This window comes from Alteromonas infernus (genome assembly GCF_902705815.1).
The window spans coordinates 1-57,671 of record NZ_CACSIG010000083.1 but is presented as its reverse complement, the minus strand read 5'-3'; the positions used below and the strand labels follow the sequence as shown (position 1 = coordinate 57,671).

Sequence of the window (57,671 nt, the reverse complement as noted above, 5' to 3'; positions counted from 1 at the left end):
AGCTTTCCGGGCTCCTGTGCTTGAGTTTCTTCAACAGCCGGCGCTTCTGTTTGCGTAGCTACTGTGCTTGTCTCTGGCTCTTGAGGCTCAAGTTCGCCTGGTTGCTTCGCTTGTGTTTCAGCTTCATCAACTTGCTGAGACTCTTTCTTACGACGCTGACCAGCTGCACGTACGTGACGAGGAGAACGGCGCGAACGACCACGTCCTTCGCGTTTTTGCCCGTTTTCTTCGCTGTTCGCCTCTGTAGCGTCAGCGCTATCTGTTTGGCTGCCTTCAACCTTGTCGGCTTCTGGTGCAGATTTTTCTTCAGACGCTTTGTCTACTGGCTTTTTAGCTGGTTTTTTCGTTTCTTGTTTCTGAGCAGCCGTATTGCCTGACTGTGCTTCTACCTCATCGGCTTTCACCGCTTTTTGAGGCTTTGCGTCAGCTTTCGGCTTACTTTGCGCTTTTGCATCCTGTTGAGGTGCTTTTACAGCTTCGTTGCCGTTCTGGGCAGGTACCGCTTGCGCTTCTGTTTGCTCTACAATGCTTGGCGTATTGTCATCTTTCTTTACACGAACGCTACGACGCTTGTCACGGCGCTTTCTGCGTTCAGCAACTTCACGCTTCTTCTGCGCTTGGTTTTCTTGCTGTTCGCCTTCTTGCTTCTCGTGTTTAGGCTTTTGCTGCTCGTCGCGAGGCTGCTGCGCTTTACGTGGCTTGCGACCTTTGTTGTTGCGCTTGTCGTCTTGATCTTGACGCTGGTCTTGGCGCTGATCACCGCGTGCTTTGCGATTATCCTGCTGCTCGTCACGACCTTGGTCTTTATTCTGGTCTCTGTTTTGAGACGAGTTATTACGACGCTGGTTTTTATTGCGCGGCTTACGACGACGGTCGTCGTTATTGCGGCTGCGATTGTTTCTATTCTTATTTGTGTCAGTAGATTGCTGTTTCTTGTCTTTGTTGCTCTCTTCTTCACCTTCAGAGCCAAACAAGTCGCTGATCCACTTTCCAATACGCGCAAATAATGAAGGCACGTCTTCAGCTTTCTTCGCTGGCTCTTCTTTAGGTGCAACAACCGGTGCAGCCGTTGGTGCAACTAGGCCCTTAAGCGCAGGTTCTTCGCGTTTAACTGGCGTCGTAGTCGTCGTTTCAGTTTCTGCTTCTACCGCAGGCATTAACTCAACGTCGTAGCTGGCTTCAGATACCACATCGTCAGGGCGACGACGCAATACTTGGTAGTGCGGTGTGTCTAGGTTCGCGTTTGGAATGAGCAGCAAATCTACACCGTGACGTTTTTCTAGTAGCTGAATAGACTTACGTTTTTCGTTCAGTAAGTAGGTTGCTACGGGTACAGGCAATTGCGCTTCAATTTGCCCTGTATTTTCTTTAATACTTTCTTCTTCTAGTATGCGAAGAATAGACAGCGCCAAAGACTCAGTCCCGCGAATAGTACCGTGGCCTGAACAGCGAGGGCACACGTGATGCGCAGACTCACCGAGAGAAGGGCGCAGGCGCTGGCGTGACATTTCTAATAGACCAAAGCGTGAAATACGCCCTAACTGTACACGCGCTCTGTCGCTTCTTACCGCATCTTTCATGCGGTTTTCAACTTCACGCTGATGACGAACGGGGGTCATGTCAATGAAGTCGATAACAACAAGACCACCTAGATCGCGAAGGCGTAATTGACGGGCAATTTCATCAGCCGCTTCTAGGTTAGTGTTAAGGGCTGTTTCTTCGATATCGCCACCCTTAGTGGCACGGGCAGAGTTGATATCAATGGAAGTCAACGCTTCCGTTGGGTCAATAACAATTGAACCACCAGACGGCAGGCGAACTTCACGTTGGAAGGCTGACTCGATTTGGCTTTCAATTTGATAGTGACTAAATAATGGAACTTCACCGCGATAAAGCTTTACACGGCTTGCGAAATCAGGACGGACTAGCTGAATATGCTGTAGTGCCTGCTCGTAGATGCTGGTCTTGTCGATAAGAATCTCGCCAATATCACGACGTAGATAGTCGCGGATAGCGCGAACAATAACGTTGCTTTCTTGGTGAATTAAAAACGGTGCTTCACGACCTTCAGCAACCTCTGAAATTGCTTCCCAGTGCTTAAGAAGAACTTTTAAATCCCACTCTAATTCTTCGTAAGATTTACCTACACCAGCGGTACGAACAATAAGGCCCATGCCATCTGGAAGGTCAAGTTTGCTTAGTGACTCTTTAAGCTCAGTGCGCTCATCACCCTCAATTCGGCGAGAAATACCGCCAGCACGAGGGTTGTTTGGCATAAGCACTAAGTAACTTCCCGCAAGCGATAAAAATGTGGTTAGTGCCGCGCCTTTTTGGCCGCGCTCTTCTTTATCAATTTGGATGATAACTTCTTGGCCTTCTTTAATCACATCTTTGATGTTAGGGCGGCCTTCGAATTTGTAACCTTTAGGGAAGTAAGTGCGGGCTATTTCTTTAAGGGGTAGGAATCCATGACGCTCTGCGCCGTAGTCAACAAACGCTGCTTCTAAGCTGGGTTCAACACGGGTAATTTTACCCTTGTAGATATTTGCTTTCTTTTGTTCGTGTCCTGGACTCTCTATATCTAAATCGTACAACCGTTGCCCATCGACTAGGGCAACGCGCAACTCTTCTTGTTGAGTTGCATTGATTAACATTCTTTTCATTGTATCTAACTCTGTTTTCGTACAGCCGTTAAGACACAAAATTAAAGTGACATGTGCAAACCCTCACCGCGCAACCTCACGGCTGGACGGGGACCTTGTTGTTACGTCGCATTATCCTTGGTGGTTGACCATGTTAGCGCCGTTTTTAGCGCCCTAATTACTGGATGTTACTTGCGTTTGTTATGTAAACGAACCTGTAAGTAAATCTCTATGGTCACACTGCTTTAAGGATGTCGGGAGCGACTAGCCCTTATTACTGTATTCTTTAATACGAGCAAACATTGTTGCTCGCGTGTCATTTAATTCTGTTAGTTAACGGCAAACTTATTTTATGTTCGCAAGCAATGGCGGTTGCTTTTCTACGGCAGTGTAGTCGTTGCCTCTCTAGCTAGGTTGGTATGAAAATCACTTTTTCATTGCGGATGCTACCAACGCTGCGCCATGCTTTATCGTTTACAAGTTTGAACAGCATCGTCATTTTTCGCTGATTGCTGTTTCGGTCTTGTTTGTTGTTTTTCTAACGCTGCGTTTCACTTTTTTTGGATAGGGGCACAAATAGCCGCTTACTACCAAAATCTAAGCTGTGAATTTTACCGTGCAAAAAACGTTGGTAATTATCGCACCAAAACCCCAATTTTAGCAAGGAAAGCAAGTGAATAAATTGTGTATATCTCTGCATTTCCAAACTGGTCTGCGTTCAAAACGCTAGGTTTGCCTAAAATTGCAGCGAAATATGCTTTTTTCAATATTTTGTGCGTTTCAGTTAGCAGGGGGAATTAGCAATGGGGTATACTTGGCCCATGAAAGAAGAAGCCCCAATAAAAGTACGTTTTGTAACGGTTGACGCCGATTTGGCTGGTCAACGTATCGATAATTTTTTGCGCACCCAGCTAAAGGGCGTGCCGAAAAGCATGATCTATCGCATTTTGCGCAAAGGCGAAGTGCGAGTGAATAAAGGCCGCGTTAAGCCTGAATACAAGTTACAGGCTGATGACATTGTTAGAATTCCGCCTGTTCGTGTGTCGGAAGGGGCGCCCGCGCCTTCGCCTAAACTCGACAAAATTGCTGCGTTAGAGTCTCATATTCTATTTGAAGACGATCGTATCCTGGTGATGAATAAACCATCAGGTATGGCCGTGCACGGCGGCAGCGGTTTAAGTTTCGGTTTAATAGAAGGTTTACGTGCGTTACGCCCTGACGCCAAGTTTATGGAACTGGTCCATAGATTAGACAGAGATACCTCGGGCTGCATATTAATTGCAAAAAAGCGTTCTGCACTTCGTCATATGCACGAGCAACTGCGCACGGGGAAAATGGACAAACGCTACAACGCCCTTGTTTCGGGTGAATGGCCTAAGAATCGTTTTAAGGTGAAAGCGCCGCTTCGCAAGAATGTGCTTCAATCTGGCGAGCGAATGGTTAGCGTGAGCGACGATGGTAAGCCCTCAGAAACGCGCTACCGCATTTTAGAAGAGTATGCGGGGGCGACATTGGTAGAAGCTTCGCCAATAACAGGCAGAACACACCAAATTCGTGTTCATTGCTTACATGCTGGCCATCCGATTGCTTGCGACCCTAAATACGGTGATGCGGATTTTGATGCTTCAATGAGACAAAAGGGGCTAAATAGATTGTTCCTTCATGCACGCAGCATCTCGTTGTTACATCCTGCAACAGAAGAACGGGTGACATTTTCTGCACCTTTAGACCCGATACTTTCAAATACGCTTAAAGCACTGTAATCAATTTATGCATTCACAAAAAACGCTAGCCGAGGACGTCACCTCAGCGGATATAAGCAGTAAATTGCCTCGTTATAAATTAGTCATTTTTGACTGGGATGGCACCTTGATGGACTCGGCAGATAAAATTGTTAGCTGCATGCAAATTGCCGCTAAGCAGTGTGATATGCCCATACCATCTTATGAACAAGTGGGTCATATAATTGGAATTAGTTTAAAGCCTGCTATTAAACAGTTATTCAATATTCAAGATGATGAATTGGCAGAGCGTCTAGTTAAGGCCTATAAAGCGGCGTTTGTTACTGTAGATACAACGCCTTGTCCATTATTCAACGGCGTTAATACCATGTTGGCCAATTTAAAAGCGGCGGGGTGTATTCTAGCGGTTGCAACTGGCAAAGCACGTCGAGGTTTAGACCGCGCTTGGACGCAAACAGGTACAGGCGTGTATTTTAGCGCGTCGAGAACCGCTGATGAAGCTGAATCAAAACCATCGCCAGATATGTTGTTGCAGCTTCTTGACGAGCTCGGTGTAGAAGTAAAAGATGCCGTAATGGTTGGGGATACGACCTATGACATGCAAATGGCTAAAGCCATCGGCATGGATAGAATAGGGGTATCTTATGGGGTCCATGCCCAAGTACATTTAGAGGCACTTAACCCCGTTGCATTGGTTCACTCAGTTAGCGAGTTAGAAGCGACGCTGTTTTAAAATAAAACGGCGCATTGCTTATTGCGCTGCCATGGCCAGCAAGTCAACGTTAAAGTGCACATCTAATAGTTCGTTAAGTAGCATAATGGGTAAACCAATAAGGCTATTAGGATCTCGACTTGTAATTTTATCGAATAGCAAGACTCCTAAACCCTCGCTTTTAAAACTGCCTGCACAATCTAAGGGCTGTTCTTTTTGCACGTAAGCGGTAAGGGCAGCTTCGCTATTTTGGCGAAAGTACACCCGGGTTTCATCTACTTGAGTAACGGTTTTATTGGTCGCGGGCTGATGAAGGCAAAGCGCCGTATAAAACGTGACTTCTTTTCCTTGGCATGCTTTAAGCTGCTTAACCGCATTGTCACTATTCCCTGGTTTTCCTAGTAACTGTGGTCCATCGTCCGATTGAACCAATGCGACTTGATCGCTACCGATAATAAGGGTGTCGCGGGGCACATTGACGAGCTCACTGGCAACCTTAAGTGCTTTTTGCTCGGCAAGTCGAACGCTTAATGCGGTAGGCGCTTCGTTATTGAAAGGGGTTTCGTCGATATCGGGGGCGTGGGTATCGACGTGAATACCGATGTTTGCAAGCAGCATTTTCCGGTATTGCGATGAGGAGGCCAAAATAAGGTGAGCCACAAATACTCCTTATTTAAAAATCAATATGTTGCAAAGCATCATTATATCGCGCAATGTAACATTATCACCTTGTGAGGCACATAATCTTATAATGTGTGTTAAATCACAATTTTGCTTTGACAGAAAGGGGGCGACGCTATATCATGCGCGCCCTATGCAGAAAGTGAAACTCCCTCATTCGGTTGAACCGACTAAAAGCGCCATGAAACGTTCCGATTATCGGGGTGTGATTGTGTCTAAAGATATGGAACGATTGAGCGAGGCGGTTGTCCGATGCAATGACTACGTGGACGCAGAAGTACAGTTCGAAAAAGACGCGCAGGGTCTTACTGTTTTTCACGGCCATCTAGCCACGCAGGTAACACTTATCTGTCAAAGGTGTAATGGTGAACTCGATTATCCCGTGGAAGCGGAATTCTGTTTTACTCCAGTGCAGGGAGAAGAACAGGAAAGCGACGACATCATTCCCGAGGCTTATGAACCGGTAGAGGTCAACGACCACGGAGAAGTTAATCTGCTTCAAATTTTTGAAGACGAGCTACTGTTATCTTTGCCAATTGTGCCCCTTCATGCAGAGTCGGAGTGTACAGTGAAGCAAGACGATATGTCGTTTGGAAAGATTGAACCGGAACAAGAGCGACAAAACCCTTTCGCGGTTTTGAAAGAACTTAAGCGAGACCAGGAGTAAGTTATGGCAGTACAACAAAATCGTAAAACGCGTTCTAAGCGCGGTATGCGTCGCTCACACGATGCATTGACAGGCGCGACTTTGTCTGTCGATTCAACGTCAGGCGAAACTCACCGTCGTCACCACGTGACCGCTGACGGTTATTACAAAGGCAAGAAAGTAATCGGCGCGTAATACGGCGACTACATTTTGTCTACACTAACCATCGCGTTAGATATCATGGGGGGCGATCATGGTCCCCCTGTTATCCTTTCTGCAGCCGTCAAGGCTATCCAACTTCATCCCGATGTGTACTTCACATTGTGCGGTGACGAAAACACTATCAAGTCAGGCCTTCAACCTCTCACTGATGCAGAGCGCAGTCGCGTTACAATTAAGCATTGTTCACAAGTGGTTGAAATGGGCGAAGTCCCCACCTCGGCACTGCGAAATAAAAAAGACTCTTCAATGCGTCGCGTTATTGAACTTGTCAAAAGCGGTGAGGCAGATGCGTGCGTAAGTGCAGGGAACACCGGTGCGCTATTAACGCTATCGTTTTACCTGTTAAAAACCTTATCCGGTATTGATAGGCCAGCACTCATAAACATGATGCCAACTACCAGCCATCACAATGTATTTTTGTTAGATTTAGGCGCAAACGTGAATTGTACGCCTGAAATACTTTTTCAATATGGCGTAATGGGGTCAGTTTTAGCTCAAGAAGTGGCAGGAATCCCTTCTCCTCGTGTAGCGTTATTGAATGTAGGTGAAGAGGATATTAAGGGTAATGCACAAGTAAAGTCTGCCAACCAATTGTTCAAAGACGCCCCAGGTATTAACTACATTGGCTATGTAGAAGGTGACGACATTTTCACCGACTATGCGGATGTTGTCGTGACAGACGGCTTTACGGGAAACGTTGCACTTAAATCGAGTGAAGGACTGGCTAAGTTAGTGATAAATGAAGTAAAACGCCAGTCTCAAAAGAATTTCTATACCCGCTTATTAGCAAAAATTGCCTTCCCATTACTGAAATCTATCTATAACAGCGTGAACCCCGACCAGTATAACGGTGCGAGTCTGATAGGATTGCGCGGCATTGTTATCAAGAGTCACGGAAATGCACAAAAAGACGCCTTTTATTACGCCATCGTGCAAGCAATGAAAGAAGCAAAGATGCATTTGCCTGAAAAGATAAAGACGAAGATAGAAACGGTATTGTTGGAGCAGCTTTGAGCAAATATTCACGCTTTATAGGAACAGGTAGCTATTATCCCAGCGACGTGCGTACAAACGCAGATTTAGAGCTAATGGTGGACACCAGTGACGAATGGATCACTGACCGTACCGGGATAAAAGAGCGACGTATTATTGGAGCAGATGAAACCGCTGCTACCATGGGGGCAGAAGCCAGTAAAAAAGCCATTGAAATGGCGGGTATCGACCCCAAATCTATCGACATGATTGTGTGCGCAACCACTAGCGGTCGCTACGCGCTACCCAGCACAGCATGTGAAATTCAACGCATTCTCGATTTAGATGGTATTCCAGCATTCGATGTAGCGGCGGCCTGTGCAGGCTATTGCTACGCGTTGAGCGTTGCCGATCAATATATTAAATCGGGGATGGCAAAACGCATTCTAGTGGTGGGTACTGATTGCCTTAGCCGTCTTATAGACCCGGCAGACAGAACCATGGTTATTCTATTTGGCGATGCCGCTGGCGCGACCATTATAGAGGCTAGTGACGAACCAGGCATTTTGTCAACGCATATCCACGCTGCAGGGTCTTATGGCGATTTATTGGCTGTAGGTAATCCAACCCGAGGTGATGAACAATCCGTTCACGAAAATTGGGGCGTAATGCGTGGTAACGAAGTATTTAAGGTGGCGGTAACCAAACTTTCTGAAGTGGTTGAGCAAACGCTTGCGGCAAACGGTATGGAAAAATCTGATCTTGACTGGTTAGTGCCACACCAAGCAAACTTTAGAATTATCAAGGCTACGGCGAAAAAGCTAAATATGTCCCTTGACCAGGTGGTGCTTACATTAGAGCAATACGGTAATACATCTGCAGCCACAGTGCCAACCGCGCTAGACACGGCTATTAGAGACGGACGTATTCAACGTGGACAGCATTTATTACTAGAAGCATTCGGAGGAGGATTTGCTTGGGCATCAGCGCTTGTTCGCTATTAAGCCCTGCTTTTCTCACTGTAATTTTTTAACGTATTCTCGTTTCTAGTAAAGAAAAATAATAAGGAATCGACATGACAAAGACAGCCTGTGTATTTCCAGGGCAAGGTTCTCAAAGCGTAGGCATGCTTAAAGAACTCGCTGAGACTTCTCCTATTATCGAAGCGACGTTCAAAGAAGCCTCTGACGTACTCGGTTATGACCTTTGGGACTTAGTGCAAAACGATACAGATGGAAAACTAAACGAAACGCATATCACGCAGCCTGCGCTACTTGCAGCAAGTGTTGCCATTTGGCGCGTTATTCGTGAACAAGGTATAGACGTAGATTACCTGGCAGGACACAGCCTTGGTGAGTATTCGGCGCTTGTATGCGGTGGCGCAATGGACTTTGCTGATGCCATTAAACTTGTTGAAGCCCGTGGTAAATACATGCAAGAAGCCGTGCCAGCAGGCGCGGGGGCGATGTACGCCATCATTGGGTTAGACGATGCGACTATAGCAGATATCTGTCAGCAAACTGCCATTGCCACAGGCGACGTAGTCGCGCCGGTTAACTTTAACTCTCCGGGTCAAGTGGTTATTGCTGGTGAGAAACATGCGGCAGAACAAGCGGCGAGCGCCTGTAAAGACGCGGGAGCAAAGCGTGCGCTTCCTCTTGCGGTAAGCGTTCCTTCTCACTGCGAACTTATGCGTCCCGCAGCAGATAAATTAGAAGATGCACTATCTTCTTTGAACGTTAATGAACCTGCAATCAACATAGTAAACAATGTTGATGTCACCATTGAAACGCAGGGTGGCGCTATCAAAAATGCATTGGTGCGTCAGCTTTACTGCCCGGTACAATGGACCCGCACCGTTGAGTACTTAGCGGCAGCAGGCGTAGAGCGTGTTATTGAAGTAGGGCCTGGCAAAGTGCTAACAGGTTTGAATAAACGTATTAGTAAGGGCTTAGAAGCGCTTGCAGTGAATACACCAGACGGTGTTGAAGCATTAAAACAATAAGGAATCGCAATGAGTCAATTAGACGGTAAAATTGCGCTGGTTACCGGTGCAAGCCGAGGTATAGGTAAAGCGATAGCAACCCAGCTTGCTCAGCAAGGAGCAACAGTTATCGGTACGGCGACCAGTGAAAACGGTGCGCAAGCCATTAGCGACTATCTTTCTGAGTTCGGCGGACAGGGTTTCGCATTAAACGTGACTGATAAAGACAGCGTTGATGCAACACTTAAAGCCATTAACGAAGCGCATGGTGGTATCGACATCTTGGTCAATAATGCCGGTATCACACGTGATAATCTGCTAATGCGTATGAAAGATGACGAGTGGCAAGATATTATTGATACCAACTTAACATCGATATTTACGCTGTCAAAAGCCGTACTTCGCGGTATGATGAAGAAGCGCTTTGGTCGCATTGTTAATATTGGCTCTGTGGTAGGCAGCGCGGGTAATGCGGGTCAAGCTAACTATGCCGCCGCTAAAGCAGGGGTCATTGGTTTTTCTAAGTCAATGGCGCGAGAAGTGGCTTCTCGTGGCATTACTATCAACGTTGTTGCGCCAGGTTTTATTGATACCGATATGACAAAAGCGCTGAGCGATGACCAAAAAGAAGCCATTTTTAAAGATATTCCGGCCAACCGTTTGGGTGAGCCTGATGAAATTGCAGCCACTGTTGCTTTCTTAGTAAGCGATGGCGCAGCCTATATTACAGGCGAAACTATCCATGTAAATGGTGGTATGTATATGGGGTAAATTCGCAAAAATTGCGAATTTTCCCTAGTTTGGGGTGGTATTTACCCGAACTTGGATGTAAAAATAGTATTTTACGAATTTCGAATGTCGCTGGTTTGACCAGAAAATTTCTTTAAACTGGTGCTTGCAAGGATCAACCTTGCAAAATAAACTAGCGGCACTTTTATTATCTAGTGACGTTTAAGGGAAACCTAGAATTATGAGTAACATTGAAGAACGCGTTAAGAAAATCATCGTTGAACAACTTGGCGTGAAAGAAGAAGAAGTAAAAGCAGAAGCTTCATTCGTTGACGACTTAGGCGCTGATTCACTTGACACAGTTGAACTAGTAATGGCTTTGGAAGAAGAATTCGATACTGAAATTCCAGACGAAGAAGCAGAAAAAATTACTACTGTTCAATCAGCCATTGATTACATCAACGCTAACAAAGACGCTTAAGTCTTAAATAGCGACAAAACGGCTCTTCTACAGAGCCGTTTTTGTATCTCCTACCTTTAGTTCCAAAGCGAGGGCTTTTTGTGACAAAACGTCGCGTAGTGGTTACTGGTCTTGGAATGCTTTCACCATTAGGTCTTAATAGCGAAGACACATGGCGCAAATTGCTCGCGGGCGAGAGCGGCATCGGTGAAATCACCCATTTTGATTGCAGTAACTATTCAACCCGTTTCGCAGGTCAAATTAACGACTTTGATCCGCAGGAATACATAGAAAAGAAAGAAACCAAAAAAATGGATCGCTTTATCCAGTTGGGTATCGCTGCCGGCAAACAAGCCTTGGTCGATTCTGGTTTTACTGTTTCACCAGACAATGCGCACCGTGTAGGCGTGGCTATTGGTTCAGGAATTGGTGGTTTAGAGCAAATTGAACAAAACCACTTAAAACTGACAAATAGCGGTCCTAAGCGCGTGTCGCCATTTTTTGTGCCATCAACCATTACAAATATGATTTCAGGCTTTTTGTCTATCATGGAAGGGTTGAAAGGACCGAATTTGAACGTTGTGACTGCTTGTACTACAGGTGTTCACAATATAGGTATTGCCGCAAGAACCATTGCTTACGGCGATGCCGATGCCATGCTTGCAGGCGGCGCAGAGGCGTCAATTACGCCGCTAGGAATGGCTGGTTTTGCCGCTGCGCGAGCCCTGTCTTCGCGCAACGACGATCCACAAGCCGCGAGCCGCCCATGGGATAAAGACCGTGATGGTTTTGTCATGGGTGAGGGCGCTGGCGTAGTTATGCTTGAAGAATACGAAGCCGCTAAGGCCCGTGGTGCGACTATCTATGCTGAGCTTGTTGGTTTCGGTATGAGTGGCGATGCCTACCACATGACATCACCGCCAGAAGATGGCGAAGGTGCCGCGGCGTCAATGCAAAATGCAATTAACGACGCCAAGTTAGATGCGAGCGAAATTGGTTATGTTAACGCACACGGTACCTCAACCCCTGCCGGTGATATTGCCGAAGTCGCCGCGGTAAAACGCGTATTTAACGACCACGCATACAAACTGCTGGTTAGCTCAACAAAGTCGATGACGGGTCATTTACTTGGTGCAGCAGGGTCAGTTGAAGCCATCTTCACTATTTTGGCACTGCGTGACAAAATGGCGCCACCGACCATCAACTTAGATGAGCCGGGCGAAGGCTGTGACCTAGACTTCGTGGCAAATAAAGCCAAAGCCTTCAGCGAAGATTACGCGCTATGTAACTCTTTTGGATTCGGCGGGACTAACGGCTCGTTGATATTTAAGCGTATATAAAACGCGTTTCAAACGTAGTTGTAATTTCAAATATAAAGGCAGCAACTCGCTGCCTTTTTTTGTACCGGCTTGATACCGCCCTTACGCTATAAGTTGTCTGGCTAGTACAAGTTGGTATACTTCTCCCACGATAAAAAGACATAAAAGAGTAGGCTGTGAGAATAATCCCTAGCGCTACGCCTATTTCACCGAGTGATAGGGCCTTCAATTATGGTGATGGTGTATTTTCTACTCTATTGGTGCACAACCAAAAGCCACAACTGTATTCTTATCACCTTTCTCGGTTAGAACACGATGCGGCCGCGATAAAAATTACCGTCGATACCTGTGCTTTGGAAACCGCTATTAACGAACAGATAGCGGCGTTCAGTAACTCATCGAACGATGTTTCTCCATCAAAATATGTATTAAAAGTTCATATATCGGGTGGACAAGCGGGCAGAGGCTACGCACGAAGTGAAGACAGTGTGCCTTTGGTCAGGTTCAGTCAGCATCCCTATCCTGCACATTATGGGGGGATGGCTAAGCAAGGTATGTCATTAATTTGTGCACAAACCCGACTGGCTATTCAGCCGTTGCTTGCAGGTGTAAAGCACATGAATAGATTAGAGCAGGTACTGATAAAGCATGAAGTTAATGAAGCACATGCCGATGATGCCCTTGTATGCGACACCAACGATAACTTGATTGAAGCAAGTGCCGGTAACGTCTTCTTCTATTCGCAGGGTGAATGGTATACCCCTTCGCTCAAAGGAAGTGGGGTGAATGGCGTGGTCAGACAGTGTTTGATTGATTCGCTGCTAGACAATAATCACACCTTACACGTAGGTGAGTATCAGCTTTCACATATTGGCAATGCTAGTGCCGTGGTGATCACCAATGCGTTGATGGGCGTGATGCCGGTGAAAAGCGTGCGTATGCCAGATCACAGCAAGTTAGAATTTGACGTGGCAAGTGAAAGCGTTCTTGAATTAAGTAATATGTTGGCACGCGCCCTACGTTAATGTGTACAGCGGTTTAACTAATTTTAATCAATGTAGTAAAGAGTAAAAATGGACGTGTTATTTAAAAATCAGCACATTGGGTACGCGCAAGTATGAAGCGTACTGTCGTATTTCTGTTATCACTTGTATTCATCGTCGTGATTGTGGGTGCGTCTTGTGTGATGTACGTATCGTCGCAAGTGACAGCCCCCATAAAGCTGAAGGACGATACGCTATTTACCATTGAAAATGGCAGTAACGCCTACCGCACGGTTAAACAGCTTCGCAACGCGGGTATGGTTGACGTTTCTCCTTTTATCGCCAAAGTATGGCTTAAGTTTTTTGCCGGCAGTACGTCGGTAAAATCTGGTAGCTACATGTTGCGCCCTGGCCAATCACTGGTTGATGCCTTTACTCTGTTTACACGAGGCGACGAGCATTTATTTGCCGTAAGTTTAGTAGAAGGCCTGACACTCGCGCAGTGGCTTGAGGCACTACGGGCGAATCAAGATTTGGTTTTTGATGTAAATGAGCAAACCCTCAGCAACTTAACACAGGGCAACGGTGTTGATTGGTGTTGTGAAAATGCACAGCATACAGAAGGTGTGTTTCTAGCAGATACTTACTTTTTCACAAAGGGCACGAAAGCGAGTGACGTGTTAAAAAGAGCACACAGGGCACTGATAACATTCGTTTCCCAAGAATGGGAGAAACGGGCTGAAGACCTGCCTTTATCATCACCGTACGATGCACTGATTTTGGCGAGTATTATTGAAAAAGAAACCGCGGTACCTAAAGAACGCGATATGATAGCCGGTGTTTTCATAAATAGGCTTAATAAAAATATGCGACTTCAAACCGACCCTACTGTCATTTACGGTATAGGGTCAGAGTTTGATGGCAATATTACTCGTAAGCACTTACGTACGGCTACGCCATACAATACTTACGTTATTAAAGGGCTTCCACCCACGCCTATTGCAATGGCAGGCAAGGCGGCAATACATGCAGCTCTTCATCCATTAGCGACCGACGCCTTATATTTTGTGGCTAAAGGCGATGGCAGTCACCAGTTTTCGAACACGTTAAAAGCGCATAATGCGGCGGTTAGAAAATATCAATTAAAGCGTTAATCGGGTGGGTAGTGGATAGATACCTGCTGTTATAATCTAAAGAAAGAACAGAGTTGATTTAAAGCAATGCGCGGAAAGTTTATTGTAGTAGAAGGCCTTGAAGGGGCAGGAAAAAGCTCGGTAATCGGGTTGATTGTAAAAGCGTTAACAGACGCTGGAATGCGCGTGGAGCAAACTCGTGAGCCGGGCGGTACCCCAATGGCTGAAGCGATTAGAGAGTGTGTTAAGCACGACTGGGACGAAACAGTAAGCGAAGAAACCGAGTTACTGCTTATGTATGCGGCTCGCGTTCAGTTACTGACCAATAAAATTTACCCTTCGCTTAACGCAGGTGCTTGGGTGGTGGGAGACAGGCATGATCTTTCTTCGCAGGCTTATCAAGGCGGAGGCCGAGGTGTCAGTGAAAAAACCATGACCGCAATTAGCGATATTGCTCTTAACGGGTTCAAGCCAGATTTAACCCTTTATCTAGACGTAGACCCAGCCGTGGGTTTAGAAAGAGCGCGTGGTCGCGGCGAGCTTGATCGAATTGAGCAAGCGGGTTTAGGCTTTTTTGAGCGCACGCGGGCCAGATATTTATCCTTGGCTGAAAATGATGAGAGCATCATTGTTGTTAATGCTATGCAGCCCATGGAACAAGTGCATCAAGATGTCATTTCCATTATTGCTAATTATGTAAGCCAGCACATTGACGAAGGTAGCGAGTCGCACAAAACCGATCAGGGGAATAACTAATGCCAGTGCTGCCTTGGTTTACAGCTACCTATACCTCTTTAATTTCCCGTTACTTAGCAAAAAAACTGCACCATGGCTTATTGCTAACGGGGGTGAGTGGGATAGGCAAAAACCAACTTGCACTAGGCTTAAGTAATACGTTGCTGTGCAAGCACCCAAGTGTTGATGGCCCATGTGAGCAGTGTCAAAGTTGTCACTTAAGGCAGGCGGGTAACCATCCAGATTTTCATATTCTTGAAAGTGAAAAACAGCTGGGGGTAGACAAAATTCGCGAGGGCATTGCTAAGTTATCCGGTACTGCACAAATGGGCGGGAATAAAGTTTTATTAATCCCCAAGGCTGACACTATGACAGAGGCAGCAGCTAATGCGCTGTTGAAAACCTTGGAAGAGCCCACAAATAATACCTTCTTACTTCTGATTACCGACAGCGTAAATAAACTTATGCCAACCATACTTAGTCGTTGTGAGCGGCAAGTGTTGCCACTGCCGTCAGTATCAGAGAGTTTGAACTACTTAAAAGCGAAAGGCGTAGAAGATGCTAGCGACGCGTTACTTGCAGCCTATGGCTATGCACCGCTTCGGGTAGAGGAGGCCTTGTCGGGTGACGATGACCTCAGCTATCGTCACTTCAGTGATGGGATGCAGGCGCTCTTAGCCGGCGACGCAAATGTGCAAGCACAAACCCTTGCTAACAAGTGGCAAGACAATGCTCAGCAAATAGCATTGTGGTGTCAGCAATTGTCCCATAATGAATATGTAAAACGTCAGCAAGAGACAGATTACAAGCGTTACGCAGCGTGTGTTGAAGCAGTGAAAACTTTGCAGCACGCGGGTGTGAACAAGTCTTTGGTGCTTTTCGGGTTATTAAAACAGTTTCAACGTTAACAGCGTGGCGAAGGCAATATCGTTGCCAAGCAGTTAACTTCAAAAAAAATATAGGTGTAGTTTGTTTGTAGATTCTCATTGTCATTTAGACCGACTTAAACAAGGGCCAGAAGCGCTCGCAGAGACGTTGGACTTTGCAAGAACGCGTGGTGTTGAACATTTTCTTTGCGTGTGTGTATCTGTTAATGATTACGACAGCATGCTAGAGACGGTGAGCAACTTTGACGATGTTTCTGTGTCCTGTGGTGTTCACCCGTTGCATCAGGACGAAGCGTGTAGTTTTGAGGAACTTTTAGAAAAAGCGCAGCGTGAAGAAGTGGTGGCTATCGGCGAAACTGGGCTAGATTATTTCTATAGCCCCGAGAGCAAAGAGGTACAGTTAACCTCGTTTGTTGATCATATTAAGGTTGCCAATGAAACGAAGAAACCGTTAATCATTCACACCCGTGATGCAAGAGAAGATACCATTAACTTGCTGCGTGAGCACAAAGCGTCGCATACAAAAGGCGTTTTGCATTGCTTTACCGAGTCGCTAGAAATGGCCCAAGCAGCCATAGAGATGGACTTTTATATCTCTATTTCGGGCATCGTTACCTTTAACTCTGCGAGCGAGTTGCGCGAGGTTGTGAAAGCGATACCGCTTGAACGCCTTCTTATTGAGACAGATTCCCCTTGGCTAGCCCCTGTACCCCATAGAGGCAAACAGAATCAGCCTGGCTATGTGGTTGAAGTCGCTGAGTTCATAGCAGACTTGAAAGGTGTTTCTGTACAAGAGTTAGCCGAAGCTACTACGCAGAACTTTTATAGGTTGTTTTCCCTTGCTGGCAATAAACGCGTTGCTAGCAATAACTAATATAGTGCATGGAGATAGCTATGCCCCAGTGGCGACAAGGACTGACAAAAAGTTTGCATCAAACCCGTAGCGTACCTGAGAGTCGCTACTTTCAGCTTGCCTCAGTAGATAGCAACGGGGTGCCTTATTGCCGTACCGTGGTGTTTAGAGGCGTGACTGATGACAACCAGTTAGTCGTTATCTCTGACACCCGCTCAGAAAAGTTTGAACAACTTAGTCAAACCCCTGAAGCCCACGTTTGTTGGTACTTTTCTAAAACCCGGGAACAATACCGCTTTTCTTGCAAAGCATCGCTAGTCACCTTTGAACAAGATGACGAACTTGTCACGTCTCAGTGGAATAAATTATCGGATGCTGGCAAAAAGCAATTTTTATGGGGAGAGCCGGGCACGCCCAGAAATGATGGGTCAGCATTACAAATTGAAGGGAGTTTTGACAAGGTGCCAAATCACTTTTGCACCATACTCCTTGCCATTAATAGTGTTGATTACTTAAATCTTAGAGGTAACCCACAACACCGCGAGTGGCATCAAAAAGATGAGAATGGTAACTGGGTCAGCCAGTCGCTCATTCCCTAACGTGGTAACGGGCGTGGTTTTCTAACCCCCATTATTAACCACAAATAAAAAGCCCTGTTGCATGCGAAACACTAAGCAAAAGGGCTTTTTAACTATCTCTATCTAAGGGCTCTCTTCCCGAGGTAACTAAACCTAAGTTGTTTTAATTCAAGCATCTCTACCTAAGGGGACTATAATTAAGGTGTGTGTACGCTTGCCCTTAGAAGATCTGAGAAATTGGCGTATCACCTTTAAATAGGTATGTAATTACGTTGTCCTCACCTTTTCGGCTAATACTTTCAACAATAGCGGTTGCTACGTCTTCTCGTGAAATGACGGCGTCATCTTTGTTGTTTGGCATATCAGTGCGGACCAAATGAGAACCCGGTTCGTTTAAAAGCGTTCCAGGGCGCAAAATAACGTGGTGCAATCCGCTGTTAATTAGGTGCTCGTCAGCCATATGCTTGGCGACTAAGTAAGGCTTAATTTCTGAAGATACTGCGTCGGGGTCGCCGGCTCCAATTGAACTCACCATTACAAATTTTGACGTGCCCGCAGCTTTGGCGTAGTTAACGGCATTGCGCGCGGCCCATAAGTCAATCATCAGTGTTTTATCTGCCCCGGTATTACCGCCTGACCCAGCCGTAAACACGGCAATATCAATACCTTCAAAATGTGCAGAAAAATCTTCTTCTAAGTCTTGCTCTACCACGGTTAAATCATCGTTTTGAATGTCAGATAATTTTTCAGGGCTTCTTACCGGAGCTAACACTTTGTGGCCCGCATCTAAAAGTTTAACCGTTGCCTGTTTACCAATTTGTCCCGATGCGCCAATAACTAACACATTCGCCATGATATAAACCTCCTTGCAATGCAACATGCATATCGTGAATAAAAACTGAGTTCATGTTTGTTAGAAAGGTAAAGTAAAAAGCGATCAATGTGTGCGACAAATAACATGATAACGAGGTTGTCGACATTACATCAGGTGTTAAATCACTTGCTCGTTCTTAAAACGAGCGCCAGTTTTAGATTACAATAAGTAGGTTGTTAGAAGGATGAATTCGCTACTATCTAACGACTGCATTTCTACCGGCTTCTTTGCCCTTATACAGTTTTTTATCAACTGCATGAATACAAGCTTCAATGCTATCGTAATTTTTAATGTCAGCGACGCCGCAGGTAATGGTTACATTAAGTTGATAAGGAGGAGAGTCAATAACTAGACTAGCCACCGCCTTGCGTAATTTCTCGGCAACCCAATAGGCTTCTTGCTCTTTTAAAGAGGGAAGTAGAATAAGGAATTCTTCGCCACCCCAGCGAGCGATAACATCGCTTTCACGAAGGCTGCTTTGCAAGATTTTAGCTATTTTGACAAGCACCGAGTCACCAGTTTGGTGGCCGTACTCGTCATTTATGCGCTTGAAATAATCAATATCTAAAAGAAGCAGCGAGAAAGTGTGTCCGTGGCGCTGGAATTCTTGCCATTCAGCTTTTGCTCTTTGCGTAAAATACCGACGGTTTTTTAATCCAGTCAATGAGTCCTGTGTAGATAAGCGTGTTAGCTTTTCTACGACTTCCTCTAGATCTTTTGTTTTTTCTTCTACCTTCAACGCCAGTTCTGCAGAACGTTTTTTTAGCGACGCGATTCTAAACCAAACGATTGAGGTAATGAGGAGAAGTATAATAAGTACGATTACCACGCGCCAAATAGGTTTATCCCACCATGGGGGAATGATGATTACTTCAAGTTGAGCCTCGTCACTGCTCCATTCGTTTTCTTTATTAATGGCTTTTACGGTGAAGCGGTAGTGTCCTGGGTTTAAGTTCGTGTAAGTTGCCACTCTTGTTTTGGCGTCAGTAATACGCCAGCTACTCTCAAAATCAACGAGCTTATAAGCATAGCGAAGTTCGTTGGCGTTCATGAAGTCTGTTGCTGCAAACTCGATAGAAAGTGCAATATCATTATCGTTAAGTGCGATTTTTCCACCTAAATTCAGACGTCTTTCTGCCGTAGTGCTATTGCTATTATTTCGACTAACTACTTTAACGTTAGTAAGGTGAACGCCCGGTGTCCACTTTAAGTTAGTGACTTGTGATGGGGTAAACTGCGTGACACCTTCTGAACCGCCAAAAAGAATAGTATTGTTATCGGTAGAAGCGACTGAGCCTATATAGTAGCCAGTGGATATCGCACCGTGCTCTGCACCGTAATAACTCAGTGAGGAAAGGTCAGGGGCGAGGTAAGTAATTCCTTCAATCGTAGAAATCCATAGACCATACTCGTTATCTTCCACAATAGCGCCGATTGAGATATTGCTAAGTCTGCTTTCGGGCTTAATCTGTGTTACTTTGAGTGACGACAGATCGTCTCCATCTTTGGTTATAAAATAAAGCCCAGCCGCTTGGGTGCCGACCCAGTAACCCCCGCGTTTTGAGCGAGATATCCAAGTAATTACCGTGTTATCTGTGATTTTGTCTGTGTATTGGCTAACGTTGACAAGTTCGCCGGTTAGTTTGTTAGCGACATGTAAGCCAGCTACCGTGCTAAGCCATGCGCTTTCTTCGCTTTCAAAAAGAATTCGAGTAGTGAGTGACAGTGGCCATTGCCTAATCACTCGCCCTTCTGACGGACGGTAAACGAAAACACCGTCACTATACCCACCGTACCAGATATCTCCGTCAGCATCGATATTAATACTGTAGCCAGATTTGCCCTGCAAAGCGACAATGTCCAGTTGATTGGTTTGACTGTTAAATTTAGCGAGTCCGCTACGTGTTGATACCCATAACGTTTCAGTCTTTTTGTCGTAAACAAGGCTCGTTAGCTTATCGTTGGCTTTGTCATCGCTAACTTGTGCGCCGCTAGATGTAAAAGGGCCTTGGTGCGTTTTATCGACAGCATCATAAAGCCATAGCCCTTTTTCGTTGGTAAGCCATACTTTATTGTCTTTATAGTGAGCCATTGAACCGACAATTCGGCCATCGCCGACCTCGCTTGAGTAAAAGTTGCTTAGCTCGGGATTGCTTATCGCGAAACCGTTGTCTTTAGTCCCCACAACAACAAGGCCTGATTGCGTTTGATAGAGGCTTGAAAACCGCTCATTCGCCGAATCTTTTTTACTAATTGGAAACCGCAATACAGTGTACGGACTGTGCGCCGTCAGTATGTTTACCCCTCGCTCAGTCGTTACCCATAGGTCACCATTGCGGCGAAGTAAAATATCAGAGACGTAATTGTCAGATAAACCATGAACTTCAGACGTACACAGTCTTGTAATCGGCTCTGATTTAGCGTTTGGATCAAACAGGCAGATGCCGTGTGTTGCCGTACCAAGCCAAAACCGCGAGCGCTGCGCCGCTACTAGGCGGGTAAAGTTAACGCCTTCAAACGCCACCAACTCCAACGTTTGCTTAATTAAATCGAGTTTATACAGGCCAGAGGTTGAGGTCACGTAAAGCGTGTTTCCAATCAGTTCAACATCAGTTAGCGTGCTGGTTGTATCGGGTAGATAGCTTATAAGCTCTATACTGTTTGTCTCTTCGTGATACGCGTATAGATTGCGTTCAGAGACTATCCAGAGCTTCCCATCGTGCGTCGTTTTAATTCGATTAATGACCTGTTTATTGAATGGGGAAGCAGTGGGTAAGGTGTAGTGTTCAAACCGCTCGGTGTCGACATTTAAACGACTAAGCCCGCTAAATGTACCCACCCACATGTGTTGGCCGTCTAAACTAGCTTCAATTTGTAGTGCGGTAAGTGTTTGAAGACCCTTCGACTTGTCTTCTCCCCACATTCCGAAGTTTCTAAACGTATAGCCATCAAACTTGTCGATACCTGATTGAGAGGCAAGCCATAGAAAGCCATACTTATCTTCTGCTATGTCGGAAACGGTCACGTGACTGATACCGCTTTCCATGTCAAAGCTACGAAAGACGGGTGGGTCAAACTGCGCTCGTGCGTGAAAAGTATAGTTGGTAAGGAAGCTAAATAAGAGGAAGAGGTACGTCAGATGACCACGCATAATAACGCTAATTGTTAAATAAAGTTCATAGCGCAACGTTACCCGAATGCCCGAAACTTTCAATGGGACCAAAGTTTAAATTGTATAAAAAAGCCCCGAACATTCGGGGCATATTTATTTACTAAGTACGCTTTAAATTTTGCCTATAGAGCGTAGTGACTACCAACCGCACTGGCGTGTCGCATTTTGCTTATCTAACCACGTTTTGAGCGGCGCGAAGTAATCAGCGATGGTGCTAGCATCCATTTGCGGCGAGCCCGTTAGTGTCTCTAACGCGTTCTGCCACGGTTGACTCATGCCCATTTCCAGCATCTCGTTTAGCGCCTTACCGGCTTCTTTACTGCCGTAAATAGAGCAGCGATTTAGCGGGCCTTCATCACCAGCTATATCACACAAGGCTTTGTGGAACTGGAATTGAAGGATGTGCGCTAGGAAATAGCGCGTGTAGGGTACATTTGCTGGTACATGATACTTTGCACCTGGGTCAAAGGCATTTGCACTTCGCTCGACAGGTGCCATCACACCTTGATACTTCTCTCGAAGCTCCCACCACAGGTCATTGTATTGGTCAGGTGTTACTTCCCCCGACATCACCTTCCAACGCCATTGGTCAACCATTAAACCAAAAGGAATAAACGCGATCTTATCAAGCGCTACCTGCATCAACATGCCGATATCATTCGACGCATCTGGGATTTCATCAATCAAATCAATTTGCTTAAGGTATTTAGGCGTAATCGATAGCGCGATAGTGTCGCCAATCGCTTCATGGAAACCGTCGTTAGCTGAACCGCGATAGAGCAGTGGCTGATCTTTATAGGCGCGCTGATAATAGTTGTGACCTAATTCATGGTGAATAACGTTGAACTCTTCGCCTGTCTTTTGAATACACATTTTTATGCGAAGGTCGTCTTTGTCATCTAAATCCCACGCAGAAGCATGGCATTGTACGTCACGGCCTTCTGGTTTTTGAAACATAGAGCGTTCCCAGAACGTATCTGGCAGTTCCTCAAAGCCTAGGGATGAGAAAAATGATTCAGCCTGTTTAACCATAGCGATTTCGTCATAGCCTTGTTCAGCCAACGCCGCGGTTACATCTGGAACCTGCATTTCTTGTTGAGGTTTTACGATATCGTATATGTTACCCCACGACTGTGCCCACATATTGCCTAAAAGGTGGGCCGGAATGGGTTTGTCTTGAGGTACTACATCTTCACCGTAATGTTCACCAAGCTTTGCGCGTACATGACAATGAAGTGATTCATAAAAAGGTTCTACTTGCGTCCACAAGCGGTCTAGCTCTTTGGGAAACTCATCAGCAGGCATATCATATTTGCCGCGCCACAGTGCACTCACATTTTCAAAACCCAGCTCTGCCGCGCCTTCATTTGCCAGCTCCACTTGTTCTGCGTAAAGCGGTGCCATTGGTTTAGATATTTCGCGCCAGCCTGCCCAATATTCTAATAATTTATCGGCGTCACGAAGGGTGGCCATTTCACTGCTCATTTCTACTAAGCTTTTGCACGTCCCATCTACGCTACAATACTCACCCGAGCCGTACATGGCACTTAGGTCAGAGCCAATCTTGGCTAAGCGCTCAGCTTTAGCTGCATCTGCAGGTGGTGGCATGGTTAAGCCATTTTTTAATAAATCGAGTTGTCTGCGGGTATCACTGTCCACATCTACATCATTAAATTTGGCCGCTTCTTTGGCTAACTTTGCTACTTTTGTTGATAGCACTTCATTAAAGTAGGCGCTTACCGCAGCGGTATCGAAATTGATATTGGTCGCATAGCTCCATTCTGCGTGCGCAGCGGGTACCTGCATCTTCGCAATATCATCTTGTGCTTGCTGGAGGAACTGTTTTGCGTCTTTTGCGGTCAGTGCCGCTTGGGTTTCTGTCTGCGTAGTACTTTCGCCACATCCTATAAGCGATAGGCTTACCAGTGCTGCTATCAGAGTACGTTTATGATTGAGCATACTTTGTCCTTTAATTATTTTGTTCTTAAAGTGAATCGACGTTCACATAGACATGCGCTAGCATTGTGTAACGCTGCGTAGATTTTGTAAAACAAATTTAACACAACACATTTATTCAATTATAAGGAAATTTATGTCAACGGAAGCGCCACTTTATTGGGGGCTAAATGCCCGCAGTTATTGCACACTGATCCACGTTTCTCAGTTATCGAGCTTTGTTATTCCCGGTCTTGGTATTATTTTACCGATAGTGCTTTGGATTGCACATAAAGATCAAAACGAAGATATTAACCAGCATGGCAGAGTGACCGCTAATTGGCTACTGAGCTTACTCGTTTACTCAGTAATTTGCTTTATTCTCACCTTCATTATCATCGGGGCACTTGGGTTTATCGCACTTGGCTTGCTGAACGTTATCTTTGCCATTGTAGCAGCGGTAAAAGCAAACAAAGGGGAACTTTGGGTTTATCCTTTGAGTTTTCAGTTTATTAAGCGCTAACGCAACATTACAACTATCAGGTGTTTAAGCGCCTTTATCATTCGTTACCGTTTCGTCCGTCTTTTACGCTAGCTTTAAGACTGTTAAATGGTAATTATTCAGCGCTGGTACGGCTGTTAGGGAGTACGCTATGAATGAGAAACAAGCCGTTCGATGGCTTTTTGCGTTGAGGAACTAAGGAGGTAGTGCGTTTAACAGCGTTAAGTGCCAGCGATTTATTGAGGCGCTGTTTCTTATTGCTTGGGTTAGAGGCTATTTCTTTTACACTGGTTAACGAAAGTGGTGCTTCTTGAGCCAGAGCAGGAGTAAAAACAATGGCGAATAAGCTTAGCGCGAGCGATAAGAAAATGTTTTTACTTGGCTTTATCATCACACTTTTCTCTTTTGCAGTGACGGGTCGATTGCAGAGGCGGTTGCACTCGCCTCTTTAATCGGTTTTGTTTGTTCACCTTTATTACAACTAAAGTAGAGAGAAATCTAAAGGTTACGGGTTATACCAAGGTATTGGTTTCCATACTTATTGCTAAGCTTATGGGCAACGTTTTTATCACCACGCCGTAACACCGCCATCTACGGCGATGGTTTGTCCATTCATGTAACTGTTGCCAGGTGACAGCATGAGCATCATGGTATTGACGATTTCTTGAGGCTCGCCTAAACGCTTCATCGGGCTACCCATACCCAGCTGTTCGCGGGCTTCAGGCGTGTTATAGCCGTCCACATTGAGTATATTGGTAGGGCTGTAGAACGGGCAAATTGCGTTAACCCTTACATTTTTACGCCCATATTCAACGGCAGCAGTTCGGGTAATACCTGAAACCGCATGCTTCGCCGCCGCGTAAGCGCCGCCTTTAGGCGCGCCGCCCAAACCGGCAAGAGAACTTACATTTAATATGTGTCCTTGTTTTTGCGCTAGCATGACGGGAATCTGATATTTCATGCCGAACATAACGCCTTTTACATTTACGGCAAACTGAGCGTCTATGATTTCTTCTGTCATCTGGTGAACAGGAGCGGGCTGATGAGCAATACCCGCATTGTTGACTGCAATGTCTAATCGGCCGAATGTCTCCATCGCCTTGTTAACGAGCTCTTTATTGAGTGATTCGCTCGCGATGTTACCAGCTAGCACTGCAACATCGGTTAATGTACTTACATCGCGCTGAATTTCTTCAAGGGCTGTTTCATTGATATCAGAAAGAACCAGTTTCGCGCCCCGGTTAGCAAGACCTAACGATAGCAAGCGGCCAAAGCCACTGCCTGCGCCGGTGATTAGTACTACTTGCCCCGTAAAGTCGAGTAGTGCATCCATGGTAAACTCCTATTAATTTGTTGACTGATGTGTTTGTTGAATAAACCGTATAAGTAATTCGGCTAACTTTTCACCCTGGTCTTCTTGAATGAAGTGTCCGCCGTTTTTAACCGTGGTGTGCGCCATGCCATCGCAGCCTTGGACTAGTTTCTGGAATATCTTTTCGCCGCCTTTGGTTATTGGATCGCTGTCGCCAAACGCAGTAATAAAAGGTTTGTTAAACTGTTTCAGTTTTTCCCACGCCAGCCTGTTGGCTTGTGCCTCTGGATTATCCGGACTTGTGGGCACTAATAAAGGGAACATTCGCGCACCTGCTTTGTAACTTTCGTCTGGAAAGGGCGCGTCATAGGCGGCTAGGGTAGTATGGTGTAAATCCGATACCGTAGCGTTTTGGATAATGGCCGAAGTGGGAAAAACCGGAGTATCTTGAGAAAAACGGCGCCATTTTATAAACGCGTCGCTTGCCGGATGATCTCCAGTAGGTAACCCTGTATTAGATACCATTACACCAGTAAAGCGCTCCGGCATATCTGCGACAAGTCGTAACCCCAAAAGCCCACCCCAATCTTGGCAAAACAATGTAGTCGGTCCTTTAACAACCTGAGTAAACCATTCTTTAAGCCAGATAACGTGCCTTGCGTAGGTATAGTCCTCTTTGCGCATTGGCTTATCAGAACGGCCAAAGCCTATTAAATCGGGAACCACTACGTTAAACCCCGCCTTTGCTAATATAGGCATCATCTTTCTGTACAAATAGGCCCATGTGGGTTCGCCGTGCATTAATAGAATGGTATGGCCGTCAGCCGGGCCACACTGATAGTACGCCATCGTAATTTCACTGCTTATCGTATCGGTAACTGCGACATACCGAGGCACGTAAGGAAAGTCGGGTATTTTATCAAAAGCACTTTCCGGTGTTTTGAGGACTTGCATCGTTCACCATCCTTATGTAAATAAAATGTAATAACCTGTACTGCATGTTTAACAAAAACACTCCTTCTTCAAGCTGTCAATTAATCCTTAAGCGAGTCGTAGCTAGCGCTAAACACAAAAATGAACCCGCTAACGGGTTGGGGCGTGTTATTAAATATTATGATGAATGTCTATAACACCAATAAACTTGGATGATTGGCAACACTGCAATAACATCCGGTTAACGTGATAAACAGGACATGGTTATGACTGAGATGGAAAATAAAGCTGTCGAATACGCAGTGCAGCAGGGTGTTGCCACCCTTACAATGCAAAGCGCACCGGTAAATGCGCTATCACGCGCAATAAGAATTGGCTTAATTGAAGGTATAGAAAGTGCGCTTAACGATGCAAGCGTGAAAGCAATCGTTGTTACTTCTTCACTACCCATTTTTTCTGGTGGTGCAGACATCAGTGAGTTTTCCGGTGGCGATTTGTCGCCCATGTTGCCTGAAGTTTTAGACAAGATAGAAAACGCGACAAAACCCGTGGTTGCCGTACTTCCCGGGCCAGCCTTTGGCGGCGGGTTAGAAGTAGCGTTAGCGTGTCACCACCGCATTACTTTTGCGGGCAACAAAGTCGGCCTTCCAGAAGTTAATCTTGGAATTTTGCCTGGGGCTGGCGGTACGCAGCGCCTTCCGCGTTTAGCCGATGTTCAAACTTCCCTTGAAATGATTGTAACGGGCAAACCTACATCAGTAGTGAAGTTACCAGGTGTTTTTGACAAAATTTCCGATAAACCAGAGCATTTGCTTGAAGATACCAAAGCGTATCTGCAGGGCCTTACGCCAGATAAAGCCATCAAACGTACTTGCGACATTTCGCTTACGATGACAGATGAAACTAAAGGCGTGTTTGATGCGGTAACAGCGCAAACGAAAAAAGCGACCCGTGGCTTTTTCGCTCCCCTTAAGTGTATTGAGGCAGTGCGCGGCGCGTATACGTTAGCGTTTGACGATGGCCTTAAAAACGAAGGCAAGTTGTTCATGGAATGTATGAACACGCCACAAGCCAGAGCACAGCAGCACTTCTTCTTTGCAGAGCGAGCGGCAGGTCATGTGAGTGATTTTGATAAGAACACGCCAGAGCGCAGTATCGAAAAAGTCGCAATTATAGGCGCAGGTATCATGGGGGGCGGAATTGCAATGAACTTTGCTAATGCCGGTATTCCCGTAACTATGCTTGAGCTTAAAGAAGAGGCGCTGGAAAAGGGTCTTGCACTCATTCGCAAGAACTACGAGAACTCTGCGAAAAAAGGCAAGCTTACTCAAGAACAAGTAGAACGTCGCATGGCGCTGCTATCTGGCACCACATCATACGATGATCTCTCTGATGTCGACTTAGTCATCGAAGCTGTGTTCGAGAAAATGGAAGTAAAGAAAACAGTATTCTCAACGCTTGATAAAGTGTGCAAGCCCGGCGCTATTTTGGCCTCGAATACATCGACACTGGACATAGACGAAATTGCTACCGCGACGTCACGCCCAGAAGATGTGATTGGCCTGCATTTCTTCTCGCCTGCCAATGTTATGAAGCTGCTTGAAGTGGTTAAAGCAGAAAAGACATCCGCCGAAGTTATCAAAACCTGCATGAAGATGGCTAAGCGCATTAGGAAAGTAGCCGTGTTAGTAGGTGTATGCTTTGGATTCGTGGGGAATCGTATGATTGAACCTTACGGTCGTGAAGCCAATCGATTGCTTCTTGAAGGAGCGACGCCTGAACAGGTTGATCGCGTTTTAACAGAATTTGGCATGCCAATGGGGCCGTTCACGATGGGCGACATGGCGGGCTTAGATATTGGTTACTATGTGCGTCAATCTCGCCAAGAACACATTTCCCACGATCCCGCCTACGGCGCGGTTGCAGATCGCCTTGTAGAGAAAGGGCGCAACGGGCTAAAAACCGGGCGTGGTGCTTACAACTACGATCCAGGGAGTCGCGTTCCTATCCCAGACCCTGAAGTACTTGAAATTGCTAAGCAAGAAGCGGAACGCCTAGGCGTTCAACAGCGTTCTGACATCAGCGATGAAGAAATTCTTGTTCGTGTTATGTATTCACTGATCAATGAAGGTGCGGCGATTTTAGAGGAAGGTATTGCGGCAAAGTCTAGCGATATTGATGTGATTTATGTTTACGGCTATGGCTTCCCAGTGTACCGCGGCGGCCCTATGCAATATGCCGATGAAGTAGGGCTTGGGACCATTTTAGATAAGCTAACCACTTATCGCGATCAGCTTGGCGAATACGGAAAGATGTGGTTAGAGCCAAGTGATTTATTGGTAAAGCTGGCCCAAGAGGGCGGCAGTTTTAGAAGCTATAACGCAAAAGCCTAGTTTTTTAAAAAATAGTAATGAGTAAGGCGTAAGCCGTTAGCGGCTTACGTTACGCACACTAAAGAAAACGTGAAATTTAGCTTTACGAGCAGAGTTGAGCTGAATTTTGCGCAATACGAAGGAACAGTAATATGCGTGATGCAGTAATTGTAAGTACAGCACGTACACCAATAGGCCGTGCCTATAAAGGCGCACTAAACAACTTACCCGCGCCGTCGTTAGGTGGTCATGCCATTGAAAATGCGGTATCTCGTGCGGGTATTGACCCTGCTAGCGTAGATGACGTCATCATGGGCGCAGCGCTCACACAAGGCAGCGGTGGTATGAACATCGGCCGGTTAGCCGGGCTTGCCGGCGGCCTTCCTGTTACGGTTGCGGGTATGACCCTTGACCGTCAATGTAGTTCAGGTATGTACGCCATCGCTACAGCAGCAAATGCTATTCGTACTGGCGATACCAACATTATGGTAGCCGGTGGTTTAGATTCTATTTCACTGGTACAAAACAAGAACATGAATATGTTCCGTGCCGTTGACCCTGCACTTGTTGCTAAGCACAAAGATATCTACATGCCGATGCTTCAAACCGCTGAAGTGGTAGGCAAGCGTTATAACATTAGCCGCGATGTACAAGATGAGTACGGCTACCAAAGTCAAATGCGCACAGCAGCAGCGCAAGAGGCCGGTAAGTTTGACGACGAAATTGTACCTATTACAGCAGTTCAAGCGGTCTTCAATAAAGAAACGGGTGAAACCTCTGAGCGCGAAGTCACCTTGTCTAAAGATGAAGGTAATCGCCCAGAAACTACTCTTGAAGGTTTGAAAGCGTTAAACCCTGTTATTGAAAGCGGCTGCATTACAGCTGGCAACGCGAGCCAGCTTTCAGACGGCGCAAGTGCAACAGTTATTATGGATGAGCAGTCAGCAGCGAAAGGCAGTGCTCAGCCACTTGGAATTTATCGCGGTATTGCAGTTGCAGGCTGTGAACCTGATGAAATGGGAATTGGCCCGGTATTCGCCATTCCTAAGCTATTAAAGCAGCATGGATTAACCATGGACGATATCGGTCTATGGGAACTTAACGAAGCATTTGCAGTACAGGTACTCTACTGCCGCGACAAGTTAGGTATTCCAGACGAATTATTAAATGTAAACGGCGGTGCCATTTCTATTGGTCACCCATACGGCATGAGCGGTGCTCGCATGGTGGGTCACGCACTCATCGAAGGTAAACGACGTGGTGCGAAATATGTAGTTTGCACCATGTGTATCGGTGGCGGCATGGGCGCTGCTGGTCTATTTGAAGTTATATAGGTATTGGGTATGGAAGGTTATAAAGCTCCACAACGTGACGCCATGTTTGTAACACATGAGCTACTAAATTATCAAAATCACTATCAGAAGCTGGGATTCGAAGAAGCGTCTGAAGACTTAGTGTCTGCAATTTTTGCAGAAGCTGCTAAGTTCTCTGAAAACACGCTTGCACCTATTAACGCATCAGGCGATGAAGAAGGGTGCAAGTGGGTTGATGGCGAAGTAACGACGCCGAAAGGCTTTAAAGAAGCGTATCAAACCTACGTAGAGGGTGGCTGGCCAAGTATGTCTCACCCAGAAGAATTTGGTGGTCAAGCGCTACCATATTCATTGTCTTCTATCATTGCTGAATGGTTCTCAGGCGCGAACCACTCGTGGGCCATGTACCCAGGCCTTAGTCAGGGCTGTATGGAAACATTAAAAGCCCACGGCACTGAGTTGCAGCAAAAAATGTTTCTTGAAAAACTGGTAAGCGGTGAGTGGACAGGCACAATGTGTCTAACCGAAGCGCACTGTGGCTCAGACTTAGGCATGCTGAAATGTCGCGCCGAGCCTCAGGAAGACGGCAGCTATAGCTTAACGGGCACAAAGATTTTTATCTCTGCCGGTGAACACGATATGTCTGAAAATATCGTACACATCGTGTTGGCTCGCTTGCCTGACGCACCAGAGGGCACTAAAGGTATCTCGCTATTTGTGGTGCCTAAATTCAATGTATCTGAAGAAGGCGAAAAGCAAGATAGAAATGCAGTTGCGTGTGGCAGTATTGAACACAAAATGGGCATCAAGGCCAGCGCAACGTGTGTTATCAACTTTGACGGCGCAAAAGGTTTCTTAATTGGCCCACCAAACCGTGGCCTAAATTGCATGTTTACCTTTATGAATACAGCACGTATTGGTACTGGTCTAGAAGGTCTTGCGGCATCGGAAGCGTCATTCCAAGGTGCGCTGCGCTACGCGAAAGATCGCATTCAGTTTCGCTCAATGACCGGGCGTAAAAACCCAGATGGTCCGGCCGACCCGATTATCGTGCACCCTGACGTGCGCCGTATGCTATTGACGCAAAAGGCGTTTGCTGAGGGAAATCGTGCGCTTGCCGCTTATTGCATGCAAATGGTTGACGTTACCCTTTACGGTGATAATGCGGCCGAGAAACAAGAAGCTGAAGCTAAACTTGCTTTCTTAACGCCTATTGTAAAAGCGTTTTTAACCGAAACGGCACAAGAATCAACCAGCTATGGCATGCAGGTTTACGGTGGACATGGCTTTATCAAAGAGTGGGGCATGGAGCAGCTAGCGCGTGATACGCGTATTTGTACCATGTATGAAGGGACTACTGGTATTCAAGCGGTAGACTTATTAGGCCGCAAAGTAATGGGCTCTAACGGTGAGTTGCTTAATGTATTTGTACAAGAAGTACGTGACTACTGTAACTCGCTTCGCGACAACGCCCAATTTAGTGCTTGGACTAATGCCCTGAGTTCTCACCTTGACGAATGGCAGCAAATTACTATGGATATTGGTAAAGCCGCCGCGTCAAACCCAGATGAAATAGGTGCGGCGTCTGTTGACTACCTGATGTATTCGGGTTACGTCACCGTGGCTTACTTCTGGCTTAAAATGGCAGTGAAGGCACAAGAGCAACTCGATGCCGGTAGTACAGAAACTGAGTTTTACCAGAGCAAGATCTTAACGACGGGTTTCTACTTTGACCGCTTGTTAACACGTACTCGTTCTCTTGTTTCTGCAATGCAATCAGGCGCTGACAACTTGATGTCTATGCCAGAGAGCATGTTTGCTATCGAGTAATGCCATAGTAGTTAAACGAGCAATAAAACTCGTGCGCAGGTAAAAGTGCGCACGACAAGCCGAGCAAATAGGTAACCAAGTTTTTTGGATACGTTATTTAGCTCGGTTTTTTTGTTTTTGAAGATAAGAAAGGTATCTATGACCTCAATGACAAAAACTCAGCAAGCAGTGAATAGCAGCCACGATACCCATTGGTACGCCGAAACTTTACAAAGGTAGTATTAAAAAGGCCGGATAGGTAAAGGCAAAAAGAATGACTTTTTAGGGAGTAGAAAGGGGTGAGGCCCCAAAAAGGGGCCTCCAGTGCGGCATCCTGCCGCTACCATGTTGAACTGGTGTATCACATGGTGTGACTTAAATGTTTTATTAGATTCTGCCGTTAAGCTCAGCTGAAATTGGTGAGCTTTGAAGGCCTTGCTCTGCAATCCAAGCTTGAAGAGTCTTGCCGTCAGCTTCAGGTGCCGCTAGGTCTTTACTTGGCATTTTCTTTACAAGTAGTGTGCCTACGTCCACTGCGTTGTTAGTAATGGCCGTGCGGATAAGGCTTTGACCGTTACAAGAAATACCTGAGTAGTAATCGCGAAGCTTAAGCTTGTAATCTGACTGTACGCTACGCAGTTTTTTTGCGTAGTTCGCCTTTGTCATCTGCCTGTACAATAGTACAGATATTTGCAAGGGCTTCGTTAATGTCATTTGCTTGCGCTGCGTTAGAAAAAACTAAAGTAGATGCTGCAATTACTAGAGAAGTTTTAACGATTTTCAACATGGTTAAATTCCTTCGTTTGTTGTTTTTAAGATTATGTTTGTTCGTTGAGATGTATTTAACCTCAAACTAAGTAATTGAAAAACATATTGTAAAATAACAGGGTATACCAAAGTATACCTTTGGGTTTGGACGGGGGTATGAAGCGGAATTAGCCCAATAAAAAAGGCCCCGTAGCAGTGGGGCCTTCGAATGCAGCTATTGCTGCAACCATGTTGAATGGGCTCACATGGTAATGTGAATAGCTTAAATTCTATCGTTCAGTTCGGCAGAGATAGGAGAGCTCTGTAAGCCTTGTTCTGCAATCCAAGCCTGAAGAGTCTTACCGTCGGCTTCTGGCTGGGTCAAATCCTTACTTGGCAGTTTTTTTTCACCAATAGTGTGCCTACTTCAACAGCATTGTTGCTTAAAGCTGTTCTAATAAGACTTTGTCCGCCACACGAAACACCAGAGTAGTAATCGCGAAGTTTTAACTTAAAGTCAGATTGCACACGACGCATTTTTTTGCGCAGTTCACCTTTGTCGTCTGCTTGCACAATGGTACAAATGTTGGCTAGCGCTTCGTTTACATCGTTTGCTTGCGCTGTATGTGAGAAAGCTAAGGTAGACGCTGCTATGACTAAAGAGGTTTTAACAATTTTCAACATGGTTAAATTTCCTTCGTTTGTTTGATTAAAAGTTTTGCTTGTTGGAATTAATTAAAAAACAACCAGGTTGAATAAAAAACATTCATTCGAATAACAAGGTATATCAGTCAATACCTTATACTAAAGATGTAAGTAGAGTGGAATTTGCTGTTAGCCTTTAGTATTAAAGGGGTAGAGGGGATGACGGAAGGGGAAATGGCTTGCTCAATAAAGCAGCAGAAAAAGCGCAAAAAAAACAGCGCTTCACTGTTTTTTTGCTTTTTCTCAGCGACTTTCGATATGAATTTTGAAAAAAATCGCTTCAATTTTAAGTCGTGCTATGCATCAAGTAATGCTGACGCCGTGCGCTCTGTAGTGATTAACCCGTTTAAAAATTTAGAGCGAAGCGCACCTCTAATGGCATTGAATTTGTTGTCTCCCGCAGCAATACCAATAACGGGTTTCTCTGGGGTGGCTTTAAGTTTAACGCTCGTTACCCGTTGGTTAATGTCGCACTTGATCAATGCGCCCTCTTCGTTAAACACCCAGCTGATAATTTCGCCGCAAGCGCCTGAGTCGGCTAGAATGCCTAACTCGTCGTCGTCAATGAATCCGTCTTTATATAGCGGAGATACGCTGCCTAGGTTGCCTATGCCTACAAAGCTGATATCAGCCTGTTCGGCCAACGAATGAATGCGAGATATATGCTTTTGTTGATGCCATACACCTCGTTCCTCTTTGCTCGAAGCAATGACCGGCGTTGGCATAGGGTAGTGCTGGGCTTTTAATCGGTCAGCAACATGTACCGCCACGTCGTAACGGGTCGCTTCTCCATTTTCAGCTATATTACCGACGAGAGAAACAATTTTATGTTGCGGGCAGTGCAATAACGATAACTCATCCGCACAAGCACGAAGCACTCTTCCGGTGCCAAATGCTATGGTTTGCGGAGCGTCGTGTTTAAGTGCGCGTTCTATAGCTGCCGCGCCGGCCTGTCCCAGCCCTTGTGTAGAGTTAGGGTCGTCATCTACATTTGGCACGATATCGCAAAATGTCAGCCCAAACTTTTCTCGTAGCCCTTGCGCTAATTCCATGCATCTGGCGATAGGGTGTTCCAAGCGCACTTTAACCAGCCCTTCTGACATAGACAGTGCGACCAGTCTTTGCGCACTTTGACGGGAAGTTTTAAGGGTTTTCGCTATTTCGTCCTGTGTTTTTCCGCCCACATAATACATCCATCCCGCTCTGGCCGCTTCATCCAGTTTGTTGAGTTCGTTTTGTGCTTTCTTACTCATGTTTTTTTCTCGTATTAAATAAGTCAGGGAACCGTGTTGTAAACCCGTCCCAAGAAGCAATGGTGTGCTCGTGGTGTTCTACTAGGTTACGTATATGAGTACCGCCTGTGTAGTGAAGGTAGCGCATACCGGCGGCTTTTGCCCCCGCCAAGCCTGGCTGGGAGTCTTCAATCACTAAACAGGTGCGTGGGCTGCAATTAAGTGCATTGGCGGCATAAAGAAATAAGTCTGGCGCTGGTTTACCTCTGCTTACCAATGAGCGGGTAAATATACGGTCGTTAAAATAGGTAATTAGGCCAGTACTTTTTAATGCTTTTTCGGTTCTCTCTGGTGAACTGCTTGTCGCCACGCAAAAGGGGACACGCAACGAAGAGAGAACATCTATAATGCCTGACGTTGCAGTTAGGTGGCGTTCAAAGGCGTGAAAAAGCAGTGTATGAAACTCACCTTCCAGAGAAGGGGTCAATAAAAGCGCAAAATCCTCTTCTATTTTGCTCCTTACATGCTCCATGCTTTTGCCTAGAAAGTTTTCGATAAAATACTGCTTAGTGAGTGCAATATCATAATTCGCTAAAACCGAATTCCACGCCTGCATAGACAGCACTTCGCTATCTATAAGTACACCATCACAGTCAAAAATAACTAAATCAATGTTATCAGTTCGCAAGAATCACCCTTAATGCATTTACCATATTTTGCCTTATTCCATACTTTCCTACGCAATACCTGTTCAATGATTACAAGGGAAATAAAAAGCACCCCTTGAATATTTGCTTAAGTGTAAAGTAATTGATGCCAACGTTTCTACCGTTAATTTAATGCGCCAATCGCGATAACGCTGTTTTACGTAAACTCGCTGAAATCACTCAATGTATTAACAATACCATTTTATATCTTCGTTATTTACTTCAAAGAGATACCCCTAAGGGAAAAGGCTGAAGTACATTTGTTGAGCAATTTTGTCGTGTTAAAAATTTAACGCATAGCGACTTTATTTTGTTAATTCGTGTTTACAAATGAAAGGGTATGTGCAAATATTCACGAAAATGAGATATGTCTCACAAGTTGGGCAATTGCTCCATCTGCATTGTCGCTACAAAGACACAACAAAGAGATATCCACCTACAACAAGAGATTTGAAGATGAAGTCAACGTCGAGCGATATTGATATTTCAAAAGTAAGCGACGAGCAACTGCCGGTCGCAAAGCATAAACTTAAAGGCTGGAAGCACTTTATGGGCTTGTATGCCGGTGAACACGTTGCGGCCACAGAGTTTGTTTTCGGTGCAACGTTTGTCGCCTTAGGCGCCACCATGACCGACATCTTGTTAGGCTTACTTATTGGTAACCTACTGGCTGTTTTGAGCTGGACACTTATCACTACACCTATAGCTGTTGAAACCCGTCTAAGCTTGTACTCCTATCTTCAGAAGATAGCGGGTGATTCAATGACCAAGCTCTATAACTGGGCGAATGTGATCATATTCACCGTTATTTCCGCTGCGATGATTACCGTATCAGCCACTGCCGTTCGATTTGCGTTAAACATTCCAGCGCAGTTGAACTGGTACCCGACTAATTTAGCATTTGTTGCTGTTGTGTTGGCTGTGGGCGTTATTGTTGTGTTTGTTGCCATGTACGGTTTTAACGCTGTGTCGGACTTCTCTCGTATTTGTGCCCCTTGGCTTTTCACTATGTTTATCTGTGGTCCACTTATTCTTATGCCTGCATTGGCAGAATCTGTGATAGGACAAACATTCTTAACGTCGTGGAACGACTTTATGCATATCGGCAGTACGTCGGTGTGGACCGGTTTAACGCAAAGCGGTGAGCCAGGAATTGGCTTATTAGAAGTTATTGGGTTCTCTTGGGCAGCAAATACCATCACGCATTTTGGCCTTATTGATATGGCGCTACTACGCTTTGCGAAACGCAAGCGCTACGGTCTTTGCACCTCAGCAGGCATGTTGTTTGGTCACTATATCGCATGGATCTCAGCGGGTATTATGGGCGCGGGGACTGCGGTTATTGTGCAGAAATCTATTGTAGAACTTGATCCAGGTGACGTGGCATTCCACGCGTTAGGTCTCTCTGGTCTTGTTATTGTTATCGTTGCCGGCTGGACTACCGCAAACGCTAACCTTTATCGTGCCGGACTTGCTGCACAAGCTATTTTTAAAGATAAATCACGTACTAAAACCACTGCTATAGTTGGTATGGTTACCGTAGCCATCGCGTGCTTCCCATTCGTATTTACTAAGTTGCTGCCACTTTTAACTTATGCCGGGCTGCTTGTTGTTCCAGTCGGTGCAATAGTCTTCGCTGAGCATATGATTTTTCCTCGCATTGGGTTTACACGTTACTGGGCCCATTATCAAAGCCTTACCCATAGCACACCCGCTGTTGCAAGCTGGGGCCTAGGACTTGTGTTCGGCTTTGGGTTAAATGCGTTAGATGTTATTTCATTCTATTACCTGTTTATCCCTACATGGTTCTTCACAATAGCCGTATATACCGTGCTTGCTGCTAAATATGGCGCGAAAGAAGAATACCCTGAGCAACAAGCGCAAGTGAAGGCCTTTGACGAGCGTGTTGAAGAACACCAACAGCAAGAAGCGGCGTTAGAAAGCGACCACGTTGAGGATATCAGCGCCGCAACTAAATTATTGCGCCTTACTTCTGTAGCTAGCTTACTTGTGTCCATCGCGCTAGCAATTAAAACGTTTTCTCTTAGTGACACGCTTGCCGTGTACGAATCGAACCGTGATTTATTTTTCAATATAGGGTTCGCGTGCACCGTTATCTATTTCGTTACTGCGTATTGGGCGATGCGTCGCCAGAAAGCGCTACAAAGCTAATAAGGTTTTTATGCAATCTCAAACGCCAATTTTATTAAACAGAGCTAACTTGCCATCCTTGCCTGCTGACGTTAAGCGTCCAGCTTATGATGTGGAGAATGTTCAAACGGGTATTGTTCACATCGGCGTGGGTGGGTTTCATCGTGCACATGAAGCCATGTATGTAGACAGATTAATGGCCAAGACCGGTAATTTGTCGTGGGGTATTTGTGGTGTAGGCCTTCGTGAAAACGACCGAGCAATGAAAAAAGTGTTCGATGAGCAAGACAATCTTTACACATTGGTTGAAAAGCACAATGACGGGTCGCGCTCTGCGTCAGTGATAGGTGCGATGACTGGTTTCTTAATGGCGCCAGATAATCCTCAAGCTGTCATTGATAAAATGTCTGAGTCTGAAGTGCGTATCGTTTCTTTAACCATCACTGAGGGTGGTTATAACTTTGATGCATCTACAGGTGAGTTTATTACCACTAACCCAGATGTGCTTCACGACATCGAAAATCCGAAAAGCCCTAAACTGGTTTTTGGCTACTTAGTTGCTGCAATCAAAAAGCGCAGAGAAAACAACGTTAAGCCCTTTACGGTTATGTCGTGCGACAATATTCAGCACAACGGTCATGTGTTGAAGAAGATGTTGTTAGCTTATACTGAGCTATTCGACCAAGCGTTAGCGCAGTGGGTTAACGAGAACGTCAGCTTTCCTAATTCTATGGTAGACAGAATTACGCCTGCGACTACAAGCGAAGATATAGTAATGCTTAAAGCACAAGGGGTAGAAGATAGCTGGCCAGTAGTATGTGAGCCTTTCAAGCAGTGGGTTATTGAAGATGACTTTTGTAATACTAAGCCACAGTTTGATGAAGTGGGCGCACAATTTGTTAGCGATGTAGCGCCTTATGAAAAGCTGAAACTACGCATGCTAAATGCTGGGCATTCAGTACTAGGGCTAGTGGGTTCAGTTGCCGGACTTGATACTATCCATGAGAGTGTAGAAGCTGCGCAATTAAAACAGCTATTGTCTATCTTTATGGAAAAAGAGGTGATGCCAACCCTAGATGAGGTTGAAGGCATTGATGTATTTGATTATCGCGATACGTTAATCTCTCGCTTTTCAAATCCTTTTATCAAAGATACCTTGGCGCGTATTTGCTTAGAAAGTTCAGCCAAGCTGCCAGTGTTCTTGCTGCCTACGGTACGAGATAACTTAGTAGCTGGGCGTGATGTAAGTATTAGTGCCTTCGTTGTCGCGTGTTGGTCGTATTATTCAGATAAACACGCGTCTCAAGACGGAAAGCCGCTAGAAATTAACGACGTATTGTCTGGTACACTTCATCGCGCTGCCCAGCAAAATGAAACAGACAGCTTAAGCTTCTTGAAGATAGAAGAAGTGTTTGGCGAGCTTGCTCAGCAAGAAAAATTTGCTGATGTCTACAAGGCATTCCTTGAGCGTGTTTATCAAAATGAGCCTGTACTTTCGATAAGCGAAGCACTTTCGGAAGAAAAGCTAGCGGTGGCTAAGGCCAGTTAGGTATTAGTTACTAATTAATAAACAAAAGGAGAGTTGATATTAACTCTCCTTTTTTCTTTTCATCTTGAAAAGAAAAAAGCGACCCGGAGGTCGCTTCTTAAAGTGCAGATTACTCTGCAACCATGTTGAACTGATTCACATGGCGTGAAAGGGGGTTACAGTCTGTCGTTAATTACCGCTGCAATTGGGTTGTCTTGCAAGCCGTTTTCGGCAACCCATGCTTGCAGTGTTTTACCGTCTGCTTCAGGCGCATTTAAATCGCTCTTGGGCATTTTCTTAACCAGTAGCTCACCAGTTTCTACTGCGTTACTTAGCAGAGCCGTACGAATTAGGCTGTTACCACTGCAGCTAATGCCAGAGTAATAATCTTTAAGCTTCATACGATAATCTGATTCAACTGAACGCATCTTCTTACGAAGCTCGCCTTTATCGTCAGCTTGTACAATAGTGCAAATGTTTGCTAGCGCCTCGCTTACATCTGCGTGTGCCATACCTGACATGCCAAATGTTGCTGCGATAACAAGAGAAGTTTTAACGATTTTCAACATGGTTAATTCCTCAAGTAAGTTGTTTGAATATTCGTTCGTTGGAAACGATTAAACAATATTCATGAGAGGTTAGAAACGCCGTAATCGATACTTAGGTATGTGGCTTAATAACTGACATAGCACGCTAAATGAGTGCGCTAAATAAGCACGTTAAATAAGCGCAATAAAAAAGCGCTCTGGGTGAGCGCTTTTAGGCAGGGTGGGCTAGTGTGGCTTAAAATTACTTGCCACTTCCATAATTTGTTCACGCATCCACATATGGGCGTAGTCGTGGTCTGCGCTAACATGCCAATACAAATAATATTCGACCGGCGGCAGGTCAAAGGGCATTTCGTAAATCGCAAGATCGTAATGCTTTGCTAAGTGAAATGGTAAACAAGCGATTAAATCGGTTTTCACTATGGTACTGGGTACTGTCAAAAAGTGTTGCCCACGCATGACTTCTTTTCTTCTTTTGCCCATTTTGTCTAGCGCTACGTCAATAGGGCCTGCGCCCGATTTGCGTTGCGATACGTTAATATGCCCAAGACGAAGAAAGGTATCTAAGTCCAGCCCGTTTTTTAGGGCAGGGTGATTTTTACGGGCTAATACAACAAACCTGTCTTGTGCAATTTTCTCTTTACACAAGTGTGGGTCGGTAAACGTAGACGCGTCAGCGAAGAAGTCCAGCGTACCCGCTGCCATTGCGGATACCACCTGACTGCGCGGAATTTCGTAGTTTGTTAATCCAATATTCGGCGCTAAGTTTTGAAGGCGAGAGACTAAGCGAGGCATTATGCTCGCCTCTAGTAAATCGCGGCTAGCAAAGTTGAAGGACTTTTCAGCGGTAAGCGGGTCGAAAGTATGGCTTTCTTGAACGCTCTTGCGTAACAATGCAAGGGCCTGACGCGCAGGAACAATAATGTTTTGAGCTACTGGTGTAGGTGTCATGCTATGCCCAGTACGCACGAAAAGCGGGTCATTAAGCATTTCTCTTAGTCTTGCTAATGAATTACTCACCGCGGGTTGAGTAATACATAGTACGTCTGCTGCCTTGGTCAAACTGCCTGCCGTATAAATGGCATCAAATACGGCAAACAAATTTAAATCGATTCTATTGAGATTCATAACTAATCCTTTACGAGCGAATGCTCTGAAAAAAAGCCAATAGATGAAGAAGCGCTGTGTTTGTAACAGCGTGTATTAAAGCAATATATGAATGCATTGCTACATAGCATCTACGATAAATTTACGTTAGTGTAACAAGAATATTTATAAATACCTATTATTAAAAGTTAATTGAAACATTCAAGTGAATAATAGTAGGTTGGTCGTGTACAAACGGAGAATGGACGTAAAAATGAAAACGCTTTTGGATTTATCGGTAGGGGATTTACTTGAGCAGCCTGAATGGCTAACCGTAACTCAAGACATGATTAATCAGTTTGCTGACGCAACCGGTGATCACCAATGGATTCATCTTGACGGGGCACGTTGTGAAAAAGAGAGCCCGTTTAAAACCACCATAGCTCACGGTTTTCTAAGCGCTAGTTTGATGCCAAAGGCCTTTGCCGAAGTGGTATCACCGAGCGAACGCATAGCCTCTATGATTAATTACGGCATCGATAAGTTGCGCTTTCTAGAGCCAGTGAAATGCAACGATTCGCTCAAGTATCAATTTAAACTGATTGACGTGACTGAAAAGCCGCAAGGCAAGCTCTTTAAAGTTGAGGCTAGCTGCCTTTTAAAATCGAGCGGTAACCCAGCGCTTGTAGGCAGTTTTTTAATGTTAGCGATACTTAAACCCTAGCTCAAGCTATATGCAGGGCCATGGCAATAGTGGGCATATTAATGAATTTTCACTGTTTTGGTGAAAACTAAGCACAAAAAAGCCTGATGAAGAACGCATCCTTCATCAGGCTATTGTTGATAGTAGAGAACTCTGTACCTAATTCACATAATTGGCACTTAGTTCGATGCCTCTTGCGCTCCTTCTTCTACCGCTTCACCGGCGCTTTGAATATCTTCGCCAGCGCCTTCGATAGTAGCGCAACCACCTAAGCTTCCGATACTCGCTGCAAAAATCAGTGCTAAAAATGCGTGTTTACGTGTAGTTGAATTTAACATTTCCATTTGTTTCTCCTTTGGTTTTTACTCTTCATCGACGTGACTTGACCCGTCGCTCGCCTTTTCGCCAGCAGAAGACTGCGGCGAGGTTGAACTATGGCTATTTGCTTTCGATTCATCTCGATCGATAAGCATGGTGTTTAATTTATCGCTGCCCTTAGCATTAAAATCCAGCGTTCTGATTGGGAACGGTATAAGTATGTCATTATCTTCAAGCACCGTTTTAACCGTGGTAATGGCATCGTGACGAACTACCATAAAGCCCGGCTCTCCCGGATATCGAATCCAAAACCACAGCAGAAGGTTGATACTAGAATCGCCAAAAGACTCGGCATACACCGCGGTTTCTTCTTTCTTGATAACGTAGTCCTTTTCGTTCATCGCATCCGTAATCACTTTAGCGGCTTGTTCAATATCGTCGGCGTAGGATATACCCACAGGCACTTCTATTCTTCGGTAACCTAAATACGAATAATTAGTCAGGATGTTGCGGAACAAAATTTTGTTTGGAATAACCTCTAGCTGGCCGTAAAAGGTTTCCACCAACGTATTTCTAAGGTTTATTTCCTTAACATTTCCAAACACCCCTTCAGCTTCAATAACATCACCAATATCAAAGGGCTTTCTAATACCCATTGCTACGCCAGCAATGAAGTTTTCTGTCATGTCTTGAAAAGCAAAACCAATCGCTAACCCTACAATACCAGCACCTGCAAGTAGTGATGTAACAGTGCCTTTAAGACCGACGAAATCTAGAGCAATGAAAATGCCGGCAACAAGTACAATCGCTTTAATAATAGAGGTAAGAAGGCCAGCAATTTGTCGGGACTCAAACGTACGTCGCATTAGTTTACCTGCGACGTTGCCCACAACTTTAGCTATGACCCCAAATACAATAGCAATAAGAAATGCGACAACTATATTTGGTAGTAGGGTAATGCCACCCTCTATCCAGCTTTCTAACTTTTCACTTAAAAGCTTATATACCTCGTCTACTTTCGGAAACTCCATAAACCTCATTCACCTGTTGTGGGCCTGTTCTTGATGAATCAAATTTCGTTCCTCTAAATGCTAATTCTTATGTGATTGAATTTTATGAAGTTAGTTTAGGTGTGTAGGTGGGCCGTTGTAGAGGTAGTGTATAAATTACCTAATCAATGAAACATATACTCAGTGGAATATTAGGAAGTATCTAGATTTTAAATACGATCTTATCCAAAAGTCTATCTGGTCTGACCATGTGTAAAATTAATGTAAACATATTATTCACAATAAATTTACAAAGGTGGAAATCGGGCATAGTATCAATTGAGTAGGCCATCACTTGATGTGACCTATCACAATAACAACACAAAATCGAACAGCCTGTTGCTAGCGGAAAGTGTGGGTAGTAGTGCCGGTAGTGATAAGCCCAGATTTGGAATCACACTATGAAATTTAAAACGCGTAAGACCGCAGTTGCCGCTATGGTTGGCACTGCTTTACTTTGCTCACCTTATTTAGTTTCAGCACAAGAAACTGACGCAGATAAAGAGCAAGAAGCAAAGAAAGACGTTGAACTTATTTTAGTTACCGGCAGTTTCGTACGCCGAAGCGAGAACTTCGAATCTCCATCACCGCTGGCCGTTGTTGATAGCGTGGCTATTGATGCAATTGGCGCAAAGAATATTGCTGACATTACACAAACACTTACCATTAACACAGGTGCTGAAAACAACCCAGACGCGTTTACGCAAAACGCGACTGCTGGCACATCTAATATTAACCTTCGGGGCCTTGGTGTTGCCTCGACCTTGGTCCTGCTAAATAACAAGCGCCAAGTAGTTACCGCTCAGCCCACTAATGAAGGCCTCAACTTTGTAGACACTAGTTCATTAGTACCTATGATTGCCATTGACCGCATGGAAGTGGTGAAAGATGGAGCATCAGCCCTTTACGGTTCTGACGCGGTTGCCGGTGTAGTTAACTTTATTACTAAACGAAACTACGACGGTGCAATGGTAAGCGTTGATTATCAAGATGGGGCCCATGGCGATAATAAAGAGTATATTCTACAGGGGTTGTGGGGAGCTACTGGAGACAACGGAAGCGTACTTGCTGCAATCAGCTATACCAACCGCTCGCCACTGTTTTTAAGCGATAGACGCTTAAGTCGTCCGCAAGATGACACCAGTGCCCTAGGAAACCCTGGCTCTTATTTTTTGAATATTCCTGGCGCGGGTCCACTTCCGATAATTGACCCATATGGATGTGAAGAGTTCGGCGGCGCGCCAGATCTCAGAGCGCCTAGCGGCACGATTCCCGGCTTAGAAGTAGGCTTTTGTGGCTTTGATTTTGGTAAATTTTATTCGTATGTTGCCGATGAAAGTCGAACCAATGCCTATGTTCGCGCCGATTATGAGTTTGATAACGATATAACCTGGACAGCGGAATTCAGTACCGCAAGAAACCGTGCAGAGCGGGGGGGGAGCACCAAGCTTCCCTATCTTAACTTCGCCCATCGTTCCTGATTATCACCCGCAAAACCCGTTTGGCCAGTCTGTGGCCTTTTTCGGAAGAGCAGAAGGAAACGGCTTTGAAGGCGACCCAGCGAATACCGAATCTGACACCCTTCGTTTTAGCACCAGCTTACAAGGTGTCACCGACACAGGGTTCTGGGAAGTAAGTTATACCCGAGCAGTGAACGATTTTGTGTTCAGAGTGCCTGATGTATTAAACACAGAGTTCCAGCTGGCACTTTATGGCCTTGGCGGTTCGAACTGTGATCCTATAGCAGGGTCGCCCGGGGTAGGGAATTGTGAGTTCTTTAATCCGTTTGCTACCTCTTATACATCTGCCCCCAATTCTGATTATGTTGTTAGTTCATTTACGGGCACAGAGGTAATTGATTCTAAAGCTGACTTAGAAGTCTTCGAAGCTTTCACTTCGTTTGATGTCTTTGAAATGGGCGGTGGATTTGCGGCTTTGGCGCTAGGAGTGCAGTATCGAGAGAACCAGCTTAGTCAAGATTATGATGACTTGGCGAATCAAGACAGCTTCACCTTCGTGATTGGTAACCCCGATATTGATGGTAGCCAAGACGTATGGGCGGCGTTTGGTGAATTAGCCTTACCTATTAACGACGAATTAGACGTTCAGCTTGCCGTGCGTTACGAAGATTACGGTGGCTCAATAGGTAGTACTGTCGACCCGAAACTCGCGGTCTCGTGGCGCGCAACCGATGAATTCTCGTTCCGTGGATCAATTTCTACCTCATTTAGAGCGCCTACGGTCTTCCTGGCGCAAGGCGGGGCTACGTCGTTACAGCAGTTAATTGACCCTGTTCAAGGGGCCGTCGCTTTTGTTGCGGTGCGAACGTCGGGTAATGAAGATTTGAAGCCTGAAGAATCTACCGCATATAACATTGGCTTCTCTTACGAGCCATTCAGAGATTTTTCTATAGAAGTTGATTATTGGAATTTTGAATTTGAAGACTTGATCATTCAGGAGAATGCGCAAGCGGTACTCAATGAAGACCCGACGAATCCTGACCGAGTCATTCGCGCGGGCGATCCGTTGACCGGCCCAGCGCTTCAGGTGAACAATACCTATGTTAACGCAAGCTCACTTGAAACATCGGGTCTCGATTTTGTGACCAGCTATAAAATTGAAACCGACTTTGGTAGCTTCACGCCGTCACTTAATGCTACCTATATTACTAAATATGACCTTATGGACCCACAGGCAGGTAATATAGACGGCGCAGGGCGTCGTAACTTTAACAACATAGGAGTATCTTCCCCTGAGCTGCGCGCGAATTTAGGCTTGGCTTGGAAGAATGACATCCATGCTGCCAATGTCTTCTTGCGCTATATTTCGTCGTATGACGATGACCAAAACTGTGATGACGGCACAGCTAACCTAGGCGGTTGTGCGGGCGGATTTTACGAAGTGGATAGCCACCTAACGGTTGATGCGCAATATAACATTGACCTTGGCGGTCTTTATGATACTGAGCAGAGTTACGTGTTAACCCTTGGTGCAATCAATATGTTTGATGAAGAACCCCCTCAGCTATTTACCAATAGTGGTTTTGACTCAAAAGTTCACGACCCGCGAGGCCGACAAATCTATGCGCGTTTAGCTATTGAGTTTTAACGCTTAACGTTGCACCTATAAAGTCGACCTAGTGAGTCACAACGCTAGGTCGGCTTTTTTAATTGCTTGTAAACTATTTCCTCCACCTTGCGCTTTCCTAATAGCGCGCAATGACTTCTAATCTTTCAACGTTTCATTAAAGTAGTAAGCTCACGTGTCAATCAATTTACGTTATTTCAAGGAACGCGCTATGGCTACAAAACTGGTAGAAAGTGAAATTGAGAATAAACTTGAAGCACTCAACGCTCTGATAACTGATGACACCCCTTGGGAGCGCAGTGGTGATAGCATTAAAAAAACATTTACGTTTAAAAGCTTTATTCGGGCGTTTGGGTGGATGTCGCAAATGGCTATTTGGGCTGAGAAGCTAAAGCATCATCCAGAATGGTTTAACGTTTACAATAAAGTAGAAGTAACTTTGACCACCCATGACGCCGGTGGATTGACTGAACTGGATTTCTCGCTTGCTGAAAAAATGGAAAAATTTAAATAACTTAGCGCGTGTGCTTTGTAAAAGGTGCTAATCAGCAGCATATTCGTATTAACTTTGAGCATGTTGGTCAATTAAACTGCGAACAGTCAGAAAAATGAAATATTTCGCACCTTTGTACTTGTGTTGAGAAAGTCCCTATGTATAATACGCACCACGTTGAAGCGAGGCATTAAACGAAACGCTTCAAACGTATATTTTCTGGCGCGGGATGGAGCAGTCTGGTAGCTCGTCGGGCTCATAACCCGAAGGTCGTAGGTTCAAATCCTGCTCCCGCAACCACAGAAAATAAACCAGAATTTCAAAGCTTTGCAATGCAAGCTTTACCGTACAATCGCGGGATGGAGCAGTCTGGTAGCTCGTCGGGCTCATAACCCGAAGGTCGTAGGTTCAAATCCTGCTCCCGCAACCATATTTATATAGCCAGAATTATAAAGCATCGCAACACCATGCTTTACCGTACAGTCGCGGGATGGAGCAGTCTGGTAGCTCGTCGGGCTCATAACCCGAAGGTCGTAGGTTCAAATCCTGCTCCCGCAACCACATTAAAAACCCAGCATTTGCTGGGTTTTTTCTTTTTCGCCTTTTAATTATTCCTTCTATATTTTTTAGCACAATATTCTCAACAAATAACTACACTATAGAAATGTGTATGCTAAATTGATTTATCGCCACTAATAACAATTAACTAGAAGGTAGTTTGGCCGCGTTATGATATCTCGCTTTTTTACGTTTGAAGAAAGCGCCACTTTGCTAGAGGGCGCCTACCACTTTCCCCTCGTAGTATTGTCTCTTTTAGTCGCAATATTTGCATCATTTATGGCGTTTAATGTCGCAGGACAAGCTGCCGTTACAACCGATCACCTTCGCCGGAATACACTATTGGGAACGGGCAGTATTGCGCTTGGTGGCGGCATTTGGTCTATGCATTTTTTGGGTATGACCGCGTTTGATTTGTGCGTACCTGTTGAATATGACCCCCTTATCACGGGGCTGTCGGCCCTGCCGGGCATTGCGGCGGCATGGGTAGCGCTGAATTTACTAATTAAAACCCGCATCAGTGTGAGTGAAGTTATTCTTGGCGGTGTATTGGTAGGCGCTGGTATTGGTACTATGCACTACAGTGGTATGGCGGCAATGGAAATGGCACCTTTGCTGCGATACAACTTACCTATGTTCGCGCTGTCCATTATAGTAGCAGTTCTTCTTGCCATGCTTTCACTTTGGATTAAGTTTGGAATAAGAGCGGCAACGAAGTCTAAAAAGCTTCTGGGTAAACACGTTTTACTAGCTAGTGTAGTTATGGGGTGTGCTATTGCAGGAATGCATTATACCGGCATGGCCGCAGCGCGTTTTGTTTTGCCGCTTGGTATGGAAACCTCTGCTCAATCATCAAATATCGCGGTCTTTTTGGCCGTATCAATAGCAATAGTTACGCTTATACTTATTACTATGGTGTTGGGTATCAGCCTGTTATTCAAATACCGTGACGTTATGGTACGGGCAATCGAAAGCGAACGAATTCAAAGAGCAATAACCGACACGGCAGTAGATGCCATCATGACTGTCAATGATAAAGGCATCATAAAAACGGCTAACCCTGCCGTAGAACATATTTATGGTTATAAGCCTGATGAACTCATTGGGCTTCACGCGTCTGAAATTGTTCCTCATGAAAGGCGCCACCTTTACGGGGATGACTTTTTTAGTCAACGGGTTGTGCCCACTGAGCAAATTATTGGTACTGGACGTGAAGTAGAAATATTAAGAAAAGGTGGTGAAAAGATACCGGTTCGCCTCGGTGTGGGGTATACGAAAATTGATGGAAAGCCGGTTTTTGTTTCGTTTGCTTCCGATTTGCGCAAACGTAAAGAAATAGAAGATGCACTTCGTGAAAGTGAGGCTAAGTTTAGAAGTTTGATTTCTAATATTCCGGGAGTAGCGTATCGCTGTCTGAATATGCCTGGCTGGCCAATGGTATTTATTAGTGATGCAGTTACAGAAGTAACGGGTTATTCACCCGAAGATTTTGTATTGCCAGACCCAAAGCGTTCTTTTAGTGACCTTTATCATCCTGACGATGTGGAAAGGCTTTGTAATGTAAACAGCGACGGGGGCCCGTTCTCCTATGAATATCGCATTGTTGCAAAATCAGGCGAAGTTAAATGGGTAACGGAGCACGGCGTTCATGTTAAAGATGAAGATGGCAACGTGCTTTACGTAGATGGGTTTATCTCTGATATCACTCAAAGACGTGTAATGGAAGATGAGCTTAAAGCCGCGAAAGAAAAGGCAGAGCAGGCTGCCGCAGCCCGCACGGCCTTTTTAGCAAATATGAGCCATGAAATTCGTACACCCATGAACGCGATTATTGGCTTTAGCGACCTCATGTTAGGCGAGGCCTTACGAGACGAACAAAAATCTCATCTCACTACAATTAATCGTTCGGCGCGCTCCCTGCTTCACCTACTCAATGATATTTTGGACAGTGCTAAGTTAGATAAAGGAAAGCTTGATCTAGACTATCGCGACTTCCTTATACGTGAAGAATTAGACCTTGTTGTATCGACCTTTTGGTTAGAAGCTAAACGCAAAAAGGTCGACCTAGTACTTAACGTGGATGCGTCGGTTGCCGATGGTTACCGAGGTGTACCAGAGCGCATGCGGCAAGTACTTAACAACCTGATTGGCAATGCCGTGAAGTTTACGCACGAAGGCAAAGTAGAAATAGCGGTAAGAAGTGAAGGAGAGCTTGTTTACTTTGATGTTTCAGATACCGGCATTGGGATGACGAAAGCGCAGTTGGACAAGGTATTCGACCCGTTCTCTCAAGCCGATGCGTCGATGAGTAGAAAGTATGGGGGGACCGGGTTAGGTACCACGATTTCAAAACAGCTGGTAGAGCTGATGGGCGGCAATATTTGTGCAACCAGTGAAGAAGGGAAAGGGACGACCTTTACCTTTCGGCTACCGTTAGAAGTTGTTGCGTTAGATGAAACGAGCAAGGCTGACGCGGATGCAAAAATAACGCATATCGAGTCTACACTGAATATTCTGGTAGTGGATGATGTTCAGCAAAATATTGAGTTACTTTCATTACTGCTTAAACGCTCAGGGCACAAGGTAGAGACGGCAACAGACGGTTTGATCGCACTTGAAAAAATGCGCGCACAGTCTTTTGATGTGGTGTTGATGGATTTACAAATGCCTAACCTCGATGGTTTAGAGGCAGCTAAACAACGTCGACTTTATGAAAAAGATCAGGGATTACCTGCAACGCCTATCATCGCACTTACTGCAAGTGTGCTCGTTCAAGATAAGCACGAGGCAGAGCAAGCCGGTATGGAAGGATTTGCTAATAAGCCTGTGGATTTCTCCTTATTAATGGAAGAGATTGTGCGGGTACTTAACCTGGAAACTGAGCAGGTGAAAGTGTCAGAAAACGCGCTGCCAACGCATCATCGCGCATCTACACTCAGTGTTGAAAAACATATTTTAGATATCAATAAGGCCATTGATTTGTGGGGCAACGAAGATACGGTGCTCCAAGAGGTCGATAAATTTACCTCTTCTTGTCGAGATAAAATAGATGCGCTGATGAGCGCTGCAATTAGGGAAGATTACAAAGCGGTAGCAGCTTTAGCACATGGATTGAAAGGCACGTCTGGGAATTTATGTTTAACCACGTTTTTCCGCACCACGCGAGATATAGAGTCTCAAGCGTTGAAGTCACACGTTGATATAGAAAACATTAATGTATTAAGAGGCGCGTTAGATAAAATTGAATTAATGTTGAGCGAGTCGCCCTTGTACGCTGAGGATGCTATAAATGAAAGCATCGACAACGAGCTGTTACTTAGCCATTTAATGTCGCTGCTTGAAAGCGTTGACAAAAATATGGTGGATGAAGAAGAGTTGGCTTTCCTGCGTGAAGTAGGGTGTTCTAGTCATAAAGAACAAATAACGCAAATCATATTAGATATAGACGATTTCGAATTTGAACTCGCGCATGAACGGATTTCGTTAATGATAGAAGAGTTAAAGTAGCCATGGGACAGGGCATGTTAGATATTGATATTGAAAAACCCACTTTATTGCTTGTAGACGACGAGCCTGTCAATCTCCGCGTTTTAAAGCAACTACTCGCCAACGATTATCAGCTTATTTTTGCGAGAAATGGCGAGGAAGCGCTCAAATTAGCGCCAAGCAGACAGCCAAATTTAATTTTACTGGATGTCATGATGCCAGGTTTAACGGGCTTTGAAGTATGCAGACAGTTAAAGCAGCAAGATAATACAAAGCAGATACCTGTTATATTCGTCACCGCGTTAAATGATGAGCAAGATGAAACACAAGGTTTTGACGCTGGCGCAGTAGATTATATTACTAAGCCTATTTCACCCGCTATAGTAAAAGCGCGGGTTAAAACTCACCTAAGCTTGGTCCAAGCCGACGAGTTGCTCGACAGCCGTTTACAAGTTGTACAGCGCCTCGGTAAAGCAGCTGAGTATAAAGATAATGAGACGGGTATGCATGTCATGCGTATGAGTCATTATTCGAAAGAACTGGCGCTGGCTTATGGCCTATCAGAGAAGCAAGCTGAGATTCTGCTTCATGCAGCCCCTATGCATGACATAGGTAAAATAGGCATTGCAGACAGTATCATGCTTAAGCCTGGTAAATTGACCGATGAAGAATTTGCGACCATGAAGCACCACCCTGAGATAGGGGCTGAAATCATTGGTGATTGTGGTGACTCGGTTTTATTAAAAGTCGCTAAATCGGTGTCTTTAACCCACCATGAAAAATGGGATGGTACCGGTTATCCCAACGGGCTAGCAGGCGAGGATATTCCTATTGAAGGCCGAATTTGCGCTCTTGCTGATGTGTTTGATGCCCTAACCAGTAAGCGTCCTTACAAAGACGCTTGGAGTATCGAAAAAACTATCGACTTTTTAGAGAGTCAACGAGGCAAGCATTTTGAGCCTCGTTTAGTTGATTTAATGATCGAAATAATGCCGAAAATTCTCGACATTAAAGCCACCTTCAAAGACGAAGACTAAGTATTGGCTGTTGCTTAATGCGCCGCCTATACGTATAATGGACACATTAAGTGATGAGCGCGGGCTCCCTCAGAGTTCAGAAATGAGTGTTCAGGAAAGTAACGCCCTCATCCATAGCAAGCTATCACCTAACGGTGGTTTTACCCATAAGTTTGCAACTGCCCTTGTTGGCAGGTATGGGTTCAGAATTTTAATAAAAGCCCCGCTAGTCCGGGGCTTTTTGTTGTATTAAAACCTGGAGTCAGCCTCGCTGAGCCGGGTGATGACAGGTGGGCTTTAGGCCCTTTTTTCGTTTTTGGAGGTTTGCATTGGCAAAACTTGAAGAGAAACTAACCGAAATGCTAGAACCAGGTGTTGAAGCACTTGGATTTGAGTTGGTTGGCATCGAGTTTGTACGAGCGGGGAAACATTCGATTCTTCGCGTTTTTATTGATCATGAAAACGGGATTACCGTAGATGATTGTGCAGATGTAAGTCATCAGGTTAGCGCAATTTTGGACGTTGAAGATCCAATTAGCACTGAATATAACTTGGAAGTGTCATCACCGGGTATGGACAGACCGCTTTTCAAAGAAAAGCATTACATCGAGTCTGTGGGTGAAGTGGTTCAGGTTCGTTTGTCTATGCCGATGGACGACAGACGCAATTTTAAAGGCAAAGTACTTGCGTGCGAAAACGGCATGGTAAGTATTGAAGTGGATGGCCAGCAGTTCCAGTTAGCTGTGGCGAATATCGAAAAAGGTAACGTTGTTCCCACGTTCGATTAACGGAACAGCTCTGCTTTCATCGACGAAAGCAAAAGTGAGGCGAAAATGAATAAAGAAATTTTGTTAGTGGCGGAAGCCGTTTCAAATGAAAAACAAGTGCCTAGAGAAAAGATTTTTGAAGCGCTAGAGTTTGCTATTGCTAGCGCAACAAAAAAGAAAAACGAAGGCGAAATTGAAGTTCGTGTAAGCATCGACAGAACGTCTGGTGACTTTGATACATTCCGTCGCTGGTTGGTTATCCCTGATGATCAAGAACAGGAAAACCCATTTGCTGAAATTACGATTTCTGCGGCGCAAATCGACGAACCAGAGATACAACTTGGCGATTATGTGGAAGAACAGATTGAATCTATCAAATTCGACCGCATAACTACGCAAACAGCTAAGCAAGTTATCGTACAGAAAGTACGTGAAGCTGAGCGTCAGCAGATGATTGCTGAGTACGAAGATAAAGTGGGTGAGTTGGTAACAGGCACGGTTAAGAAAGTTAACCGCGATAACATCATCATCGATTTGGGTAACAACGCTGAAGGTGTTATCTACCGCGATGACATGCTTCCTCGTGAAACTTTCCGTCCTGGTGACCGTGTACGTGGTCTTCTTTACGTAATTCGTCCAGAAGCGCGTGGCGCACAATTATTTATCAGCCGTACGCATCCAGACATGCTAGTTGAACTATTCCGCTTAGAAGTGCCAGAAATTGCGGAAGAAACACTAGAAATTAAATCTGCTGCTCGCGACCCGGGCTCTCGTGCGAAGATTGCTGTTAAAACCAACGATAAGCGTTTAGACCCTGTGGGTGCGTGTGTTGGTATGCGTGGCTCACGTGTACAAGCCGTGTCGGGTGAACTGGGCGGCGAACGTGTTGATATCGTGCTTTGGGATGAAAACCCAGCGCAATTCGTTATCAATGCAATGGCACCTGCTGAAGTAGCATCAATTGTTGTTGACGAAGATAGCAATAACATGGATGTAGCAGTTGAAGCCGATAATCTAGCGCAAGCGATTGGCCGTAGCGGTCAAAACGTTCGCTTAGCAAGCCAGCTAACAGGCTGGGAACTTAACGTGATGACGGTTGAAGATCTCAACAAGAAGCACGAAGAAGAAAACGCGAAGGTACTTAATCTATTTACTGCTGGTTTGGATATTGACGAAGAATTTGCGTCTGTCCTAGTAGATGAAGGCTTTACGACACTAGAAGAAGTGGCATACGTGCCGGCAAGTGAACTTCTAGCGGTTGAAGGGTTAGATGAAGATATGGTTGAAGAGTTGCGCAATAGAGCGCGCGCTTTCTTAACCACGCGTGCACTAGCGAACGAAGAGTCGCTTGAAGGTGCAGAACCTACCGAAGCCTTATTAAATCTTGAGGGTATGAGTAAACACGTGGCTTATGTGTTGGCCAGCCGCGGTGTTACCGACCTAGAGGAATTAGCAGAACAAGGTACCGATGATATCAGTGATATCGATGAACTAGACGAAGAGAAAGCCGGTGCGTTAATCATGGCGGCTCGTAATATCGTATGGTTCAGTGAAGAAGAGTAAGGTCAACAGGGGGAAAAATACGTAATGGCAGATGTATCTATTGAAAAGCTCGCCAGCGACATTGGTACGACCGTTGACCGATTGGTTGGCCAGTTTAAAGACGCGGGTATCTCTAAGAGTGCCGGCGAACAGGTAAACGAAGACGAGAAACAGAAACTATTGGATCATTTAAGTAAGCAACACGGCAGCGCAGCTGAACCAACGCGCATGACACTGAAACGTAAGACGACAAGCACGCTAAGTGTAGGTAAGTCTAAAGAAGTGAAAGTAGAAGTTCGCAAGAAGCGCACTTACGTTAAGCGTAGCGACATTGAAGAGCAGCAGCGTCAAGCGGAAGAAGAGGCGAAGCGTCTTGAAGAAGAAGCACGTCTGAAGCGCGAAGCGGAAGAGAAAGCGGCGGCAGAAGCGAAAAAAGCCGCCGAAGAAAAAGCACGCAAAGCACAAGAAGCGAAAAAAGCCGCTGAAGAAGAGCGTGTTCGTCGCGCAGAACAAGCGAAGAAAGAAGCTGAAGCACGTAAAAAAGACGAGCCAGAGCTAACTGAAGCTGAAAAAGCGGAAGCGGAAGCTGCGCGTCAGGAAGAAGAGCGTTTACGCAAAGCGCAAGAAGAAGAAGCGCAGAAGAAGCTTGAAGAAGACGCGAAGAAAGCGGCTGATGAAGCGCGTAAACTCGCTGAAGAAAACGAACGTCGCTGGAAAGAAGAAGAAGAGCGTCGTAAGAAAGCAGAAGCTGAAGAAGTTCACTTGCACTCTAACCGTTATGCTCAAGAAGCAGAAGACGAAGAAGACATGCAGGTAGAGCGTTCATCGCGCCGTCGTCGTAAGTCTAAGAAAAACGCAGGTGAGCATCTTAAGCAGGGCTTTAATAAGCCAGCGGCACCTGTTGAGCGCGTAGTAAAACTAGGCGCAACCATCACGGTAGGCGAACTTGCTAGTAAACTAGCGATTAAGTCTAATGAAGTTATCAAGACCATGATGAAGATGGGCGAGATGGCGACCATTAACCAAGTACTAGACCAAGATACAGCGGTACTGGTTATCGAAGAGATGGGTCACAAATACGAACTTGTTAACGATAATGCACTAGAAGATGAGTTGTTAGCAGATGGTACAGACGGTGAGAAAACCAGCCGTGCACCTGTTGTTACTATCATGGGTCACGTTGACCATGGTAAAACATCGTTACTTGACTACATTCGTCGTGCGAAGGTTGCAGATGGTGAAGCGGGTGGTATTACTCAGCACATCGGTGCATATAAAGTACAAACAGATAACGGTGAAATCACGTTCCTAGATACACCTGGACACGCCGCGTTTACGGCAATGCGTGCACGTGGTGCTACGGCAACCGATATCGTTATCCTTGTTGTTGCTGCAGATGACGGCGTAATGCCGCAAACGAAAGAAGCGGTACAGCACGCCCGTGCGGCTGGCGTACCACTGATTGTTGCAGTGAACAAAATGGATAAGGAAACAGCTGATCCAGACCGCGTTAAAACTGAGCTTTCTCAACTTGAAGTTATCTCAGAAGAGTGGGGTGGCGAACACCAGTTCTGTAACGTATCTGCTAAAACAGGTATGGGCGTAGACGAGCTTCTAGAAGCTATCGTACTACAATCTGAACTGCTTGACCTTCAAGCAGTAGCGGAAGGTCCAGGTCGTGGTATCGTTATTGAGTCTCGCCTTGATAAAGGTCGTGGGCCAGTGGCTTCAGTACTTGTTCAGGAAGGCCAGCTACGCGCGGGTGACATCCTACTATGTGGTGAAGAATACGGCCGCGTTCGTGCTATGCGCGACGAAAACGGTAAAGACATGAAGCTTGCCGGTCCATCTACACCAGTTGAAGTACTTGGTCTTTCAGGTGTACCGGTAGCGGGTGAAGACGCCGCTGTTGTTAAAGACGAGCGTAAAGCGCGTGAAGTAGCCGCTAAGCGTCACCAGAAGAAACGTGAACTTAAACTAGCACGTCAGCAAAAAGCGAAACTTGAAAACATGTTTGCGAACATGGAATCAGGTGATGTTAGCGAACTTAACATCGTACTTAAAGCCGACGTCCAGGGTTCTGTAGAAGCGATTTCTGAATCACTTATCAAGCTTTCTACTTCTGAAGTGAAAGTAAATATTGTAGGTAGCGGTGTAGGTGGTATCACTGAAACTGACGCAACCCTAGCGGCTGCATCAGGTGCTATCGTACTAGGCTTTAACGTTCGTGCCGATGCAACTGCCCGTCGCGTACTAGAAGCGGAAGAAATTGATTTACGTTACTACAGCGTTATCTACAACCTAATTGATGAAGTGAAAGCGGCCATGAGTGGTATGCTTGCACCAGAATTCAAGCAGGAAATCATTGGTCTTGCAGAAGTACGTGATGTATTTAAGTCACCGAAACTGGGTGCAATTGCCGGCTGTATGGTTACCGAAGGTAATGTTAAGCGCAGCAATCCAATCCGTGTACTACGTGACAACGTAGTAATTTACGAAGGTGAATTAGAATCACTACGTCGCTTTAAAGATGACGTACAAGACGTTCGTAACGGCATGGAATGTGGTATCGGCGTTAAGAACTACAACGACGTAAAAGTAGGCGACCAAATCGAGGTCTTCGAAATCGTTGAAGTTAAACGCGAAATTTAATTGCCTTAGTTAATTCGGCATGTGAAAAAGGGGCCGAGTGCTCCCGTTTTTGTCTGTACCTAAAGCGTCAGACCCAAAAGCGTGCTTCAAGGTTAAATAAGGAAAGGAGAATACAATGGCTCGTGAGTTTTCACGTACCGACAGAGTTGCTCAGCAAGTTCATAAAGAAGTCGCTAGCATCCTGCAAAATGAATACAAGCACCGTGTGGGTGATATGCCTTTGATTACGGTATCTGACGTAGATGTATCGCGCGATCTAGCGCACGCAAAGATTTTTGTAACCATTTACAACAGCACGGAAGAAGAAGGTAAAGTTCAAATAAAACAGCTAGCAGAGTACAAGAAGTTCATTCGCAGTATTCTTGCTAAGCGACTTCGTATGCGTTCAGTCCCTGACCTTCACTTTTTTGAAGATAAATCAATTATTGAAGGTATGCGTATTTCTAATCTTGTGTCTCAGACCATTGCAAAAGATGAGTCAAAGCGCGACCAAGACGATTCACAAGAGCAGGAGTAGATGGCAAGACGTCGTAAAGGCCGTGATATTAACGGCATAGTATTGCTTGATAAACCACTTGGTGGTTCTTCGAATCAGCTTCTTCAAAAAGTGCGTTGGCTTTATAAAGCAGCCAAGGCGGGTCACACAGGAGCGCTTGATCCTCTGGCCAGTGGTATGCTGCCTTTGTGTCTTGGTGAGGCGACTAAGTTTTCTCAGTTTCTGCTCGATGCTGAGAAAACGTATGAAGTTACGGTGCAGCTAGGGGTGCGTACAACCACCTCTGACGCAGACGGTGAAGTTGTTGAGGAAAAGCCCGTCAATGTTAGCGAAGAGCAAGTCCGCGACGCATGCCTTGCTTTTTTAGGTAAAAGCAAACAAATCCCGTCTATGTTTTCTGCACTCAAACATCAAGGTAAGCCGCTGTATTATTATGCCCGACAGGGGATTGAAATAGAGCGAGAGCCCCGTGATATTGAAGTCTTTGAGCTTGACGTGTTGCGCATTGAGCTTCCTAACGTGGATATGCGAATAAAATGCAGCAAAGGCACGTATATACGTTCAATCGTTGATGACTTAGGGCAAAACTTAGGATGCGGTGCCTACGTTACCCGTTTACATCGTACTGAAGTGGCCGATTATCCTACGGATAAAATGGTATCGCTTGAAAAGTTAATTGAAATCCAGGAGTCACTAGACGACGGTGAGTTTAAAGCACTTGATGACTTGCTCATTACTATGGACACCGCAGTAAGTCGTCTGCCGTTTGTGACTATCAACGACGTTGAAAGAAATCGCTTTGATAATGGACAATCGGTTAAAGGAGAGTGTAGCGAGCCACTTAGTGAGGGCACGTCTTATCGTGTTTATCACGGTGTTGATACCAACGGCATCTTCCTTGGCGTAGGGGAAGGGGTACTTGACCCAAAAGATCAGGGTATACCCAAGCAAGAAATATTCGTAAACCCGAAACGTCGCGTTGTTTATAGTTAGTTCTTAGCAATAAGCGATACCTAGCAAATTATACTCATTTAAAGCCTTGCGGTTACCGCAAGGCTTTTTTGTTTGCCCAGCGAAGCTGGCAAAACCGTCAGGTTGAAAGAAACCTGAATCACCCTGACTGAGGGGAAGATAATCCGAATGGCAAGGGCGTTGTTGGCCAACGACAGGGTCCGAAGGAAGCCATAGGAAGTTAGAGGTACACAACGAAAGTGAACCTGATTCGGCAAGGCAGGTGGGTAAGCGTGCAAAATAGCGCGAAGCCCGATACTCAGTCAGACCTGTTTTGTGTTTGAGGGTG

The 57,671-nt window shown here is 45.3% G+C and carries 46 protein-coding genes, 3 tRNA genes and 3 pseudogenes (1 of these 52 running past the window's edge); 35 read left to right on the top strand and 17 right to left on the bottom strand.

Annotated elements, in window-relative coordinates; genetic code table 11:
* Positions 1–2,663, bottom strand: partial view of a ribonuclease E gene (gene rne / locus ACX5J7_RS18850; protein WP_278382906.1) — the 5' portion only. 724 nt of this gene lie to the left of the window's left edge; 2,663 of the gene's 3,387 nt are visible here — the first part of the coding sequence; it begins with the start codon at positions 2,661–2,663; its stop codon lies off the left edge, out of view.
* 800 nt (positions 2,664–3,463) lie between these two features.
* On the opposite strand from rne, the gene rluC reads away from it, so the two are divergent.
* Both rluC and ACX5J7_RS18840 read left to right on the top strand, forming a co-directional pair.
* A complete protein-coding gene (gene rluC / locus ACX5J7_RS18845; RefSeq protein WP_278382911.1) occupies positions 3,464–4,405 on the top strand; it encodes a 23S rRNA pseudouridine(955/2504/2580) synthase RluC in 942 nt (313 codons plus the stop codon).
* 7 nt (positions 4,406–4,412) lie between these two features.
* Complete coding sequence (locus tag ACX5J7_RS18840; protein WP_071959082.1) at positions 4,413–5,117, top strand: HAD-IA family hydrolase; 705 nt, start codon at positions 4,413–4,415, stop codon at positions 5,115–5,117.
* Between the two features lie 18 nt (positions 5,118–5,135).
* Here the strand turns inward: ACX5J7_RS18840 and ACX5J7_RS18835 are convergent, their stop codons facing one another.
* On the bottom strand, positions 5,136–5,756 hold the full coding sequence (locus ACX5J7_RS18835; RefSeq protein WP_474376786.1) for a Maf family protein: 621 nt from the start codon (positions 5,754–5,756) through the stop codon (positions 5,136–5,138).
* A gap of 154 nt (positions 5,757–5,910) precedes the next feature.
* Between ACX5J7_RS18835 and yceD the strand changes: the two genes are divergently transcribed.
* From yceD to ACX5J7_RS18765, 14 genes are all read left to right on the top strand, one after another.
* Positions 5,911–6,444, top strand: a complete 534-nt coding sequence (yceD, locus tag ACX5J7_RS18830) for a 23S rRNA accumulation protein YceD (protein ID WP_041912870.1) — start codon at positions 5,911–5,913, stop codon at positions 6,442–6,444.
* 3 nt (positions 6,445–6,447) lie between these two features.
* Positions 6,448–6,618, top strand: a complete 171-nt coding sequence (rpmF, locus tag ACX5J7_RS18825; RefSeq protein WP_012518206.1) for a 50S ribosomal protein L32 — start codon at positions 6,448–6,450, stop codon at positions 6,616–6,618.
* A 15-nt stretch (positions 6,619–6,633) separates the two neighbouring features.
* Complete coding sequence (gene plsX / locus ACX5J7_RS18820) at positions 6,634–7,659, top strand: phosphate acyltransferase PlsX (protein WP_498707869.1); 1,026 nt, start codon at positions 6,634–6,636, stop codon at positions 7,657–7,659.
* Complete coding sequence (locus ACX5J7_RS18815) at positions 7,656–8,621, top strand: beta-ketoacyl-ACP synthase III (protein ID WP_012518208.1); 966 nt, start codon at positions 7,656–7,658, stop codon at positions 8,619–8,621. Before plsX ends, ACX5J7_RS18815 begins: the two co-directional genes overlap by 4 nt.
* 71 nt (positions 8,622–8,692) lie before the next feature.
* Complete coding sequence (fabD, locus tag ACX5J7_RS18810) at positions 8,693–9,622, top strand: ACP S-malonyltransferase (protein ID WP_498707866.1); 930 nt, start codon at positions 8,693–8,695, stop codon at positions 9,620–9,622.
* 9 nt (positions 9,623–9,631) lie between these two features.
* Positions 9,632–10,372, top strand: coding sequence for a 3-oxoacyl-ACP reductase FabG (gene fabG, locus ACX5J7_RS18805; protein ID WP_012518210.1), 741 nt, complete (start codon positions 9,632–9,634; stop codon positions 10,370–10,372).
* A 199-nt stretch (positions 10,373–10,571) separates the two neighbouring features.
* Positions 10,572–10,811, top strand: a complete 240-nt coding sequence (acpP, locus tag ACX5J7_RS18800) for an acyl carrier protein (protein WP_012518211.1) — start codon at positions 10,572–10,574, stop codon at positions 10,809–10,811.
* A gap of 80 nt (positions 10,812–10,891) precedes the next feature.
* A complete protein-coding gene (gene fabF / locus ACX5J7_RS18795; protein ID WP_278382902.1) occupies positions 10,892–12,130 on the top strand; it encodes a beta-ketoacyl-ACP synthase II in 1,239 nt (412 codons plus the stop codon).
* A gap of 155 nt (positions 12,131–12,285) precedes the next feature.
* The gene (pabC, locus tag ACX5J7_RS18790; RefSeq protein ID WP_485165233.1) at positions 12,286–13,134 is read left to right on the top strand and encodes an aminodeoxychorismate lyase; all 849 of its coding nucleotides are present in this window, start codon (positions 12,286–12,288) and stop codon (positions 13,132–13,134) included.
* 92 nt (positions 13,135–13,226) lie between these two features.
* Positions 13,227–14,246 (top strand): endolytic transglycosylase MltG, encoded by a 1,020-nt coding sequence (mltG, locus tag ACX5J7_RS18785; RefSeq protein ID WP_278382900.1) that lies wholly within the window; start codon positions 13,227–13,229, stop codon positions 14,244–14,246.
* A gap of 66 nt (positions 14,247–14,312) precedes the next feature.
* Positions 14,313–14,981 (top strand): dTMP kinase, encoded by a 669-nt coding sequence (gene tmk / locus ACX5J7_RS18780; RefSeq protein ID WP_012518215.1) that lies wholly within the window; start codon positions 14,313–14,315, stop codon positions 14,979–14,981.
* Positions 14,981–15,868, top strand: a complete 888-nt coding sequence (gene holB, locus ACX5J7_RS18775; protein ID WP_333969890.1) for a DNA polymerase III subunit delta' — start codon at positions 14,981–14,983, stop codon at positions 15,866–15,868. The genes tmk and holB overlap by 1 nt, the downstream gene beginning before the upstream one ends.
* Before the next feature lie 61 nt (positions 15,869–15,929).
* A complete protein-coding gene (locus ACX5J7_RS18770) occupies positions 15,930–16,721 on the top strand; it encodes a TatD family hydrolase (RefSeq protein WP_020745815.1) in 792 nt (263 codons plus the stop codon).
* Positions 16,722–16,741: 20 nt separating this feature from the next.
* Complete coding sequence (locus ACX5J7_RS18765; RefSeq protein ID WP_278382896.1) at positions 16,742–17,299, top strand: pyridoxamine 5'-phosphate oxidase family protein; 558 nt, start codon at positions 16,742–16,744, stop codon at positions 17,297–17,299.
* Positions 17,300–17,498: 199 nt separating this feature from the next.
* Here the strand turns inward: ACX5J7_RS18765 and ACX5J7_RS18760 are convergent, their stop codons facing one another.
* The 3 genes from ACX5J7_RS18760 to ACX5J7_RS18750 all read right to left on the bottom strand — a co-directional run bounded on the left by ACX5J7_RS18760 (position 17,499) and on the right by ACX5J7_RS18750 (position 23,283).
* Positions 17,499–18,131 (bottom strand): SDR family oxidoreductase, encoded by a 633-nt coding sequence (locus ACX5J7_RS18760; protein WP_012518219.1) that lies wholly within the window; start codon positions 18,129–18,131, stop codon positions 17,499–17,501.
* Positions 18,132–18,348: 217 nt separating this feature from the next.
* Positions 18,349–21,198, bottom strand: a complete 2,850-nt coding sequence (locus ACX5J7_RS18755) for a ligand-binding sensor domain-containing diguanylate cyclase (RefSeq protein WP_278382894.1) — start codon at positions 21,196–21,198, stop codon at positions 18,349–18,351.
* Positions 21,199–21,462: 264 nt separating this feature from the next.
* Positions 21,463–23,283: a M2 family metallopeptidase gene (locus ACX5J7_RS18750; protein WP_333969886.1), complete on the bottom strand. Its 1,821-nt coding sequence runs from the start codon at positions 23,281–23,283 to the stop codon at positions 21,463–21,465.
* A gap of 133 nt (positions 23,284–23,416) precedes the next feature.
* Between ACX5J7_RS18750 and ACX5J7_RS18745 the strand changes: the two genes are divergently transcribed.
* Positions 23,417–23,782, top strand: coding sequence for a DUF4870 domain-containing protein (locus tag ACX5J7_RS18745; RefSeq protein WP_012518222.1), 366 nt, complete (start codon positions 23,417–23,419; stop codon positions 23,780–23,782).
* 94 nt (positions 23,783–23,876) lie between these two features.
* Here ACX5J7_RS18745 and ACX5J7_RS18740 read toward each other — a convergent pair whose 3' ends face one another.
* The 3 genes from ACX5J7_RS18740 to ACX5J7_RS18730 all read right to left on the bottom strand — a co-directional run bounded on the left by ACX5J7_RS18740 (position 23,877) and on the right by ACX5J7_RS18730 (position 26,027).
* On the bottom strand, positions 23,877–24,152 hold the full coding sequence (locus ACX5J7_RS18740) for a hypothetical protein (protein ID WP_020743436.1): 276 nt from the start codon (positions 24,150–24,152) through the stop codon (positions 23,877–23,879).
* A gap of 177 nt (positions 24,153–24,329) precedes the next feature.
* Positions 24,330–25,094: an SDR family NAD(P)-dependent oxidoreductase gene (locus ACX5J7_RS18735; protein ID WP_012518224.1), complete on the bottom strand. Its 765-nt coding sequence runs from the start codon at positions 25,092–25,094 to the stop codon at positions 24,330–24,332.
* A gap of 12 nt (positions 25,095–25,106) precedes the next feature.
* Entirely contained in the window at positions 25,107–26,027 is a 921-nt protein-coding gene (locus tag ACX5J7_RS18730) for a haloalkane dehalogenase (RefSeq protein ID WP_012518225.1), read from the bottom strand.
* A gap of 245 nt (positions 26,028–26,272) precedes the next feature.
* Between ACX5J7_RS18730 and ACX5J7_RS18725 the strand changes: the two genes are divergently transcribed.
* The 3 genes from ACX5J7_RS18725 to ACX5J7_RS18715 all read left to right on the top strand — a co-directional run bounded on the left by ACX5J7_RS18725 (position 26,273) and on the right by ACX5J7_RS18715 (position 31,521).
* Positions 26,273–28,399: a 3-hydroxyacyl-CoA dehydrogenase NAD-binding domain-containing protein gene (locus ACX5J7_RS18725; RefSeq protein ID WP_498707863.1), complete on the top strand. Its 2,127-nt coding sequence runs from the start codon at positions 26,273–26,275 to the stop codon at positions 28,397–28,399.
* A 131-nt stretch (positions 28,400–28,530) separates the two neighbouring features.
* Positions 28,531–29,712, top strand: coding sequence for an acetyl-CoA C-acyltransferase (locus tag ACX5J7_RS18720; protein ID WP_278382891.1), 1,182 nt, complete (start codon positions 28,531–28,533; stop codon positions 29,710–29,712).
* Between the two features lie 9 nt (positions 29,713–29,721).
* Positions 29,722–31,521 carry an acyl-CoA dehydrogenase C-terminal domain-containing protein gene (locus ACX5J7_RS18715; RefSeq protein ID WP_020745823.1) on the top strand — a complete coding sequence of 600 codons (1,800 nt, stop codon included), beginning with the start codon at positions 29,722–29,724 and terminating at the stop codon, positions 31,519–31,521.
* Between the two features lie 366 nt (positions 31,522–31,887).
* Here ACX5J7_RS18715 and ACX5J7_RS18710 read toward each other — a convergent pair.
* From ACX5J7_RS18710 to ACX5J7_RS18695, 4 genes and pseudogenes are all read right to left on the bottom strand, one after another.
* Positions 31,888–32,287, bottom strand: a pseudogene (locus ACX5J7_RS18710) (DUF3718 domain-containing protein).
* 243 nt (positions 32,288–32,530) lie between these two features.
* Positions 32,531–32,931, bottom strand: a pseudogene (locus ACX5J7_RS18705) (DUF3718 domain-containing protein).
* 317 nt (positions 32,932–33,248) lie between these two features.
* Positions 33,249–34,205, bottom strand: coding sequence for a sugar-binding transcriptional regulator (locus ACX5J7_RS18700; RefSeq protein ID WP_278382889.1), 957 nt, complete (start codon positions 34,203–34,205; stop codon positions 33,249–33,251).
* On the bottom strand, positions 34,198–34,872 hold the full coding sequence (locus tag ACX5J7_RS18695; protein ID WP_498707860.1) for an HAD family hydrolase: 675 nt from the start codon (positions 34,870–34,872) through the stop codon (positions 34,198–34,200). The genes ACX5J7_RS18700 and ACX5J7_RS18695 overlap by 8 nt, the downstream gene beginning before the upstream one ends.
* 475 nt (positions 34,873–35,347) lie before the next feature.
* On the opposite strand from ACX5J7_RS18695, the gene ACX5J7_RS18690 reads away from it, so the two are divergent.
* Both ACX5J7_RS18690 and ACX5J7_RS18685 read left to right on the top strand, forming a co-directional pair.
* Positions 35,348–37,063: a purine-cytosine permease family protein gene (locus ACX5J7_RS18690; protein WP_015067042.1), complete on the top strand. Its 1,716-nt coding sequence runs from the start codon at positions 35,348–35,350 to the stop codon at positions 37,061–37,063.
* Positions 37,064–37,073: 10 nt separating this feature from the next.
* Positions 37,074–38,591: a mannitol dehydrogenase family protein gene (locus tag ACX5J7_RS18685; protein ID WP_498707859.1), complete on the top strand. Its 1,518-nt coding sequence runs from the start codon at positions 37,074–37,076 to the stop codon at positions 38,589–38,591.
* A 155-nt stretch (positions 38,592–38,746) separates the two neighbouring features.
* On the opposite strand, the gene ACX5J7_RS18680 is transcribed toward ACX5J7_RS18685, so the two are convergent.
* Complete coding sequence (locus tag ACX5J7_RS18680; protein ID WP_498707858.1) at positions 38,747–39,139, bottom strand: DUF3718 domain-containing protein; 393 nt, start codon at positions 39,137–39,139, stop codon at positions 38,747–38,749.
* A 204-nt stretch (positions 39,140–39,343) separates the two neighbouring features.
* Positions 39,344–40,246 carry a LysR family transcriptional regulator gene (locus ACX5J7_RS18675; RefSeq protein ID WP_015067045.1) on the bottom strand — a complete coding sequence of 301 codons (903 nt, stop codon included), beginning with the start codon at positions 40,244–40,246 and terminating at the stop codon, positions 39,344–39,346.
* A 232-nt stretch (positions 40,247–40,478) separates the two neighbouring features.
* On the opposite strand from ACX5J7_RS18675, the gene ACX5J7_RS18670 reads away from it, so the two are divergent.
* Positions 40,479–40,928, top strand: coding sequence for a MaoC family dehydratase (locus tag ACX5J7_RS18670; RefSeq protein ID WP_020743444.1), 450 nt, complete (start codon positions 40,479–40,481; stop codon positions 40,926–40,928).
* Positions 40,929–41,086: 158 nt separating this feature from the next.
* On the opposite strand, the gene ACX5J7_RS18665 is transcribed toward ACX5J7_RS18670, so the two are convergent.
* On the bottom strand, positions 41,087–41,251 hold the full coding sequence (locus tag ACX5J7_RS18665) for an entericidin A/B family lipoprotein (protein ID WP_012518245.1): 165 nt from the start codon (positions 41,249–41,251) through the stop codon (positions 41,087–41,089).
* A gap of 18 nt (positions 41,252–41,269) precedes the next feature.
* Positions 41,270–42,256, bottom strand: coding sequence for a mechanosensitive ion channel family protein (locus ACX5J7_RS18660; RefSeq protein WP_015067047.1), 987 nt, complete (start codon positions 42,254–42,256; stop codon positions 41,270–41,272).
* 419 nt (positions 42,257–42,675) lie between these two features.
* Here ACX5J7_RS18660 and ACX5J7_RS18655 point away from each other — a divergent pair.
* From ACX5J7_RS18655 to truB, 12 genes and pseudogenes are all read left to right on the top strand, one after another.
* Positions 42,676–45,382: pseudogene (locus ACX5J7_RS18655) on the top strand (TonB-dependent receptor).
* A gap of 190 nt (positions 45,383–45,572) precedes the next feature.
* Positions 45,573–45,875, top strand: coding sequence for a 4a-hydroxytetrahydrobiopterin dehydratase (locus ACX5J7_RS18650; protein ID WP_012518248.1), 303 nt, complete (start codon positions 45,573–45,575; stop codon positions 45,873–45,875).
* 202 nt (positions 45,876–46,077) lie between these two features.
* A tRNA-Met gene (locus ACX5J7_RS18645) sits at positions 46,078–46,154 on the top strand.
* A gap of 53 nt (positions 46,155–46,207) precedes the next feature.
* Positions 46,208–46,284: transfer RNA gene (locus tag ACX5J7_RS18640), tRNA-Met, on the top strand.
* 54 nt (positions 46,285–46,338) lie between these two features.
* Positions 46,339–46,415: transfer RNA gene (locus tag ACX5J7_RS18635), tRNA-Met, on the top strand.
* Positions 46,416–46,583: 168 nt separating this feature from the next.
* A complete protein-coding gene (locus ACX5J7_RS18630) occupies positions 46,584–49,919 on the top strand; it encodes an MHYT domain-containing protein (RefSeq protein ID WP_498707856.1) in 3,336 nt (1,111 codons plus the stop codon).
* Between the two features lie 14 nt (positions 49,920–49,933).
* Positions 49,934–50,935, top strand: coding sequence for a response regulator (locus ACX5J7_RS18625; protein WP_015067050.1), 1,002 nt, complete (start codon positions 49,934–49,936; stop codon positions 50,933–50,935).
* A gap of 308 nt (positions 50,936–51,243) precedes the next feature.
* On the top strand, positions 51,244–51,702 hold the full coding sequence (gene rimP, locus ACX5J7_RS18620; RefSeq protein WP_012518251.1) for a ribosome maturation factor RimP: 459 nt from the start codon (positions 51,244–51,246) through the stop codon (positions 51,700–51,702).
* Between the two features lie 45 nt (positions 51,703–51,747).
* Entirely contained in the window at positions 51,748–53,244 is a 1,497-nt protein-coding gene (gene nusA, locus ACX5J7_RS18615) for a transcription termination factor NusA (protein WP_024016208.1), read from the top strand.
* A gap of 24 nt (positions 53,245–53,268) precedes the next feature.
* Positions 53,269–55,875, top strand: coding sequence for a translation initiation factor IF-2 (gene infB / locus ACX5J7_RS18610; RefSeq protein WP_012518253.1), 2,607 nt, complete (start codon positions 53,269–53,271; stop codon positions 55,873–55,875).
* 115 nt (positions 55,876–55,990) lie between these two features.
* Complete coding sequence (gene rbfA, locus ACX5J7_RS18605; protein ID WP_012518254.1) at positions 55,991–56,392, top strand: 30S ribosome-binding factor RbfA; 402 nt, start codon at positions 55,991–55,993, stop codon at positions 56,390–56,392.
* Positions 56,393–57,364: a tRNA pseudouridine(55) synthase TruB gene (truB, locus tag ACX5J7_RS18600; protein ID WP_498707853.1), complete on the top strand. Its 972-nt coding sequence runs from the start codon at positions 56,393–56,395 to the stop codon at positions 57,362–57,364. It abuts the gene before it with no gap.
* 3 nt (positions 57,365–57,367) lie between these two features.
* On the opposite strand, the gene ACX5J7_RS18595 is transcribed toward truB, so the two are convergent.
* Positions 57,368–57,671: hypothetical protein (locus ACX5J7_RS18595; protein ID WP_498707852.1), on the bottom strand; the 304-nt coding region annotated here is incomplete at its 5' end.

Excerpts from the sequence above, each read along its gene's own strand:
- rluC (WP_278382911.1), top strand. The coding sequence starts at position 3,464 with ATGAAAGAAGAAGCCCCAATAAAAGTACGTTTTGTAACGGTTGACGCC.
- ACX5J7_RS18730 (WP_012518225.1), bottom strand. The coding sequence starts at position 26,027 with ATGCAAGTCCTCAAAACACCGGAAAGTGCTTTTGATAAAATACCCGAC.
- yceD (WP_041912870.1), top strand. The coding sequence starts at position 5,911 with ATGCAGAAAGTGAAACTCCCTCATTCGGTTGAACCGACTAAAAGCGCC.
- infB (WP_012518253.1), top strand. The coding sequence starts at position 53,269 with ATGGCAGATGTATCTATTGAAAAGCTCGCCAGCGACATTGGTACGACC.
- ACX5J7_RS18680 (WP_498707858.1), bottom strand. The coding sequence starts at position 39,139 with ATGTTGAAAATCGTTAAAACTTCTCTTGTTATCGCAGCAACATTTGGC.
- ACX5J7_RS18750 (WP_333969886.1), bottom strand. The coding sequence starts at position 23,283 with ATGCTCAATCATAAACGTACTCTGATAGCAGCACTGGTAAGCCTATCG.
- ACX5J7_RS18840 (WP_071959082.1), top strand. The coding sequence starts at position 4,413 with ATGCATTCACAAAAAACGCTAGCCGAGGACGTCACCTCAGCGGATATA.
- nusA (WP_024016208.1), top strand. The coding sequence starts at position 51,748 with ATGAATAAAGAAATTTTGTTAGTGGCGGAAGCCGTTTCAAATGAAAAA.
- ACX5J7_RS18665 (WP_012518245.1), bottom strand. The coding sequence starts at position 41,251 with ATGGAAATGTTAAATTCAACTACACGTAAACACGCATTTTTAGCACTG.
- holB (WP_333969890.1), top strand. The coding sequence starts at position 14,981 with ATGCCAGTGCTGCCTTGGTTTACAGCTACCTATACCTCTTTAATTTCC.
- truB (WP_498707853.1), top strand. The coding sequence starts at position 56,393 with ATGGCAAGACGTCGTAAAGGCCGTGATATTAACGGCATAGTATTGCTT.
- ACX5J7_RS18720 (WP_278382891.1), top strand. The coding sequence starts at position 28,531 with ATGCGTGATGCAGTAATTGTAAGTACAGCACGTACACCAATAGGCCGT.
- ACX5J7_RS18740 (WP_020743436.1), bottom strand. The coding sequence starts at position 24,152 with ATGATAAAGCCAAGTAAAAACATTTTCTTATCGCTCGCGCTAAGCTTA.
- ACX5J7_RS18625 (WP_015067050.1), top strand. The coding sequence starts at position 49,934 with ATGTTAGATATTGATATTGAAAAACCCACTTTATTGCTTGTAGACGAC.
- ACX5J7_RS18650 (WP_012518248.1), top strand. The coding sequence starts at position 45,573 with ATGGCTACAAAACTGGTAGAAAGTGAAATTGAGAATAAACTTGAAGCA.
- tmk (WP_012518215.1), top strand. The coding sequence starts at position 14,313 with ATGCGCGGAAAGTTTATTGTAGTAGAAGGCCTTGAAGGGGCAGGAAAA.
- ACX5J7_RS18735 (WP_012518224.1), bottom strand. The coding sequence starts at position 25,094 with ATGGATGCACTACTCGACTTTACGGGGCAAGTAGTACTAATCACCGGC.
- rpmF (WP_012518206.1), top strand. The coding sequence starts at position 6,448 with ATGGCAGTACAACAAAATCGTAAAACGCGTTCTAAGCGCGGTATGCGT.
- acpP (WP_012518211.1), top strand. The coding sequence starts at position 10,572 with ATGAGTAACATTGAAGAACGCGTTAAGAAAATCATCGTTGAACAACTT.
- ACX5J7_RS18715 (WP_020745823.1), top strand. The coding sequence starts at position 29,722 with ATGGAAGGTTATAAAGCTCCACAACGTGACGCCATGTTTGTAACACAT.
- ACX5J7_RS18755 (WP_278382894.1), bottom strand. The coding sequence starts at position 21,198 with ATGGAAAGCGGTATCAGTCACGTGACCGTTTCCGACATAGCAGAAGAT.
- mltG (WP_278382900.1), top strand. The coding sequence starts at position 13,227 with ATGAAGCGTACTGTCGTATTTCTGTTATCACTTGTATTCATCGTCGTG.
- ACX5J7_RS18630 (WP_498707856.1), top strand. The coding sequence starts at position 46,584 with ATGATATCTCGCTTTTTTACGTTTGAAGAAAGCGCCACTTTGCTAGAG.
- rbfA (WP_012518254.1), top strand. The coding sequence starts at position 55,991 with ATGGCTCGTGAGTTTTCACGTACCGACAGAGTTGCTCAGCAAGTTCAT.
- ACX5J7_RS18675 (WP_015067045.1), bottom strand. The coding sequence starts at position 40,246 with ATGAATCTCAATAGAATCGATTTAAATTTGTTTGCCGTATTTGATGCC.
- ACX5J7_RS18660 (WP_015067047.1), bottom strand. The coding sequence starts at position 42,256 with ATGGAGTTTCCGAAAGTAGACGAGGTATATAAGCTTTTAAGTGAAAAG.
- ACX5J7_RS18760 (WP_012518219.1), bottom strand. The coding sequence starts at position 18,131 with ATGGCGAATGTGTTAGTTATTGGCGCATCGGGACAAATTGGTAAACAG.
- ACX5J7_RS18745 (WP_012518222.1), top strand. The coding sequence starts at position 23,417 with ATGTCAACGGAAGCGCCACTTTATTGGGGGCTAAATGCCCGCAGTTAT.
- fabD (WP_498707866.1), top strand. The coding sequence starts at position 8,693 with ATGACAAAGACAGCCTGTGTATTTCCAGGGCAAGGTTCTCAAAGCGTA.
- ACX5J7_RS18765 (WP_278382896.1), top strand. The coding sequence starts at position 16,742 with ATGCCCCAGTGGCGACAAGGACTGACAAAAAGTTTGCATCAAACCCGT.
- ACX5J7_RS18690 (WP_015067042.1), top strand. The coding sequence starts at position 35,348 with ATGAAGTCAACGTCGAGCGATATTGATATTTCAAAAGTAAGCGACGAG.
- ACX5J7_RS18670 (WP_020743444.1), top strand. The coding sequence starts at position 40,479 with ATGAAAACGCTTTTGGATTTATCGGTAGGGGATTTACTTGAGCAGCCT.
- ACX5J7_RS18685 (WP_498707859.1), top strand. The coding sequence starts at position 37,074 with ATGCAATCTCAAACGCCAATTTTATTAAACAGAGCTAACTTGCCATCC.
- fabG (WP_012518210.1), top strand. The coding sequence starts at position 9,632 with ATGAGTCAATTAGACGGTAAAATTGCGCTGGTTACCGGTGCAAGCCGA.
- ACX5J7_RS18725 (WP_498707863.1), top strand. The coding sequence starts at position 26,273 with ATGACTGAGATGGAAAATAAAGCTGTCGAATACGCAGTGCAGCAGGGT.
- ACX5J7_RS18700 (WP_278382889.1), bottom strand. The coding sequence starts at position 34,205 with ATGAGTAAGAAAGCACAAAACGAACTCAACAAACTGGATGAAGCGGCC.